Source organism: Candidatus Solincola tengchongensis (genome assembly GCF_015711935.1).
GTDB classification, from domain to species: Bacteria; Actinomycetota; Geothermincolia; order Geothermincolales; family RBG-13-55-18; genus Solincola_A; species Solincola_A tengchongensis.
Genome location: NZ_JACVJJ010000037.1, coordinates 1 through 44,479 on the forward strand (window position 1 = coordinate 1; position 44,479 = coordinate 44,479).

At 62.1% G+C, this 44,479-nt stretch carries 30 protein-coding genes and 1 pseudogene; 14 read left to right on the plus strand and 17 right to left on the minus strand.

All coding sequences use genetic code 11. From position 1 onward, the window contains the following. The first annotated feature begins 465 nt into the window (after positions 1-465). Complete coding sequence (locus H7007_RS02510) at positions 466-1,656, plus strand: (Fe-S)-binding protein (protein WP_287152917.1); 1,191 nt, start codon at positions 466-468, stop codon at positions 1,654-1,656. Between the two features lie 159 nt (positions 1,657-1,815). Continuing rightward, complete coding sequence (locus H7007_RS02515) at positions 1,816-2,958, plus strand: acyl-CoA dehydrogenase family protein (protein ID WP_287152918.1); 1,143 nt, start codon at positions 1,816-1,818, stop codon at positions 2,956-2,958. 298 nt (positions 2,959-3,256) lie between these two features. Here H7007_RS02515 and H7007_RS02520 read toward each other — a convergent pair whose 3' ends face one another. The 3 genes from H7007_RS02520 to H7007_RS02530 all read right to left on the minus strand — a co-directional run bounded on the left by H7007_RS02520 (position 3,257) and on the right by H7007_RS02530 (position 6,847). Beyond that, complete coding sequence (locus tag H7007_RS02520) at positions 3,257-3,535, minus strand: 4Fe-4S dicluster domain-containing protein (RefSeq protein ID WP_287152919.1); 279 nt, start codon at positions 3,533-3,535, stop codon at positions 3,257-3,259. 290 nt (positions 3,536-3,825) lie between these two features. Beyond that, positions 3,826-5,223, minus strand: coding sequence for an NAD(P)/FAD-dependent oxidoreductase (locus H7007_RS02525; protein ID WP_287152920.1), 1,398 nt, complete (start codon positions 5,221-5,223; stop codon positions 3,826-3,828). After that, positions 5,210-6,847, minus strand: a complete 1,638-nt coding sequence (locus tag H7007_RS02530; protein WP_287152921.1) for an FAD-binding oxidoreductase — start codon at positions 6,845-6,847, stop codon at positions 5,210-5,212. The genes H7007_RS02525 and H7007_RS02530 overlap by 14 nt, the downstream gene beginning before the upstream one ends. 677 nt (positions 6,848-7,524) lie before the next feature. Between H7007_RS02530 and H7007_RS02535 the strand changes: the two genes are divergently transcribed. Both H7007_RS02535 and H7007_RS02540 read left to right on the plus strand, forming a co-directional pair. Further along, a complete protein-coding gene (locus H7007_RS02535) occupies positions 7,525-10,650 on the plus strand; it encodes a PD-(D/E)XK nuclease family protein (RefSeq protein ID WP_287152922.1) in 3,126 nt (1,041 codons plus the stop codon). Then, positions 10,647-14,150, plus strand: a complete 3,504-nt coding sequence (locus tag H7007_RS02540) for a UvrD-helicase domain-containing protein (RefSeq protein ID WP_287152923.1) — start codon at positions 10,647-10,649, stop codon at positions 14,148-14,150. Before H7007_RS02535 ends, H7007_RS02540 begins: the two co-directional genes overlap by 4 nt. A 54-nt stretch (positions 14,151-14,204) precedes the next feature. Here H7007_RS02540 and H7007_RS02545 read toward each other — a convergent pair whose 3' ends face one another. Continuing rightward, positions 14,205-16,574, minus strand: a complete 2,370-nt coding sequence (locus H7007_RS02545) for a hypothetical protein (RefSeq protein WP_287152924.1) — start codon at positions 16,572-16,574, stop codon at positions 14,205-14,207. Positions 16,575-16,894: 320 nt separating this feature from the next. Between H7007_RS02545 and H7007_RS02550 the strand changes: the two genes are divergently transcribed. Then, positions 16,895-17,116: a hypothetical protein gene (locus H7007_RS02550; protein WP_287152925.1), complete on the plus strand. Its 222-nt coding sequence runs from the start codon at positions 16,895-16,897 to the stop codon at positions 17,114-17,116. A gap of 89 nt (positions 17,117-17,205) precedes the next feature. On the opposite strand, the gene H7007_RS02555 is transcribed toward H7007_RS02550, so the two are convergent. The 5 genes from H7007_RS02555 to H7007_RS02575 all read right to left on the minus strand — a co-directional run bounded on the left by H7007_RS02555 (position 17,206) and on the right by H7007_RS02575 (position 21,552). Then, positions 17,206-18,375, minus strand: coding sequence for a UxaA family hydrolase (locus tag H7007_RS02555; protein WP_287152926.1), 1,170 nt, complete (start codon positions 18,373-18,375; stop codon positions 17,206-17,208). 5 nt (positions 18,376-18,380) lie between these two features. Continuing rightward, positions 18,381-18,644, minus strand: coding sequence for a UxaA family hydrolase (locus H7007_RS02560; RefSeq protein ID WP_287152927.1), 264 nt, complete (start codon positions 18,642-18,644; stop codon positions 18,381-18,383). A 42-nt stretch (positions 18,645-18,686) separates the two neighbouring features. Then, on the minus strand, positions 18,687-19,775 hold the full coding sequence (locus H7007_RS02565; RefSeq protein ID WP_287152928.1) for an ABC transporter permease: 1,089 nt from the start codon (positions 19,773-19,775) through the stop codon (positions 18,687-18,689). Beyond that, positions 19,772-20,686 carry an ABC transporter ATP-binding protein gene (locus H7007_RS02570; RefSeq protein ID WP_287152929.1) on the minus strand — a complete coding sequence of 305 codons (915 nt, stop codon included), beginning with the start codon at positions 20,684-20,686 and terminating at the stop codon, positions 19,772-19,774. Before H7007_RS02570 ends, H7007_RS02565 begins: the two co-directional genes overlap by 4 nt. Positions 20,687-21,231: 545 nt before the next feature. Next, complete coding sequence (locus H7007_RS02575; RefSeq protein WP_287152930.1) at positions 21,232-21,552, minus strand: Hsp20/alpha crystallin family protein; 321 nt, start codon at positions 21,550-21,552, stop codon at positions 21,232-21,234. Between the two features lie 558 nt (positions 21,553-22,110). Between H7007_RS02575 and H7007_RS02580 the strand changes: the two genes are divergently transcribed. Further along, positions 22,111-22,491 (plus strand): MerR family transcriptional regulator, encoded by a 381-nt coding sequence (locus H7007_RS02580; RefSeq protein WP_287152931.1) that lies wholly within the window; start codon positions 22,111-22,113, stop codon positions 22,489-22,491. 292 nt (positions 22,492-22,783) lie between these two features. Here the strand turns inward: H7007_RS02580 and H7007_RS13650 are convergent, their stop codons facing one another. Continuing rightward, entirely contained in the window at positions 22,784-22,903 is a 120-nt protein-coding gene (locus H7007_RS13650; RefSeq protein WP_350340608.1) for an RCKP-type rubredoxin-like domain-containing protein, read from the minus strand. A gap of 758 nt (positions 22,904-23,661) precedes the next feature. On the opposite strand from H7007_RS13650, the gene H7007_RS02585 reads away from it, so the two are divergent. Further along, on the plus strand, positions 23,662-25,470 hold the full coding sequence (locus H7007_RS02585) for a GH39 family glycosyl hydrolase (RefSeq protein ID WP_287152932.1): 1,809 nt from the start codon (positions 23,662-23,664) through the stop codon (positions 25,468-25,470). A 70-nt stretch (positions 25,471-25,540) separates the two neighbouring features. Here the strand turns inward: H7007_RS02585 and H7007_RS02590 are convergent, their stop codons facing one another. Next, on the minus strand, positions 25,541-25,888 hold the full coding sequence (locus H7007_RS02590; RefSeq protein WP_287152933.1) for a PadR family transcriptional regulator: 348 nt from the start codon (positions 25,886-25,888) through the stop codon (positions 25,541-25,543). An 851-nt stretch (positions 25,889-26,739) separates the two neighbouring features. On the opposite strand from H7007_RS02590, the gene H7007_RS02595 reads away from it, so the two are divergent. Continuing rightward, positions 26,740-27,888, plus strand: a complete 1,149-nt coding sequence (locus H7007_RS02595; protein WP_287152934.1) for an NAD(P)H-dependent flavin oxidoreductase — start codon at positions 26,740-26,742, stop codon at positions 27,886-27,888. 57 nt (positions 27,889-27,945) lie between these two features. Here the strand turns inward: H7007_RS02595 and H7007_RS02600 are convergent, their stop codons facing one another. Next, a complete protein-coding gene (locus tag H7007_RS02600) occupies positions 27,946-28,392 on the minus strand; it encodes a PaaI family thioesterase (RefSeq protein ID WP_287152935.1) in 447 nt (148 codons plus the stop codon). Between the two features lie 461 nt (positions 28,393-28,853). After that, a complete protein-coding gene (locus H7007_RS02605) occupies positions 28,854-29,687 on the minus strand; it encodes an SIR2 family NAD-dependent protein deacylase (protein WP_287152936.1) in 834 nt (277 codons plus the stop codon). A gap of 719 nt (positions 29,688-30,406) precedes the next feature. Here H7007_RS02605 and H7007_RS02610 point away from each other — a divergent pair. Continuing rightward, positions 30,407-31,216: a class I SAM-dependent methyltransferase gene (locus tag H7007_RS02610; protein WP_287152937.1), complete on the plus strand. Its 810-nt coding sequence runs from the start codon at positions 30,407-30,409 to the stop codon at positions 31,214-31,216. A 70-nt stretch (positions 31,217-31,286) separates the two neighbouring features. Here the strand turns inward: H7007_RS02610 and H7007_RS02615 are convergent, their stop codons facing one another. After that, a complete protein-coding gene (locus H7007_RS02615) occupies positions 31,287-32,030 on the minus strand; it encodes a sulfite exporter TauE/SafE family protein (RefSeq protein WP_287152938.1) in 744 nt (247 codons plus the stop codon). A 12-nt stretch (positions 32,031-32,042) separates the two neighbouring features. Then, positions 32,043-33,299: an alkyl sulfatase dimerization domain-containing protein gene (locus tag H7007_RS02620; protein WP_287152939.1), complete on the minus strand. Its 1,257-nt coding sequence runs from the start codon at positions 33,297-33,299 to the stop codon at positions 32,043-32,045. 624 nt (positions 33,300-33,923) lie between these two features. Between H7007_RS02620 and H7007_RS02625 the strand changes: the two genes are divergently transcribed. The 4 genes and pseudogenes from H7007_RS02625 to H7007_RS02640 all read left to right on the plus strand — a co-directional run bounded on the left by H7007_RS02625 (position 33,924) and on the right by H7007_RS02640 (position 39,012). Further along, positions 33,924-35,222 carry a B12-binding domain-containing radical SAM protein gene (locus H7007_RS02625; protein ID WP_287152940.1) on the plus strand — a complete coding sequence of 433 codons (1,299 nt, stop codon included), beginning with the start codon at positions 33,924-33,926 and terminating at the stop codon, positions 35,220-35,222. Between the two features lie 211 nt (positions 35,223-35,433). Then, a pseudogene (locus H7007_RS02630) lies at positions 35,434-36,810 on the plus strand (sodium:solute symporter family protein). Between the two features lie 103 nt (positions 36,811-36,913). After that, on the plus strand, positions 36,914-37,771 hold the full coding sequence (locus H7007_RS02635) for a YihY/virulence factor BrkB family protein (protein ID WP_287152941.1): 858 nt from the start codon (positions 36,914-36,916) through the stop codon (positions 37,769-37,771). Positions 37,772-37,809: 38 nt separating this feature from the next. Next, positions 37,810-39,012: a M28 family metallopeptidase gene (locus tag H7007_RS02640; RefSeq protein ID WP_287152942.1), complete on the plus strand. Its 1,203-nt coding sequence runs from the start codon at positions 37,810-37,812 to the stop codon at positions 39,010-39,012. On the opposite strand, the gene H7007_RS02645 is transcribed toward H7007_RS02640, so the two are convergent. After that, the gene (locus H7007_RS02645) at positions 39,009-40,274 is read right to left on the minus strand and encodes an NAD(P)/FAD-dependent oxidoreductase (protein WP_287152943.1); all 1,266 of its coding nucleotides are present in this window, start codon (positions 40,272-40,274) and stop codon (positions 39,009-39,011) included. The genes H7007_RS02640 and H7007_RS02645 overlap by 4 nt on opposite strands. Positions 40,275-40,686: 412 nt before the next feature. Between H7007_RS02645 and H7007_RS02650 the strand changes: the two genes are divergently transcribed. Then, positions 40,687-43,353 (plus strand): NAD(P)-dependent oxidoreductase, encoded by a 2,667-nt coding sequence (locus H7007_RS02650; RefSeq protein WP_287152944.1) that lies wholly within the window; start codon positions 40,687-40,689, stop codon positions 43,351-43,353. Here the strand turns inward: H7007_RS02650 and H7007_RS02655 are convergent. Continuing rightward, on the minus strand, positions 43,343-44,479 hold a 1,137-nt coding region (locus H7007_RS02655), incomplete at its 5' end, for a methyl-accepting chemotaxis protein (protein ID WP_287152945.1). The genes H7007_RS02650 and H7007_RS02655 overlap by 11 nt on opposite strands.

Consider the following 44,479-nt stretch of genomic DNA (forward strand, 5'->3'; position numbering starts at 1 on the left):
CCTCTCCAGGCACTTCGGGTTGCATCCCCGAACCTTTGCCCCCGAAAGCGCCATGTGCGAACGCAGCTGGATGGCGCCTCCTTTTTACGCGATGATCCGCCGTTCTCCCTGCCTCAGAGGTCTCCGCTGCCTGTCCCAAAAAAGGGAAATGGACCTCCAGCGAGGGCGCGCCGCCTGCCGCGGTGGCCATTCCCGCCTTCCTTACACCCTGCATGTTATCCTTAAGTGCTCGTTGGTCCTGGCCAGAGACGCTTCATGATGTCGCCTCCTCTCATTCCGCCTTAACCGAAAAAGCTCGATCCCACGAGGGGCGTTATCGTTTTCCCAGAACTTGAGGGCAGGGCGTGGGTCATCCACGCCCCGTAACAGCATCTGGAACCTGAAGACATCTCCCCGAACCGCTCCTCCCCCACTCCGGAGGGGGATATACTGGTCATTGGAACCCGAGTAGAAGGGGGGAAGAAGATGGGCGAACGGTGTGACTTCTTCGACTACGATAATTGCGACCTATGCGGGGAATGCCTTTCCAGATGCCGCTACCTCGGCCTCGACCTAAAAAAAGCGCGCGAGGAGATGAAGCGTTTGATCGACGGCCGACCCACGAAGGTGGTGCACCGGCGCTGCATAAGCTGTTACGCCTGCGATGCCTTCTGTCCCCGGGGATGCCGGCCGTACGAGCTCATCATCTCAGCCTGGCACCGGCGCTACCGGGAACGGGGACTCCCGGTGAGGGCCTCCTATCTGATGCCCGCCTCACAACCCAACTTCAGGACCGACCTGGTGGAGACCATGTCCCCTCGCGAAAGGGAGCTGCTCCGCAGGTGGCGGGAAACGCCTCCCGAGGGCGAGCTCGTCCTCTATCCCGGATGCAATGCCCTGGCACTCCCCCACCTTCTGGATGCCCCTTTCCTCAAAGAGGTGATCATCTCGGGCGACTTCGACCTCTGCTGCGGGGAGATGTATTTCCGCATGGGCCTCTTCGACGTGGTGGAGCAGGTGGCGGAAAGGCTCACCCGCCATTTTCGCGGCCGTTCTATAGGGACCATGCTCTTCGTGTGCCCCGCGGGCCTGAACATGTTCCGCAACGTGCTGCCAGGACTTTTCGGTGCGGAGTTCTCCTTTCGCACACGTTACCTTGGAGAATATCTCTGGGAAAAAGTGGAAAGCGGCGAGCTGGCCATCGTGAGGAGGCTCTCCGGGAGGGTAGCCGTGCACGATTCCTGCCACGGCAGAATACTGGGAGAGGAGGTGCAGGGCTCCGCGCGCCGTCTTTACGCCGCCATGGGCCTGGACCTGGTGGAGCTCGCAACGGACCCCGCGGAAGGGCTGTGCTGCGGGATGGCCGCCGGATGCAACCGCTACCGACCGGAGGACATGTACCGAGCGGCGGTCAGGGAAATGCGCGAGGCGGCGCGCACGGGAGCCGACGAGCTGGCCGTTTACTGCGGAGGGTGCCAGCTCACCTTCTCCCTCATGCGCTGGCTCCATCCCACTCGGCAACCAGTCCGCCACCTCCTGGAATATCTCAAGGAAGCCACGGGAGAACCGGCGTACTACCCCGCTTCCCGTCGCGCCCTGCGCATGCTGGGCAACATAACCGTGAAAGCCTTTCCCAAGATGCTCTCCCGGCGCACCTACCGCATCAGCATAAATTGACGGCATTCACTCTAAGCGGTATGAACGGCCTTCTCGGGAGCTCACCTGCGAAGCGAAGCGGCTTACGTTGAAGCCCGCCGGCGGATAAAAGATAATGGGTTTGCCTCGCCCACGTGCGAGGGTCGTCTGACCGGCGCAGCAAGAGAGGGAGGGGGGAAAATGGATTTCGCGCTCACCGAGGAACAGAAGGTCCTGCAGCAGACGGTACACGAATTCGCCGCCAACGAGATACGCCCCGTGGCCCGGCAATACGACGAGAGCGGCGAGTTTCCATGGGATGTGATCCGCAAAGCGGCGCGCCTGGAGCTCACCTACTCCGGGGTTCCCGAGGAATACGGCGGGCCCGGACTGGGCATGCTGGACAACGTGATAATCATCGAGGAGCTGGGCTGGGGATGCGTAGGCATCGCCTCAGCCATAGCCCTCAACCAGATCGCCATCCTCCCCATCCTCCTGGCGGGGACGGAGGAACAGAAGAAGGAATACCTAGGCCGTCTCACCGACCCCGACAACCCGCGACTCTGCGCTTTCGGGCTCACAGAGCCGGAAGCGGGATCCGATGCCGCCTCCCTGAAGACCCGTGCCGTACGGGACGGGGACGAGTATGTCCTCAACGGACAGAAATGTTTCATCACCAACGGCGGGGTGGCCGATTTCTACACCATCTTCGCCACCGTGGATCCCGATAAGAAGTACCAGGGGATAACCGCTTTCCTGGTGGACGCCGACACTCCCGGCTTCAGGGTCGGGAAGATAGAGCATAAGATGGGCATGCGTGCATCCCAGACCGCGGAGCTCATCTTGGAGGACGTGCGCGTTCCCGCCTCCCGCGTCCTTCGCGGGGAGGGGCAAGGTTTCTACGTGGCCATGGAGACTCTGGACACCTCACGCCCCGGGGTGGGCGCCATCGGGGTGGGACTGGCCCGCGCCGCCTTCGAGGAGGCCCTGGCCTATTCCAAGCAGAGGGTACAGTTCGGAAAACCCATCTGCCGCCAGCAGGCCATCGCCTTCATGCTGGCGGACATGGCCACCAAGATTGACTACGCCCGCCTGCTCTGCTATCGGGCGGCCTGGATGCTGGACCAGGGCATGAACGCGGTTAAGGAATCTTCAATGGCCAAGTACGTCGGAACAGATGTGGCCATGGAGGTGTGCACCGATGCTGTGCAGATACACGGCGGCTACGGGTATATGAAGGACTACCTGGTGGAGAAGCTCTTCCGGGACGCCAAAATACTGCAGATAGTGGAGGGTACCAATCAGATCCAGCGCCTGGTGCTTTCCTCGCAACTCCTGGCCTGAGGAGGCAGAAGGGCTTCCCTTGAGGTCCGGCCCTCGAGCGGACGCCTGGATCGCCTCACGCGCTCTGCTGGTAAGCCCTGCTTTCGCTTGCGCGGACCGTTAAGGGATGGCAGGGAGGCGGGGTTTCCCTCTCGCCATTCCCTCCTTTCCCGCCCGGAGGAAGGGATCTTCCCACGGCAGGCAGGAGACACGGTCTTCACAGCACAGTCTCCGCTCACCCGAGGAATGGTTAAGCCACTCCTCTGTCTTCGCATCGATGGTATTTAATGGAATATAATGTATGGTGCCCTCTTGCCTCTCAGGAGAACCGGTAAGTCACCCCGCTTCCCGCAGGCGGGTAGCGGAAATCCACCGCCCCCTTGACGCAGGCCAGGAAACAGCTCCCGCATTCCAGGCACCTCTCCCGGTAGCGGCGGGAAAGGGAGGCCTTTCCTTTCCGGACCGACCAGAGGTCCATGGGGCAGATCACCGCGCAGTCACCGCAACCATCGCACCTTTCCCGGTCCAAGAAGATGAAATGGCTTTCGGACGGTCTGACCTTCACCAGCGCGTTCCTGTCGATATGCAAGGTCTCCATTCCACCCCTCCCGAAATCCAACCGCCTAACCTGTGACTGACCCACCTCGACTCTAAAACCCCGACCTTAAACCTCACATCGTCTTTCTCAGCTCCGTTGTTTCGCCACACTCCGTGCCTCTCCCGGATTGCACCTCCTCCTGTCACACCTCCAGCGGTGTCGCAGCCATCCGTTCCGAATTCTCCATATCCACGCTCTCTTCGGCATCATGGAGCGACGAACTACGGAAGGGGCTGCAGATTCCCGCCGTATTCCGCGCGTCAACCTCCTCTTCGGCATCGTCGTTCCCGTCAGAAATCTCCTTCCCCGGGCAGCAGGCCCTTCAACATCCACCGGAGGCCTTTGGCCATCCCGATATAAAAGCGTAGATTTTCCTCTCCCATGCGCAGGAAGATCGGGAGATATACCCGGGCCACGGCCATGAGGGCCGGTAGGTTCTCACCAAGGACCGGGAACACCCTCTGCATGGCCTCCGCCTTGGGCTCCTGGCCGGACATGAGCAGGTGTACGGCCAGGTCCACGGCCAGCTCCTCCAGCTCGCCACAGAGCACGGGGTCTCCCAGCAATTCGAAGAGCTGTCGCAGCTGGGCCCCGGCGACGAAATCCTGTCCCACCGGGCTCTCCACTAATCGCTCCCGGTACGTCTTGAGGAATGCGCCGGAGAAGTCGTTCTCGCGCAGAGCCTCCTCCGCCACCTCCGCGGCGAGGCGGCCGGAGTACATGGCCTGCCACACTCCCTCCGCATAAAGCGGCTCGGTTAACCCCGCTGCGTCTCCCACCAGCATGAGCCCCGCGCAGGATATCTCCTCCGGGATGCTCTCCATCCAGGTAAGGCAGTGGGCCTGCCATTCACGTGGTTCCGCCTCCAGCGCCCTGAGCAGGCGCTGCACGGGGGGCGCGAGGAGGGTGTCCAGAAGCTCACGAGCGGGCTTGGCGCGCTTGCGCAGCGCCCTGGAGATAAGGCTGTTGGTCACCCCGGGACCTCCCAGATGCACGCCGTCCGCGTAGGCTATCAGGAAATTGCCCCCCAGGCCCGGGCCGAAAAAGGCCTGAAATCCGGCCTCGTGTATCACGCAGTCCATCCTCTCGCGGGGGGCGGAGAAATCCACGATGCACACGCTGGTTACCTGGTCAGGCCTCCACCTCTCCCGCAACCCGGCCATGCGGGCCACCGGGGAGAGGACGCCGTCCGCCCCGATGGTCAGCGGAGCCCGGTATTCTTCGCCTCCCTCCAAGAGCACACCCGCTACTTTCCCGTTTTCCCGCACCAGCCCGGTGACCAGTGACCCGGTCCGCATCTCGGCACCCGCCCGCACCGCAAGGTCCGCCAGGTAAGGGTCGAATTCGCGGCGCAGCATGCCCACGGTGAAGAAGTCGCGAGCCTCAGGGTAGGACATGCGCCGGGAGGGTCCGGAGGCGATGGTGAACCTCTCCTCCATCTCCGGGGGCGGCGAGAGGAAGTGGGCCACGCACTGCCTGCAGTAACGCATGGAAGGAAGTTCCATTTCCCTTATGAACGGGAAATCCCTCCAGGCCTTGCTGGAAAGCGCGAAACCGGAGGCGTTCTTCTCTCCCGGGACCATGGCCCTTTCCAGGAGCAGCGTCTTGAGCCCGGCTTCCGCCGCCGTCAAGGCGGCCGTGCAACCTCCAGGGCCCGCCCCTACCACGATGAGGTCATACTTCTTCATCCGAGTTCTCCTTCGCCCTCCAGTTGAGCTCCGACACGAGTCTTTCCAGCTCCGCCCTCGCCCCCTCCTCGAGGCCCCGGAGGTCCAGGTCCGCTTCCCCCACATAGAGATGGCTGTCCGCTGCGCCCCTTGGATCGAGCAGGCGGCATATCTCCCTCTGCCAGCGGTTGAAATCCCCCTGGAGGGGACCGACGATCCTGCGCTGCTGTGGAAATATATTCCACGGCTGATCGCAACATGCCTTCAGGGCCTGGAGAAAAAAGTCCATCACCAGCCCCTTCACCGCCTCCTGGTGCCTCACGTCCCTGGGGTCGTAATACCAGAGTTCCTCGCTGTGCGCGATGGCCCCACCCTCCCAGGCCATGTCCACGCAGGCGTCGCCGCCGTCGTCGACGCAACCTCCCCTGGATATCCATTTTCTCTTGATGGACTCCCCCGCCCGGTCCCAGGCCACCGCGGTGTCCCAGGCGTCGTTGGGGCCCAGCCCGGACTGCATCTGTCCTCCGGGCCGGAAGGCCATACCCGGGACCGCCCCGCTCAAGATGCACCAGGTGAAAGAGGGTCCCACAGGGGTGTCGCTGAGGTCAAGGGCTATGCCCAAATGCCGAAGGGTGACCGTTTCCACGACCGCCCGCTTGAACTCCAGCTCCGTAGCCGAATGCGCGGCCACCACCAGCATTATGCCATGCCGCAGGACCTGGAGGGTTCTTCGGATGCCGCGGCTCCACTCCAGCAGGCGGTTGAGGTGGGGGAAGAGTATCATGGGCACCACCCCCACGGCGGCCTTCTGCATGTTGTAGTCCACGCCCTCCCGGGCCAGGGCGTAAAAGGCCTCCCCGAAGGAGAGGTAATCCGGGAAGAGCAGGTAGTAAAGCCTTATGCCCTCGGGCATCTCCATCTCCAGGTCGTAGAAGAGGCCTTCCGGCGCCGGTTGGGGCGGTCCCGGCCAGGGAAAGAGCTTCAGGGCGCAGGCGGTGAAGATGCCGTTGCCGGAAAGCGCTCCCGCCTTGCCCCTCATCACCCCCCGCAGCGAGGGTCCCGGGCCGTCGGCGCAGAACCACCCACAGCCGGAGCCGAGGGACCCCAGCCTGACCACCTCACCGTCCGGGAGCACCCATTCAACGCCCATGAGATTGCGCGGGCTGTAAGTGCCGTCGGTGCCCGGTCCAAAGGCCGCGCAGGCGCTGGCCAGGGGTGAGACCCCCGCCCCGGCGGCGATCATGTGCACGTTGAGCCCCCTTTTCATGGCCTCTGCCCTGACCTGGCCTCCACAGGCATAAGGTTCGACCACCACGAGCATGTTCTTCTCGTCGATGTCCAGGATACGGTCCATGCGCCGCAGGTCCACCTGGACCACACCTTCCCCGGACGGTCCGGCCCAGGCGCCCCAGCCGGTGGAAAAGGCCTTGAACCTCAGGCGGTGACGGTTGCATATCCTCACCACCTCCTGCACCTCGGCCGTGCATCCCGGAAGGACAACGGCCTCCGGCCGGGGAACCCACAGGGAGAGCTCGTCGTTGAAGGTGGGTTGGAAAGCGTATCCGTCCAGCACCGCCGGATCGCGGGAGACGTACTCCTCCCCAAGCGCGTCCACCAGTTCCCGATATGCTTCCTCGCCTATCATTTCATTTCACGAAATCTCGCCCCCGTCTTCACACCGCAACCCCATCCCCCATCACGCCTTCACGGCGATGTCCCCGCGCTCGCCTGCCGGCGACCTCCGCTTTATCGCCGACCCTTCGGCGTTTCATCGAAGCGGTGGAGGCCCTCCATAAATTCCCTCATAACGTAGACTTACCTTCTGCAAACAATATACCCTTTGCGACCTCGATATCCACACTGGACATGGATCGTCCCCAGCCTTCTCCGATGTGCCTGTCTTTTCCAGCGCAACGGAACCACATGGCATCATGATCATTCGCTCTTATTTCCTTCATCTGACTTGCCTGTTGTTGTCAGCAAGACTGGGCCACCTTTTAAGTCATCTTCATACCCCCTCACCGCTCGCCTTAACCCGCGTTTAATGAAGAGGTTCCCTCATCCTGTCTTTGCGGGCTTTGCGGGGCTTACGCGAAAAGCCTGTGAACATATCCGCGCATCCGCTGCGGCAGGTGTCATGGTCCCCCGCGATCAGGCTTAACTCCCGGCGAGAATGCGTACCACCGCGCCGCTTATATACCGGGCTCGGCCAGCCACGCGATCCTTGACTGGGGGTCGAAGACATCCCTTGTCGTCGGCGCCGTCTATCCTTATGTCCCGGAAAGTCCAGGGGTATCGAGTCCTGCGGAGGAGTGAGGTTCATTGCCAGGAGAGTGCGTGAATCGCCCCAACCGCCTGGTGCTGAGCATAACCGACTTCTGCAACCGTTTCCCGGTGGAGGAGAAATGGCTCATGGTCCCCAATTACCGCACGGGTTACCAGTGGCTGGAAAACGCCTCCCTCGGCGGCGCTCCGATCTTCAATCTCCGCCTCCGCACCTTCCCCTCTCTGGCCTTGGAGTTGGCCTTCGAGGACATGGAGAGACTCGGGCTGCGATACGTCCAAGGCCTAAGGCTCGAGTTGCTCGTGGGAGAGCTTTTAACCGCCTCCGCAGCGCCTGACGGATACGTACCCGCGGAGGGAGTCCGGCCCGACCTTGTGAAGGCGGTGACCTCAACCCTTCTTGACCTGAGGCTCGCAGGCCTCGAGGCCGAAGACCTCGAATCGGACATCTTTCCACACTCTCCCAGGGCCCGGTGGCTCGGCTCCCTCTTGCGCGACCTACGGGATTCGCTCGACCAACGCCGACTGGTGGATTATGCCGGCTCCCTGAGGCTGGCCCTGAAGGCCCTCCGCGCCGGACGGGCATCTCTGCGAGAGGGACTGCGTGTAGCCGTACCCCAAAGCATGCTCTCCGGATTGAGGGGACTGGAGCGGAAGCTCTGGGAACTCCTTCCGGAGGACAGGAAGGAGGTCCTCAAGGACGACACCGGCAGCGAACATGGTTGGGGGGGCGACGCCTACCTCCTGCGCTGGATAAACCGGCCCGCGGAAGCGCCCTCCCCGGCGGGGGACGGGACGGTTGAGATATTCAGGGCCACCGGGGAGACCAACGAGGTTCGCGAGGTTCTCAGGCGTTGCCTGGGAAAGGGGATACCCCTGGACCGCGTGGAGGTCCTCTATACCGACTACGAGGCCTACGTCCCCCGCCTTTACGAGCTGTGCCTCCTCCTTTTTCCGGAAAACCGCGACGATCCTCCCGTCACCTTCGCCGAGGGAATACCCCTGCGTCTCACCGCGCCGGGAAGGGCCTTTCTGGGATGGATCCATTGGATAAGGGAGGATTTCTCGCAGCAAGTGCTGGCGGATATGGTGGATGACGGCTTGCTCGCCACCGGCCGTACCTTTGGGGGCGGCACGGAACCCTCACGGCTGGCCTCCCTTCTGCGCCTCCTCCCTGTCGGGTGCGGAAGGGACAACTATGAAGTCGCCTTTAAGGCGGTAATCCGCCACGGGGTCCGGGCTGGTGGGCACAAGCTCCGTGGGGAAAACGATGAAATCCCCTTAAAGCCGGGGGCGGTTTTCCGGAAAGAGGAACTCGAGGAACTGCGCGCATTCTGCTCGGAACTTCTGAACGACTTGCCACGGGACCTCTCCGACACGTTGAGGTTGTTGGAGGGGGCACGCAGGTACCTCAGTGAGCGGGTGCATGTCCGTGGTAAAGCTGACCAGTATGCCCTACACCTGCTCCTCCGCCGGCTGGAAGAACTACAGGCCTGGCTTGACGAAAGCCGTGCGGTCTCCTTCCCGCTGTTGGACTGGCTTGAAGAAACCGTCATGACCTCGAGAATCCTCGGAGAGGGACCGAGGCCTGGGCGTCTGCACGTCGCACCCCTTTCCGGCGGCGGCCATTCCGGCCGGCCGTGGACCTTCATAGTGGGCCTGGACGACGGCCGTTTCCCGGGCGCCGGGCTCCAGGACCCCCTCCTTGCGGATGAGGAGAGAAGGCGCCTCTCCCCGGACCTGGCCACCTCTTTCGACCGGCTGTCCGCATCGGTGGCTGGGCTCTCCGAGCTTTTCGCAGGCCTGAGAGGGAGGGTCACCCTCTCCTATTCCCACTACCACCTGCGGGAGGATAGGGAGATGTTCCCTTCCCAGGCGCTCCTCTCCGCTTTCCGCCTGATCTCCGGTCGGCCCGCTCCGACCCTGGAGGAATTCCTACGAAACCTCCCGGCTCCCGCTTCCTTCGCCGCCGCGGAACCGGGTGAGGCCCTAAGTCCCGATGAGTGGTGGATGAGCACCCTTGGGAGGGGTGGTCTGTCCTCAGACCCCCAAGCCTTCCTGGCGCCTCTATACCCCCATCTTGCCCGTGGGCTCACGGCAACCCGAGCTCGCTCCGGGGATTCCTTCACCCCTTACGACGGCTACGTCCCCGAGGCGGGTCGGGATCTCGACCCCGCATCGGGTGAGGGGCCGGTGCTCTCCGCGAATCGTCTGGAAACATATGGAAAGAACCCTCTGGAATACTTTCTGCGCTATGTGCTGGGGATAGAGCCTTTTCGGGAACACCTCCACGACCCCCGTTCTTGGCTCGACCCGCTGCAGAAGGGGAGCCTCCTGCATTTCCTCTTCCACCGTTTCCACCGGTACCTCCGCGAGAGGGAGGAGCTCCCCTCCACCGGCGAACACTGGGGGGTGCTCCAGGGCATGCTGGAAGAGGAGTTCGAGTTCTGGCGCGAGGTCGTTCCCCCTCCCTCGCCTTCCGTCCTCCAGGAGGAGATGGCGGAACTGGCCAGGACGGCCTACATCTTCCTCCACGAGGAGGAGCTATCCTGCCGGGATAGGAGGCCCTTCTACTTCGAGGTCTCGGTGGGCATGGAAGGGGAAGGGCCTGGAAATCCCGTCGATCTCCAGGAACCGCTTGAAATAGAGCTTACCGGCAGCGGAAAGGTGCGGGTGAGGGGGAGGATTGACCGCATCGACCTCCTTACGAGCCATGGCTCCCAAGCCTTTCTGGTATGCGACTACAAGACGGGCTCCAGCCGGAGATACGAGAGCGGGAACCCCTTCCGGGGTGGACGGAACGTTCAGAACTATCTCTATGTGGTGATGGCGGAGAGCTGCCTGCGCAAGGAACATCCAGGCGCCGAGGTGGCGGGGTTCGAGTTCTTCTTTCCCGGCGTACGGGAACATGGCGAGAGGATCTTCTGGGATTCCCGGACCCTGAGGGAGGGAGAGCGCATCCTGCGCGACATCTGCTTGGGGATCGCTTCGGGATGTTTTCTCCCCAGCGACGATACTTCCGACCTCTCTTTCAGCGATTACCGGGAGGCTTTCGGCGATCCCGGCGAAGTGGCGGAGTCCTCTTCCAGAAAGCTGGCCTGCGCCGCTAACGCAGCCCTCGAACCCCTGCGCCGCCTCAGAGGGTACGCGGAGGAAAGCCTATGAACGCGAACTTTCCGGAAGGTCCGATCGGCTCCACGGCGCTCCCCGACTCCCGAGAGCGTGACTTCATCGTCTCCTTATTGGATCGCAACATCATGGTGGAGGCGGCGGCGGGGACCGGGAAGACCACGGCCATGATAGGGCGGATGCTCGCCCTCCTCCGCAGTGGCGCCTGCAGCCATATAAGGCATATGGCGGCCATCACCTTCACCCGCAAGGCGGCCTCCGAGATACGCAACCGCTTCAGGTCGTCTCTCGAGGAAGCTCACCGCGAGGCGCGGGGAAAGGAGAGGGAGAACCTGGAAAGAGCCCTGGAAAACGTGGAACAGTGTTTCATCGGGACCATCCATTCCTTCTGTGCCCGCATCCTCCGCGAAAGGCCTCTGGAGGCGGGTGTCGGTCTCTCCTTCCGGGAGGTCGACGACCTTGAGGACTCTCTCCTCCGCGAGGAGGCCTGGGGGCTCTTCTGCGCCCGCCTTTTTCTCGACGACCCGGGTAACCTGCTGGGACGACTCCGGGAAATGGGCTTGCGGCTCTCGGATCTGGAGAGACAGTTCCAGCGATTTGCCGATTTTCCCGATGTCGAGGAATGGCCTACACCCACCTTCCCGGCGGCGGACCGCCTCTTCGAGACGGCACGCCGGGAATTGGAAGATTACGTCCGCCATATCACGGAGCTTGCTCCTCGCCTGCCCTCCGAACCGGGCAACGACAGGCTGATTCCCGAACTCCGCCGCGCATCCCGCGCGGTCTCTCATCTCAGCCTGGATAAGACCGCCGAGCTCATGGAGGCGCTTGAGTTCTTCGACCGAGGGGTCAGCATTGTCCAGTCGGTCTGGACAAAGGGGAGGGGGTTGAGCAGGGAAACCGCCAAGGAGGAAAAAGCCCGCTGGGAGAGGTTCCGCCGCGAGGTAGCGCAGCCTGCCCTGGCGCGGTGGCGCGAGATGCGCTACGCGCTGTGCCTGGAGGTCTTCAGATCGGCGATGGAGGCCTATGATCGCCTGCGCCGGGAACGCGGGGTGCTCAACTTCCAGGACCTGCTCCTCTCCGCTGCCCGCTTGCTGCGGGAGGATGCGGAGGCCAGGAGGGACCTCCAGGCTCGTTATACCCATATCCTGGTGGACGAGTTTCAGGACACCGACCCGGTCCAGGCGGAGGCGATCTTCCTGCTCACTTCCTCCGATCCCGCCGAGAGAGACTGGCGGCAATGCATTCCCCGCCCGGGATCCCTTTTCCTTGTGGGAGACCCCAAGCAATCCATCTACCGTTTCCGCCGCGCCGACATCACCATTTACAACGAGGTGAAGGGCATCTTGCAGAAGCACGGTGGAGTGGTCCTTAACCTGACTAGTAATTTCCGTTCCCCGCCCGAAGTGGTGGAATGGGTCAACCGGGTTTTCTCGCCGAATAGGGATGGCGGCGACCCGGATTCCACCCGCCTGAGGTTTCCGGCGCAGGCCAACGAGTTCTCGCCGGCTTACGTGAGTCTGGTATCCTCGCACACAATATGTCGGGGAGACGGCTTCTGCGGTGTTTACCGCCTCACGGTGCCCGCGGAACGCTCGAGAAACGACCAAGCTCTGACTTACATGGCGGACCGCATCGCCAGTTTCATAAGGGATGCCTGTTCCGGGGGGCTTATCCTCCACCGCGGTCCCGGAAGCGATATCCCGGGCAAGAGCGAAGTGGCCGAACCGTCCGACTTCCTCATCCTCACCTACCGCAAGGACGACCTGGCCGTCTTCGCCGAAAGGCTGCACGACTATGGCATCCCCTGCCGGACCAGCGGTGGGCAGTCTCTTAACCTGGTCCCCGAGCTGCGGCTCCTTCACCGGTGCCTCAAAGCCGTTCTGCGCCCTTACGACCCCCTTGCCCTGGTCGCTCTGCTGCGGAGCGAGCTGTTCGGCCTCAGCGACGCCGAACTCTATGCCTTCAAGAAGGCCGGCGGAGTCTTCGACTACCGGGAGAGCCCTCCCTCGGGCCTTCCGCCGGAAACGGGCGAAGCCGTCGCCGATGCCTTCAGGCGCCTGCAGGAATACCGGCAGTGGTTCCAAGACATGCCCCTCTTCTCCGCCCTGGAACGGATGGTCCACGACCTGGGGCTCATGCTGGCCGCAGCCCTAAGGCCCGGCGGTGATATGCAGGCGGGCAGCCTGGCCAAGGCCCTGGAGATAATTCGCGATGCCGGCAGGGAAATCCTGACCGGCTCCCAGCTTCTCGAGCACCTGGAGCGCCTGGCGGAGAACCGTGAGAGCTACGACGGCGTATCCGCCCTCTCCGAGGACCCGCCCGCGGTCCGGGTGATGAACCTCCACAGGGCCAAAGGGCTGGAAGCCCCGGTGGTATTCCTGGCTGGTGTGAGCGGCACCGGGAACCACGACCCGGAGATACACGTAGTGCGCGTCCCTCCGGCCAACCGCGGATACCTCGCGGTCCACAAGGAGACCTCCACTTACGGCCGGATGCTGTTGGCCCATCCTGCGGGGTGGGAAGACATCTCACAACGGGAACGCGCCTTCCTTGAAGCGGAGTACCTGCGCCTTATGTACGTCGCCGCCACACGCGCCTCCGCAGCCTGCGTGGTCACGGTGAAGGAACAAAACGACCGCAACCATCCATGGCGCTTCTTCTCGCCTCACCTGAAGGACGCTCCCGAGCTTCCCGAGATTGCTCCCTCGACCGGAGGGGGCAAATCCTATCCGGAGCCGGATTACCGCTCTTTCGAGGAGTGGGCGAGCGAGGCAACCTCCAGGAAAATAGCGGTCCTGCGTCCCTCCTATAAGGTGGTGGCGGCGAAGAGGCTGGCGCTGGCCCCCAGTGACGGTGAGGAAGCGCCGAACCGCTCAACTGCTGGCTACACACTGGAAGAAATACCCATCTCCTACATAGAGGGGTATGGGGAGCGAGGGAATGATGGCCGGGGCCCAACCACGGCCACGTCACTGTCTGCCGAACTTGGGTACGCTGACTCTGTTCCTGGGGCGACAGCCTCGGAGCGGGGTAGGGAATCGGAGGACGTAGTTGATCCCGATTTTGGAGAGGTAGTGCACCTTCTCCTCCAGGCGGCCATGGAGAACCCGGAAGCGCGACTGGAAGCCCTTGCCATTCCTTTCCTCGAGGAAAGAGGGCTGGACCCCGCGCTTGCGGAAGACTCCGCCAGCCTGGTGCGTCAGGCCATGCGGTCAACGCTGTGGGAGAGGGCAAACGCAGCCTCCCGGTGTCTGACGGAAGTACCGTTCCATTTCCTGGAAAATAGCGGGGAAGTCCCCACCCTTGTACGCGGCGCGGTGGACCTGGCCTTTCTCGAAGAGGACGGTTGGGTCCTCGTGGAGTACAAGACCTACCGGGGAGGGAAGGGTGATCCGGCGGGCCATGCGGCGAGATACCTTCCCCAGCTGCGCCTCTACGCCGAGGTGTGGGAGAGGATGCTCGGGGAGCCGGTGAAGGAAACCCTGATCTACCTATTGGGAGCGGACCGCCTTTACCGCATGAGAAGAATTTAAGAAGATGGTCGCGCGGCCCTTTCATTACCGTTGAGGACCGCCATGCCGCCCCACTCAGCGTCCTGTGTAGGCCTCGGAGAAATACCAGCGCGGGCTTCCCCCGGTCACTCCTGGGGAGACGTGGCCGCCGCGTATAGGCTCCCTACCCTCTCCACCCCTTCCCATGTCGAAATACATAGCCCTCTCCGCCACCACCGGCCGGCTCGAGGAGAGGATCACCGCCACCTGGGAGGGCGAGCCCAGCGAGGAGAGCTCGGCGTTGACGTTCAGGCTCAACCTGCTCCGCCCTCCCAGGCGGAGACGGGTATTCCGGGTACCCTCCCCGGGTCCCAGGATAAAGGTGAAGTCCAGGAAGGCCTCATCATCACCGGGGTTCATGACCAGCAGGTATTCCTGGATACCCGGATAAGCGGATCCCTCCGCGAACTGCCAAACACTGGCAGGTGCGGGGGAACCAGGGGAAACGTGTCCGTCGTCCCAGGCCCCGTTGAACAGGAAATACATGGCCCTTTCGCAAGCTATGGGTCTGTCCGCCGTCACCACGGCGGAGACGTCGGTGGGGGCGAGGGTGCCCAGGCACTGGTTCACCATGAGCGTTGAACGGCTCCGGGCCGGGATCACGACGTGCCAGGGGCCTTTTCTTCCCTCCGGGGTGAAGAGGTAGACGTCGGCCTCGGCCTTCTCCCCATCCGGGTTGGCCATACACAACCATTCCTCGAACCGGTCGCTCACGTGGCCTTCCGCGAAATACCAGGTATCGGAGAGCGAGGTCAATCCGGCCTTGGTATGACCACCGTCGGCGGCGAACGATCCCTTTACCGCCGTGTATCGGAAGTACATGGAGCGCTCGGCCACCACAGGAGCGTCGGCCTCCAGGGCCGCCGATACCTCTCCCTGGAGGTAACTGTTGAGGAGAAATGTACGGCGCGTCATGGCGGGGAGTACGAACGCCCGGCTGAGGGCCTGGCCTTCGTTTCCCAGGAGGTTCAACGTCACCCTGACGTCCCATGAGTTGAAGTTCCCCACGCAGATATATTCATGGAAGGGCAAGCGATCCGAGGCGTAGCCCTCCGCGAAATACCAGGATTTGGCGGGCTCCGTGACCCCGAAGGAGTCCGAGCCCCCGTCCATCCATCCGGAATAGCGGAAATACATGGGCCGCTCGGCTAGCAGCGAGGCGCCGTCCACCGATTCCACGCGCACGGCGAGGTTCTTGTTCCTGAGGTAGCGGTCGGCGTTGCAGTCCAGGGTTATGCGAGAAAGAGCGGGCATCTCCCGGTATACGGTGAGGAACTCGCCCTTCTCGTCGAGGAAGGTTATCCTGGCCCAGGTATCAGCCTGCCCGGGATTGGCCACACAGAAGAAGGGGAAGAAGTTGTAGGTCGTGTCCTCGGCCAGGAACACGTCCCGGCTGTCGTGCGGAAAGCAGGGTTCACCCAGGTCGGTGTTGTCGCCATCGCCGTTCTCGTCTCCCGGCACCCGGCCGAATATCCAGGAAGCACTGGCTTTCGGGTCCCCGGCCCAGGCCGTCTGGCCCCATACCTGCGAATTGGTGCTCCCCGGCATGCGGTTCTTGCGAAATGTATACCCCGACGGACCCAGGTAATAGTGGGCACCGGAGAGAAGACGGTACCCGCTTCCCGGAGTATATTCGGCGCTAAGGTCCGGCACGGTGAGCTCCCCCACCGCCATCCCGTGTTCCCGGAAGACGGTCCGCAGGTAGGAAGGCGTGAAATTGTAGTTCGCGGACGCTGTATAGGAGACTATGCCGGTTCGAGGGTGGAGGAAGGTGTAGGAGTACTCGTTTATCCTCCTGAGCACCTCCGCATCGGAAAGGAGGGGGGCTCCGCTCCGCATGTCCGCGGCCTCCAGGCCACCGGAGAAACAGGTATGACGGAGTATCACCATGGCCCTGGGGGCTAGGTCGATGCTCTGTTGCCAGTGCTCGCGGAAATCCCCGAACTCCACCGATTCGTAGAGGCCCTCCTCGGTCTCCGGCCGGCCCGACCAGATGGGATCCTCCGGGAGGCAGAAAGCCCAGCGCGATGCGTCACCATGCCCGTAATAGACCAGCAGATGGCAGGTGTAATCCTTCAGTTGCCGGTAAAGCCGGTAATGAGGGTAAGAAGAGACGCTTCCGTCCGGGTTGTAGGCGTCCAAAGACGTCACCTGGAACCCGAACTCCTTCAGCGTCTTCGCCGTCTCCACGAGGTCGCCTTCCGCCGCTTCCCTCAAGGGATCTCCGGGCGCGAAGGACATGACCAGTAGAGCCCGGAGGGGCTCCTCCGCCCTGGCAGGCGGCGAAGGAAGAGGGGCCAGCGAGAAAGCCAGCAGGAGAAGAACCGTAAAGGTCGCGGCCAGCGATCCACCTCTTCCGCCGCCGGTCATCCTCCACAAACCTCCACATCCTACCGCTTCAGGCAAGAAAGGTCACCTTCTTCCCCCGAGCCTTGTATATCATTCTTCGGAATCGCCGCATCCTCCTCGATTCCGCCTTCCCATCCCGAACCTTCTTGTAGTCCGGCCGCGCCGGTCCGCTTTGTCCTGCTCTCGCCGTTCCGCCCGTGGATCTCCCGTCACGGCCCCCGGGTTTCCCGATTGCCTTGAGTCCATGCCCGTAGAGCGCGATGTGACCGGGATGTTACCGGTTTATGACTATCTTGTTACTTTTCCGCCCGGGGTGTAAAAAAGAAGCCCCCATACAACGATACTCATAATGTATCGAAAGGTTGAAGGAGCGTATGATGCAAAGAAGAGAGGCAAAAGGGTTCTTCTTCAACACCGTCTTCAAGCGCCCGATCATCCTGCGCACCCTCCTGCGGGGATCCGCCCGCCAACCCGGTGGGGACAATCTCGGGGAGGGGGAAATGAGAGATGCTAACCCCTCCCCGGGCACCCCTTTCCGGCGGGTTGACCGTGACGCCCGGGAAGGAGGCGAGGTATTGAAGAAGATAAGCGCATTTTAAATCCGCGATCGCCTCTCCGATGCGCGGACGGCGACCGTGGACGGTTACTTCCTGCCATTGGCTGGCCGGGCTTCCCCGGGAGATCTTTCCTAGAGAGACGGGGTCGTGGTGTACAGGCAGAGGATTCCCTCCTGGCGATTGACCTCCGCCTTGGTGGGCTCGCCCTCCAGCACCCGCAAGAGCAGCATCCGCAATTCCAGAGCTACCTCCTGCAGGGACTTTCCCTCCAGGACCGCCCCGGCGTTCACGTCCATATCCTCCTCCATGGCCTTGTAGAGCCGGCTGTTGCTGGCCACCTTGATGACCGGAACGGCCGGAAAGCCGATGGGATTCCCCCGGCCGGTGGTGAAAACTATAACCTGGCATCCGGCCGCCGCCAGGCCGGTCATGGACTCCACGTCATAACCCGGGCCGTCCATGATCACCAGCCCCTTTCGGGTGGGAGGGCGGGCATAATCCACTACCTCCCGGATGGAGGAGCCCCCTCCCTTCAATATGCATCCCAGGGATTTCTCCCGGATGGAGCTCATGCCCCCGTCCATGTTCCCCGGGGCTATGGCCAGGGGAGCGAAAGGCCCCAGTATCTCCCTGGTCCTCCTCTCCGCGGCCTCTATGCGCGCTCTCACCTCTCGACCCGTCTCGGGATCCGCTGCGCGCCGCTCCAATATGTGCGCGGTCCCGATCATCTCCGTGGTCTCGGTGAGCATCACCGTGGCGCCGCGTTCCACCAACCAGTCCGCCAAAAGACCTACGGAAGGATTGGCGGTTATGCCGGAAAAGGCGTCAGACCCCCCGCATTCCAGGCCCAAGGCCAACTCGCTCAAGGGGACTTCTTCCCTCTGCGCGGACTGGGCTTCGCGGAGCATCTCCAGCGCCATCTCCGCCCCTTTCTCCGCGGCTCTCCGGGAGCCTCCCGCCTCCTGGATGTCCAGGTACCGCACTTTCTTGCCCGACGTGGACACGTTCTCCGCCAGGTAGGAGGCGCGGAGGGCTTCACACCCCAAACCGACCAGTAGCAGCCCATAGATGTTGGGGTGCCGGCCCAGGTTGGTCAGCGTGCGGTAGTGGATCCCGAGATCCTCCCCCCCTCTCCCGCAACCGTGCCCGTGCGGCATAGCCGCCACGCCCGGCACCCTGGCGGCGATGGCCGAGACCACGCCGTTGGCGCAGGCCACGGAGGGCATCACGGCCACGTGATTCCTCACTCCTACCCTCCCGTCGGGACGACGATACCCGAGGAAGGTCTTCTTCTCGCTCATGCCCCTCACTCCTCCAGGACAAGGTTATGGGTGTGGACCCATGAACCGCGGGCGATGTCCTCTCCGGCCTTCCCGATTACCTCACCGTACTTGATTACCTCCGTTCCTCTGGGTAGGTCCACAAGGGCCACTTTGTGGCTGCAGGGGATCTCTTCCCTGGCTCGCAGGGTCCCGCCTCCCGCGAGGCGCACCGCCCCTCCTTTGGGAATGTCTTCCAGCACAACAGCGACGTTGTCCCTCGGGTGTATCACCAGCGCGTTGACCTCCATCGCCATACCCCCGCATGCCGAACTCCAAAGGCCGCTGAGACCTCACTCCCAACGGAAAAACCTCACCGAGGCCACAAAAGCGGCCAATCCCACGCCCACCAGCACGGCTATATCCACCCACAGGTCGAAAAGCGAGGCCGCGTCGATCATGACGCCACGCAGGCCATCACCCAGATAATAGAGCGGCAAGCAGCGAGCCACGACCCTCACCGGCGCGGGAACCCATTCCAGGGAGAAAAAGATGCCGGAGAGGAACATCATGGGCATACCGATCGCCTGGGCCGCCAGACCCGCGCTGCGCGAATTGCGCGTCAGCGATGCCAGGAGGAAGCCCAAGGCCAGGAAGGTGAGCGACCCCAGGAGCACGAAGAAAGCGATGTAAAGGTAGTTGCCCTTAAGCCTCATGCCGAAAGCCAGCACTCCGAAAGCGATCAACACCGCCGCTTGGAGGATGGAAAAAACCAGCACCGAGGCTATGCCGCCCGCCAGGAAGGTGGATAGCGGGATGGGAGAGACCTTTATCCGCCTCAGGATTCCCTTCTCCCTGTAGGTGGCGATCTCCAGGGAATACCCCGTTAGCCCGGAGAACATGACCACCATGGCCAGGATTCCCGGGACCATGAAGTCTATGTATTTGAAATCCTTGACCTCGCCCGCCTCCTCCTCGCGGACGGATATCACCTCCGGGGTCCCGGTCATCGCCTGGCCCATCTTCTCCAATATGCCCCTCAATGTGGACGAAGTGACCTGCGCGGTGGTGACCTCGGAACGATTGACGAGCATGATCACCTCCCCACTTCTACCCGAGGCCACAGCCTCGCCGAAACCCGCGGGGATGATGAGGATTCCGTTCCGCTTCCCGTCCCGGAGTGCCTCCCTTTCTTCCCCCTCCCCTCCCACCTCCACCTTCAAAGCGTCGATCGCCTGAAAGGCCTCCGTCACGGCCCGGCTCAACGCGGAACCGTCCAGGTCCACCAGGCCCACGCTGAGCCTTATCTCCCCGGAGCCCTTGAACACGAAACCGAGGATGGTCATGAGAAGCAAAGGGAAGAGCAAGAGCCAGAACATGGCCTCCCGCTGGCGCAGGGTCATCTTCAGGTCGTAGAGAAAGACCTTTTGGAAAGGCCTCATGACCTTATGGTCCTCCCGGTAAGCTTTAAAAAGACGTCCTCCAGGGTGGCCCGTTTCATGTTCACTTCCCTGGCCTCCACTCCTTCTCTCCGGCAGAGGGCCATGATCTCCATCAGCGTCTCGTGAGGCGCGGTGGTTATGACCCGGTAGGTGCCGTCCTCCACGCCGGCCTTCACCACCCCGGGAAGGCTTTCCAGTTTCTCCTCGGCCAGAGCCGGCGAGAGGCGGAAACTTATGGTGCTCTCCGGGACTTGTTCCGTCACCAGCCTCCCGGGAACGCCCTCGGCGATGATCCTGCCGTGATCCATGATGGCCACCCGGTCACAGAGGGCCTCCGCTTCCTCGATGTAATGGGTGGTGATCAGCACCGTCTTGCCTCCCTGTTTCAGGTGACCGATCATCTCCCATATATGCCTCCGGGCCTGTGGGTCAAGCCCCGTGGTGGGTTCGTCCAGAAAGACCAGGCGTGGGTCGTTCACCAGGGCCAGGGCTATGGAGAGGCGCTTGTGCTGCCCTCCGGACAGGGTGTTCACCCTCGCTCTGCCCTTTACCTGAAGCTCCGCCAGTTCAAGGAGCCGGCCAACGGGGAGCGCGCGGGGATAGAAAGAGGCGAAGAGGTCAATGGTCTCCCAAACCGTGAGCTCCTCGAAGAAGACGGTGGTCTGAAGCTGGACCCCTATGGACTCCCTGATCTTCTTCTCGTCTTTGCGCGCGTCCAACCCCAACACGGTTATCTCTCCCGCGTCCGGGGAGCGCAGGGTCTCTATGATCTCCAGGGTGGTGGTCTTGCCCGCCCCGTTGGGACCCAGTATCCCGAAGACCTCGCCCTCCTGAACCTCCAGATCAATACCGTCCACGGCGCGCACGTCCCCGTAATATTTCATCAATCCTCGCACACTGATGGCCGACATGCCCGCCCTCCAGGAGCCGAAGAGGTTTCGGTTTTCCCGCTCGTCCTCTTTCCTCCAAACGCGCAACCCACACAGATCACACCCATTATAGACCTTGGGAAGCGTTCGGCATCGCCTCAAGGATGGGCGTGCGGGATGTCCTCCATGCCTCGGATTGCCCCCTCCGGCTCAATGGCCGGCAATTCACGCTCCACTCGGATCCGTTCATCAAAGGACCAGCGGTGGGCGAGAGCTCGGCTCGGGCTCTTTCCGGTCCCGGAAGGCGGCAGCCCCATCACGGCTTTCTACTCTCTTACGGTCTGCCTTATTCGCTGGAGACTCGGGATTGGGGAAACCGTCCGATTCCAGTCCGGTCGTGTACCTCCGGTGCCAATCACAGAAATGATGTCCGGTAATCGCTCACCCTCCCCTCCGGGACAGTCGCCTCTCTCCGCCGCTCCGAGGCCGGGAGTTCGTGCCACCCCACCCTGCCGTGCTTCTTCCGGATGCGGTGAAGAAAGAAATGCGGGCCTCTAAGGCCCGCTCTTTTACTTCGCCTCACAGGCTCAGGAGGACTGGATGGGTATCCTCTTCCTGCCGGAAACCTCCTTGCCGGCGCCCTTTATCCTCACCTCGAGCACCCCCCTCCTCAGACGGGCGGTTACGTCGCTCTCCTTCACCTCCTTAGGCAGGGGGATGTGCCGGGTGAAGGAGCCGGCGTATCTCTCCCGGCGGAAGTAGTTCTTGTCCTCCTCCTTTTCCTCGCGCACGTGCCTTCCGGAGATGGTCAGGTAGCCGTCGCCCAGGTCTATGTCTATATCCTCTGGGCTCATGTCCGGGAGCTCCATCTTGATGACCATGTCACCCTTCTCTGAATAAACGTCCATGCTCGGCCACCAGGAAAAGCCCCCGAACCACGGGAAAGGCTCAAGATCGTCCCAAAGCCACCCCCGCCAGAACCATCCCCGGAAAGGCAGAAGGGAGAAAGGACTCCATCGCGCAAGCGACATCTCTCCCACCTCCTTTCCTTACCCTTTCCGGAGTGAACCACAAAAAGTCATATTCATCTGGAATGTTTTGAAATGGCCCCTTCCTTTTATCTATCCTCGCTTGGCTTACACTCCGGCAAGAGCCCTGCGATCACTCACGCCGTTTTCGCCACTATCCATTTCTTCCCGCAAAACCTTCCCGTTACGGATAAAACTGTGAACCAAGGCCTCCGCCTCCTCGGCCTTGGAGAAATCATAAAGACAAACCTGACACATGTCGAATTCTATGGACCCCGCGCTGCCGCAACGCGGACATCTATAAAGTCCGACCAAAAACGACCACCTCCTTTCTCCAGACCCCATAAATCTCATAATATATGATAGATTTTTTTATAAATTATGTCAATTAATATATAGAATATTGACATATTATCTAGCATGTTATATAAGAAAAGCATGGAAAAGGGAGCGGAAAAAGGCGAGGCGTTCAGAGACGATGAACCACTCTACACTATAGGGGTCGTATCCCGCCTTCTCAACTGCGATCCGAGCACCCTTAGGCGTTACGAAAGCGCGGGCCTGGTCAGCCCCGGGAGAACGGAGGGAAACACGAGGCTTTATTCCAACCGAAACGTCGAGACCCTGCGCATGGTTCACAGGCTCATCGACAAGGAGAAGCTGAACGTGCAGGGGGTGCGGAAGGTCCTGGAGTTGGAAAGGGAGATCGAAAAACTCAAAGCCCGCGTCCGGGAACTGGAGGAAAAACTCATGTCCGTCGCGCCGGAGGGAGAAGTTTCGGAGAGAAACGATGATCGGGACACCGCCCCAGCCCAATGACCCCGCAAACCATACCGACCCTCGCGCCCGGTGGATTATCTTCAGGGAAACCCGAAGCCTGGCGGTTCGGCTTTCAAGCCGCCTGAGCCCTGGAAGTCCTCCCCCTATCGTTGAATGCGAGCCGCGCAATCCGGACGGCTTATCTTATGAACCCCTGCTCTCCTCCGAGCCGCCGAACTCCGCCCCTGCTCCCGTATGAGACGGGCCAAGGGGATGGGGCTCGCGCATCTTCGAGGTCCTTAAGTTCGAGGCTTCCCAGCGTGCGTCCCTGCTTGCGGCTTCCTCCCTACCGTCACTTAGACTTCCCTTCCTTCTTCTCGAACGCATTCTGAGCGTCGCAGTTCGGGCACTTCTTAGGCTTGCAGCGCGAATCCCTCACATAGCCGCATTTCTTGCACACCCACTCCGCCATGGCCCACCTCCGACAATCCGTCTTCGAGCCCTTCGGATACCGAGAATCCGCTCCATCCCGTATTATCCCACCCCACCTAGGAGGATAAACGCTCACAAAACATCATCGCTACGGAGGCGACGCCCCGTAAGGCAGCTTCAAGCCTTCATAAAATCCCTGAACAACCGGCAGGCAAGCCGGTAGCTTTCCAAGTGGGGCAGGGATTCTCGGCGGCCCTACCAACTCCCTCGCTCCATGCGACCCACAAAGAAACATGGAAGGTGTACGAGGATTTGTCCTTTGGGCCTCGTATGAACATGCCTCAAGAAGGCTGCGCCTCCGCGGACCTTCTACGTCTTGATAAGGCTAAACCCGTTGATCGGCTTCTCCCATTGAATTGTTTGACTTAACGTGTTCATTAATATTTAATTTTGATGAGGGCGATATTCATGGGGGAAGACTCAAACTCCACAGAAACAAAACCCCGGCGCATTAAAAAGCCAGGTTTAGTTTTGCTTTAGGGAAAGGGGGATGGCAATAATTTCCATAGGCCTGATCGGTGTTTGGTGAATAAACGCCTCTCCCCCTTCTCTTCGACTTGATGGGGGATGACTTTCTGGACACCGGCTCAGAGCCTTCAGGTTCAAATCGGAAGAAGGCGGGGCGAATCCCGGCTGGGGCCTAGGAAACGGCTGTCGGAGAGTTTTCGGCATGAGAAGATTGTCGCCTACTGTTGGGCTCGCCTCACGCCGCACAAGGTGTTGAGGAGGTGCGTTCCCGTGGACAGACATCCGCCAGACGGCCGTAGCGATAACAGGCCATGGGCAACAAGGAAACGGGGGCTACTTTTCGCCCTCCTGGCACTCTTTTTGGCCTGCATCGTCTTCCTCGCCCCTCCGGCTTATCCCTCCACGTTCTACTCCGGAGAAAGAGAACTCGAGAGCCTGAAGGCGAGGGTGGGGCCACGTTTCGGAGCGGTGTCCAGCCACATCAAGCTGTACCCTCAGCCGCTCATCGAAGGGGAGGTGGCAGCGCTTAAGGATGCCGGGTTATCCTGGCTGCGCTGCGACTTCGCCTGGTACGATCTGGAACCTTCCCCCGGACAATGGAACTTTTCCGGGACGGACCAGGTGGTCCAGGAAGCTATAGAAAACGGCTTATCCCTGCTCGGCCTTTTAGGCACTTCGCCTCCCTGGGCCAACGGAGGAAAAGATTGGAACTATCCCCCAACAGACCTCACGGCCTGGAGAAATTACGTACGCACCGTGTCCTCGCGATATCGGGGAAAGGTTCCCGCCTGGGAGATATGGAACGAGGAGAATATACCTGCTTTCTGGCAACCCCAGCCCGATCCGCAAGACTACCTCGCTATCCTGGCCGCCGCATCGGAGGAAATCCGCGCCGTGGACCCCGAGGCGTGTATAGTCATGGGAGGGATGGCGGGGCTGGGATCGGACTTTATGGGAGAATGCCTGGCCCTGGGAGCCGGCGAATATGTGGATGCGGTGGCCTACCATCCCTACGCCGAGACCATCGGGGTGGAGGGCCAGCCGGAGGACGATCTCCTGAGACCCAAGGAACCCCTATGCCGCATCCTGGTGGATTTCGTCCACTGGTTGGTAGCTCAGAATACTCAGAGAGACCTCCAGGTCTGGATCACCGAGGTGGGATGGACCACCTGTGAGGTGACTCCGCCCGGCGTGGACGAAGACACCCAAGCCGCATACCTGCTCCGGACGATGATCAACTATGCGAGCACTGACGTGGAACGCGTGCTCTGGTACAACCTGCGGGACACCCACATCAACGATATGGACCGTTACGGCCTTCTCTACTCGGACTTCGGGTGCAAACCCTCGTATGACGCCTTTACCACCTTCCAGGATGTTTTCGGCAATACCGTCCCCTTCCCCAACCCTCCCGTCCTCCTTTCCTGCTCCGATATGGAAAGCCTGGAGGCCCACTCCTTTACCCGCGACGACGGCACGCTGCTAATGGCGCTCTGGAAATCGGACGACGGTGCCGATCTCCTTGACCTGCGGGTCAACGACCCTTCCTACCGGAACCCCACGCTCATCCAACCCCTGAACGGAGATGAGCTGCCGTTGCCGGGGGTGACCCGGGACACGAACGGTGAAATCGTGATATCGGATCTCCAGGTGGGAAAGTTCCCGGTCATTGTGAATTTCAGGAAGGTGGCGGTGTCTTCCGTTTCCCCCGCTCAGGCTTACCAGCACACCCTGCTCCTCAATCTCGATCTCACCGGCTCGGGGTTCCAAACCGGCGCTACCGTGCGCCTGGAGGCCGGGTCGAGAGCTATCGAGGGGCTCAATGTACAGGCGGCTTCGGAACAACACCTGACCTGTGCAGTGACCCTCTGGGGTGTCGAGCCGGGTGACTACGACCTGATGGTCATGAATCCCGACGGCTCCAAGGCCCGACTTGCCGCCGGGTTCAAGGTCCTTCCCCTTTGCGGTACGGGTAGCGCAACGGCATCACTGACCCTGGTTTGCCTCCTGGGCCTGCTCTCCGTCCCCGGTATCAGGGCCGCGAGGAGGAAGGGACAGGGGATGAGAAGCGAAGAGTAACGCCCATCGCCCCTTCCGGCGATAGGGCGGGCATCGGGTCACAGAAGGCAGCGACGACTGCGTTGCGCGCTTAACGGTTGCTCTCCATTTTTTGATAACGCGATTTAAGAGTCTCCAGTATCTCGAGGGCATCGTCCAATCCGGATATCCAGAGGTCCAGCAGCTCCCTGCCCTGCGGAGTGAGCCGGTAGACCTTGCGCGCCGGACCGGCCCCGGTATCGTCCAGTGAGCTCTCCGCCAGTCCCGAACTCTCGAGCATGCGCAGTAGCCGGTAGAGAAGGGAGGGGTCCATGCCCTTGCCGATTCCCAGCTCTCTCAGCCTCGCCATCAGCTGATAGCCGTGCGCCGGCTCCTCCGCCAGGAGAAGCAGGACCGCCGGCCTTAGTAAGAGGCGAGCGGAATTCGGCCCTAACCCCACGAATCCGCCCCCCACCGGACCCATGCCGGGGCGAAAATGCCCACCCATCATCGCGCGAAAGCGAGGAATGTTCCCGTGACATTCCCAACCGCCGGGACTAAAAGGACTTCCCTCATGCGATTCTCCCCGAAAATACATCGCCTTCACCTCCTCTCTGCACTATTGACATTAATATACTATTGATAAAATGTCAATAGTGAAAAAATGCTTTTAATCCTATCCTCTGATTCCCAGTCATGTCGGGCTCTTTGGTCCGCTGCCGAATATTCTCCATGGCCGGTTGCCGGGATATGAATTTCAAGATCGTTCATCCCTTCTCGGCGCGGAAAAAGCGCTCCCGGCGTGTCCGAACTCTCAATAAGCGCCTTGCTTCCCCAATGCCTAGCGCGAACATTGATGAGGTTCTTGTCAAAGCACCGCCCTTCGGGCTCGGCGCCCTCGCATGAGACCTGATTTCCACTGTGGCGCGGAATGCGGGCGGGGGCCGGGGGCGACGGTGTATCCGGAAGCAAGGCTTTCATTCATGAGCATCCTTCCGGTATCTTTTCGAGAGCGCTTTCAACGGAGCCATTCGCTTTCAAACGGGCGCTGTCGGGCGGGAGGAGGCCGAGGGCCGCTTTTCCCTCTCTCAGACTTAATGGCCGGCGGGAGGAGGGGATGTTTTTCCCCGGTTCCCATGTGCAGGTCACCAGTATTACCGGTCAAGTTAGAGAAAGCCCCGGAAGCCAAATCTGGCAACGGCCGGGGCGGTTCTCTTACACGTGGAACCGCCGAACATTAGGTGTATAGTATTCATCGAGAGGGTAAGCCGTCCGCGATCGGCCGGCCGGATGGAAGAAAGGGGAAAAACCATGGGAAAGCGCGTTCTACGCACCAAACTCTGCGACATGCTGGGCATCGAGTATCCCATCTTGAGTGCAGGGATGGGGCCTAACCTTTTGGGGGAGGAAACGGGCGCCCCCGTAGACTTGGTGGTGGCCGTATCCGAGGCAGGAGGCCTGGGCGTACTGGGAGCAAGCGGGTACTCCATAGGCGAACTACGCCAGGCCATTCGGGAGATAAAGGCGCGCACCGACAAGCCCTTCGGGGTGGACATACTCCTCCCCAAGAACATCGTGGACCTTCCCGAAGCGGAAGGGGAAGGCGAGGTGCCCTTGAGCCAGCTCCTGCGCAGTCTGCCCCAGGCCCACCAGGAATGGATAAAGAAGGTCAAGCAGGACCTGGGCCTCCCGGACGTGGACGTGATGGTGAAGATGGATTCCACCACCATGCGGCCGCGCGAAGCCATAAAGGTATGCCTGGAGGAACGGGTTCCCCTTTTCTGCGCCGGGCTGGGGAACCCGGGCTTCATGGTCGAGGAGGCCCACGCCGTGGGCACCAAGGTCCTGGCCATAACCGGCAACACCAAGAACGCCAGGAGAATGGCCGAGGCGGGTATAGACCTGCTGGTGGCCCAGGGCCACGAGGCGGGAGGCCATACCGGGCGTATAGGGACCATGGCCCTGGTGCCGGCCTGCATAGACGCCGCCTATCCGGTCCCGGTGCTGGCCGCCGGGGGCATAGGCGACGGCAGGGGCCTAGCAGCTGCCCTGGCCATGGGATGCGTGGGCGTATGGGTGGGCACCCGTTTCCTGGCCACCGTGGAGGGCGGGGCGCCGGAGGTCATCAAGCGCCACATCGTGGAGGCCACCGACGAGGACACCAAGGTCTCCACCATGTTCACCGGCAAGACCCTGCGCTCCATTACCAGTAAATTCCATACTTTGTGGGAGGAGTCCGGCCTAGAACCTCTCCCCTTCCCGCTGCAGGTTCTGGTCTCCTCCTCCCTGCTCGCCGCCTTCCTCAAGGCCAACCGCGAGGAATACATCGGTGGGTTCGCCGGCCAGGTGGCGGGGCTGATCAAGGAGATAAAACCGGCGGGGCAGGTCCTCGAGGAGATGGTTGAGGAGGCCGCGGACATCCTCACCCGCCGTCTCCCGGAAAACGTGACCGTGGAATGACGGGCCGGTCGACGCCGGAATATGACCAGGTCCTCCTGGCGCCTTAAGGAGTCTCGATCATTCCGGTCGATGTCCTCGGGCAAGGGACACGAGAGTGGCTAGGCCTTTCGCCAGCTTCTTCCCTTCCTCACTCCAGACCTCGACTTCAGAGAAGATGGACTTGCCTTCTTCCCCCACCACCTTGCCCGCCGCGGTCAACTTTCCGCCAGCGCAATCGGACATGAAGTTCACCTTCATCTCCACGGTCACCACGCGGCGGGAGCCTCCCGCGACCAGGGTCATGGCCGCCACCCCTGCTGCGGCATCTGCCAGGGAGAAGAGGACACCGGGGTGGACTTTTCCTCTCTCGTCGAGATGCCGGGGGCCTATTTCCAGTTCGAGCAGGGATTCGCCCGGGCGCAGCTCCCTCACCCGCATGCCCAGGAGGAGATAGTAGGGGGAATGCCTGCTCCTATCCCTGACTATTTCTTCGACTTGCTGCTGCCACTCCTGCTGTGATAGCACTCTTTGGCCTCCGCATATTTTTCCGGATCATCAGTATAATTGCCCATCCGCGCGCCAGGCAAGGCGAGATCAAGCCATAAATGAAAGGCTGAGGCACAAGGACCACGAATCGTGCGGCTCCGGCCATTTGGAATTCGCATATCGCTCAACACCAACGAGATGTCCCCACTAATCCCGGGAAACGTAAACCAGTCCGAACAGGCACGTCACTGCCGCCTTTTATGGATGGACGGCTTTTCGACTGAACCGCTTCTTCTCGTGAGGTCGACGCGAGAAAAGACCGGTAATTCTTACGGCCCGATGAGGGAGCGGTCCATAAGCGCCCCAAAACATGGTGAGTCTACGTGTCTGAACCAAAATTAGGGAAGATTATCGCGGCACATCAGCAAATGGCGCACCCATGGGAGAAAAAATGTCTAGACTGCATCACGGCCTCACAAGACGGAACTTGGCTTCGAGGCCTAGGTTTCCCCGCCGCCCGCCCGTAGATCCCTCACGCGCTCCACGACGCGTGGAAGTATCTCGCCCGTCTTGCCGATGATGCCCACGTCCACCAGTTCCTGGAAATAACATCCCGTGGCGTTTATCTCTATGAGTTTAGCCCCGGCGCTCTTGGCGTACTCCGGGAGGTAAGCCGCGGGATATACTGCTCCCGAAGTACCCAGGATCAGGAACACGTCCGAACGTCTCGCTTCCTGCACCGCCTGGGGCATATCCTGTACCGGTTCACCGAAACCGACCACGTCCAACCTGCAAACGCCCCCGCACCAGCACCGCGAGGCCAGGGCGATGAGGCCCTGCAGGTCGCCACGCCGCAGCAGTTCCACCAGCCTCCGCCCCAGCTCGAAGAGGTCATCACGACCCAGGTTTATCTTCCCCCCGCATCCCAGACAGGCCAGTCGGAATATGTTGCCGTGCACCTCTATGACTCTTGTGTTTCCGGCCTCACGGTGCAGGTTGTCGATGTTCTGGGTTATCACCGAGCGGAGAATCCCCATGCGCTCCAGCTCTCCCAGAGCCAGATGCCCAGGGTTGGGGCGGGCTCTTTCCAGGACATCGAGCATCTCGGAGACGAAATCAGTCGCCGAAGCTGGGATCTTGGACCCTCGCAGGAGGGCGGAAAAGATATCCCCTCCGCCGAGCTCATAGGGGTCGAAGCGATCCCAAAGACCACCCGGATCCCGGAAGGTCGGTATGCCGCTCTCCGCTGAGACACCCGCTCCCGAGAAGGCCACCAGGTTTTTCGCCCCGGCTATCAGCCGGGCGGCTTCCTCTATCAGCTCCTCGTCAGCCAAGACAGCCACTCCCTTCCGCAAGGCATCGCCGAGAACGAAGGCCACGATTCAGCATCATCTTAACCTTAATGGTAGAACGAGGCTCGCTCCTATCTCAATCTTTTCTCCTCGTTTTAACCCATTCGCCGGGATGTTCAAGTCCTCTCTCGTGAACCCGAACCCTGAAGTGCCCGCGAAACGATACGGCACCTCCGCCAGACAGGGATTTTCGGATCATCTCCCGCTTTTGAGGAACCCGACATGGCTCTTTCGAAAGAAGTGGGATGGAAAACCAGTGCAAGGCTAAATGGAATTTACAAATTCCAGCCGGAGGAAACCTATCCACGCAGCCGAAACCAACGAGCTCGAGGTCGACGAAGGAGAGCGACTTGTGACCGTCCTATGCCAGTCTCTCACTCAAACGGGGCGCAAACATGGAACCGCGCTTAAGCGTCGCAAACCAAGCATCCCGGGAAACGGAACGGAGTCTCGCTCCCCTGATGCAAATTCTCTCCATCGGCCCATGAGCTCTCGCCTCGAGAGAGATCGAGTCTTTCGGAGAGCCTGAGGATCCGCAGCGATTCCTGAATACTGCGCAATCACCCCGCCCGGCATGTTAACCTTTTTATCGTCAATGCCATAGGCGGCGAGGGCCGGTGCGACCGACCTCATTTACGGGTGCCGGCGGTGGGTGATAGGCGGCAAAACGGCGGCCTGCAACGAGCGAGAGGAGGAAGGCTTTGAGGGGCAAGAAGGCCTTGTACCGCTGGGACGCAGAAGATTATCGGAGCTTCTCCTCCCAGCAGAAGAAATGGGGTCTTGAGCTGATGGACAAACTGCACCTCAGGGGAGACGAACACGTCCTGGACCTGGGGTGCGGGGACGGCCTGCTCTCGGCCATGCTTGCCAAACGGGTCCCCCGGGGCTCGGTCTTGGGAGTGGACATATCTCCGGAGATGATCGACCATGCCCGACGCTCCTACCCCTCCAGCCATTATCCTAACCTCGCCTGGGAGGTGGCGGACGCGTGCCAACTCGACTTTTGTGAGTGTTTCGACGTCGTCTTCTCCAATGCCGTTCTCCACTGGATCAGGGACCAGTCGGCGGCTCTGGAAGGGATAGCTCGGGCGTTGAAGCCAGGCGGATTCTTACTGGCACAGATGGCCGGGCGGGGCAACGCCGCCGAAGTGGCATGTATGTTGGTTTCCCTCATGGCTTCAGAAAAATGGTCCGCTTATTTCCGTGACATGGATTTTCCCTACCTCTTCCACGGCCCTGAGGACTACATACCCCTCCTGGAGAAGGCGGGCCTTGAACCGCTGCGCGTGGAGCTCCTCACCAAGGACATGGTCCACGAGGGGCGAGAGGGAATGGCCGGCTGGATACGGACCACCTGGCTGCCCTTCACGCAACGGGTTCCCGAACGCTTAAGGGAAGACTTCATAGCCGAGCTGGTAGACGGGTATCTCCACGATTTTCCGCCCGATGAGGCTGGATTGGTACACGTGAACGCCGTCCGTTTGGAAGTGGAAGCCCGCAAACCTCTATGACCCCGAAGTACGAGCGCCTATTCCTGTGGAGGCTTTGGCGGTCCGTCACCCGGGGTCTGCCTTCTATGATTCACAGGGCCTGGGCCAATATGATCGCCCCGACCAACATCATAGCCGCGGTGAAGAGGATCCTAACGGTCCCGGATTCCAGGCGGCGGCTCATGAACCTCGCTCCCAGTTGCGAGCCGGCCAGCGCGGCAAGGGCTGTGACGGCGATTATGGGGCCCTCGACGGACATCCTGAAAGAGTGCACAGTGAAAGCCACCAGGCACCCCGCAGCCACGACGAGGGGGGCGGTCCCCGCCGCTTTCCGGGCGTCAAGCCCCATGAGAACAAGGACGGCCATGGTGAAGGGACCCCCATCACGGGCTATGAAGCCGATGGCGAAACCTATGCCCAACCCCAAAGGGAGCGCGATCAGGACCTCTTTTCTGCGGGTAATCCCTTTCCCGGCCAAACTGCGACCACGCAGCACCAGCAATCCCACAAGGATGTTCACCACGGCGAAGACGACCATGAGATACCGCGAGGATGTGGGGCGCGCCACAAGGGCTCCCAGAGGGCTTCCGAGGAGCACGGACAGGGCGAAAGGCCAGCCTGTGCTCAGCCGCACCAGGCCTTTCCTTTGATAGACCAGGACCGCTGAAAGACAGGTCACGGAGGCGGCAAGGAGGCCCAGGGGGATAGCCCCGGTCTTGAAGTCCAGCCCCAGCCAGAAGAGCAGCGGTACCAGGATCTGGGAACCTCCGGCACCCATCATGGAAAAGACGAAAGAAACAGTGAAAACGGCCAGGGCTATGGTGAACGCCTGCACGGCCGACCTCCCTCAGCCGGAGTCGCCGGGTCTCGAGCTCTCCAGTCTTTTCCGTAATTCCCTCGCTCCGGCCAGGTATATGTTCCTAGCGATCAGGCTCTTTTCCTCTCCGGCCAACCTCTCCAGGATGGCCGCCTTCTTTTTCACGGCCTCCTCCACCCCTTCTTTACCACCAGCCAACACGAAGTCCAGGAGATGGAGGGAAAGCTGCAGATTACCTTTCTCCTCCAATACTCCGGCTCTCTGCAGCACCTTATCCTCGCCTCCCGCCATGGTCAGCACCTCCCGGGCCACCTCCGCCTCGGTAGACGGGAAGAGATGGGAGGGGTTCCCGTCGTACCAGCCATGGTACTGCCGGAGGAGGGCTTGGACCACGAAATAGGGGTGCCCGTAAATGGGTGCCAGGTAGGGGCTTTCCGAGAACTCTTCCGGCCACCGGAACGAATGAAGTATCTCCTCCTGCCACATTCCCCTGTTGAGCATCTCGACCACCTGCTGGTCGAGATACCTCAAGGCCCTGGATACCTCCAGACACGCTTCCCGGACCGTTCCCGCCCCCACCAGCGGGCTGCCGTGGCCAGGGAGCATGACCTCCGGTGACCGGGCCGCCACTTCCTCCAGCGCCAAGGCCCACTCCAGGGCATACCTCTGGACCTTGAATGGATTGCCCACATTGGGGCAAGACCAGACCCAGAAGTCGGAGACGCAGGCCACCTTCCTCTCCGGGATCCACAACCAGAGGTGATCGTCGGTCTCCCCCCGCGCGTGTCGCAGCTCGAGGGTGAGATCGCCGAGGCGGATGGACGCTTCTTCCCTTACCGTCTCGTCGGGATATACGTATTCCCATGGGAAGGCGGGGATACCCTCCGGTATATCGAACTGGATGCGGTTGATGTGTTCGTGATAAGGAAGCATGCGGCGGTAGCGGTCGAAGCGGCGGGGGAGGGCTTCGTGGGCCAGTATCTTCGGCCTCGGGTGTCCCCTTCTCTCCGCGTCCTCCAGTATGAAGGGGGTTCCAAAGGCGTGGTCGGCGTGGCCGTGCCCGTAAATGATGTAGAGCACCGGTTTTTCGGTGAGCGAGCGCAACTCCTCCACGATGCGCGGCCCGTGGAAGGGGAGGCCTACGTCGAAGAGCGCCACCCCCTCCCCGGATTCGATAATGCAAACATTGGCCCACATGCGGAGCATATGGATGCCCTTCCCTAAGTGTTGCTTCTCGCATTCTCCGGCGAAAAGCGACATGCTCCCCAACGATGTGTCATCGCTCATCTCAACCCCCTCAAACCGCCTCCGCGACCCTCACGCGGCTTCATCGACCGTGCGGCAAACGGCTTCGGAAAACAAGAGCGAGGCCTTTCCCAATTATATGGGAGATCACCCGTACCGGATAACTCAGGTGATCAGGATGCTTATTGAGCTCGAAAGGCGGTCCCTGACCTGAAGCCCCGACCGGCGTGATCCTTGGGCTTAAGGACGAAGGACTCGTCTATTCGTCCGGCGCTTTAAAGGGTTTTCAGCCGCCTGTCCCGCTGATCCACTGCAGGGTAAACTTAATCGAGGAGGTACGCCGACGAGGAGAGCGCGAGGGCGTCGGGTAGAGCGGAGGCGGAGGCACCGTGATCGGTGTCCGGGACAGCTGGCGGAATGGGCGCGACTCGGCTTCGCCTCCAGAAGGCCTCGGAATCCCGGCGGGGACTCCCCGGAGAATGGCCCGCGGGGCGGCCTTGCTGGCGCCCCTCCAACCCCGCGTCTCTTCCGCCGAACACCGGAGGGAGGCTGAAAACGGCCGCCGCCATGCCTCACGGCAGCCCCGCAAAGGGAGGGTTTTGCCGCGGGGCCCGGCTTTGTAATGCCTCAGGCACCTCTACCGGGAGACAGGAGGGGTGATGCCTCTTGCGAGTTTTGCTCATCAGCGAGAACCGCTGCCGGGAAAACCTGGTCCCCTTTCCCTTGGGCATCGCCTGCGTGGCCTCGGCTTCCCGCAATGCGGGGCACGAGGTCTCCGCCCTGGACCTGATGTTCTCCTCCGATCCCGTTAAGGAGACCGTGGAGCGGGTGAGGGAATTCCGACCTCACTGCATAGGGCTTTCCATCCGCAACATAGACAACCAGGATATGTTCAACAGCGAGTTCTACCTCCCGCCGCTGAGGGAGCTGGTGCGCGCCTTGCGGGCGGAGACCGACGCCCCCATTGTGCTGGGAGGGGCCGGTTTCTCCATCTTTCCGCTGCAGTGCCTTGAATATCTGGATCTGGAGGTGGGAGTGGTGGGGGAGGGGGAGAGGACCTTCCTCGAGCTTCTCCGCCGCCTGGAAAACAATGCCAATTTTGACTCCCTGCCTGGGCTGGCCATCCGCCGCGAAGGCCGCTCCTGGGTCAATCCGCCCGCCCATTACGCCTGGCCGGGGTCCTTTCCGCCTCCCGACCGCGAGCTTTTCGACGTCCGTCGGTACAACTCGCTGCCGGGCGGGACACCGGCCTACACAGCCAACCTACAGGCCCGTCGCGGGTGTCATATGCGCTGCATCTACTGCACCAACCCGGTCATCGAGGGCAAGGCTGTCCGGGCGCGTCCTCCGTCCGAGGTGGCCGAGGAGCTGGCGGGACTGGAGGCCGACCACGGCATCCGCTATGTCATCTTCACCGATTCGCTGTTCAACTACCCCCAGGGCTACACGTTGGACTTGTGCCGGGAGATCGCCTCACGCGAGCTGTCCCTAAGATGGTGGTGCACCTTCAACCCCCTGTTCTGCGAACCGAGCGTCCTGGAAGCCCTGAGGGAAGCGGGGTGCGTGGGCTTGAGCATAGGAAACGAGAGCGGTTCGGAGGAAATCCTCTCCGCCCTCAGGAAGGACTTCACCCGTCGGCACGTTGTGCGTTCCGTTTCCCTGGCCAAGGAACTGGGGCTCCGCACCAACTGTTTCCTTCTCCTGGGCGGTCCGGGGGAAAACGAGCGGACACTCCGGGAGAGCCTGGACCTCATGCTGGAACTCGCTCCCGATCAGGTCACGGTAACGGTCGGCATCCGCGTGTACCCGGGCTGTGAGCTGGAAACCCTCGCGCTGAAACGGAGGGCCATCGAACCGGGGCAGAACCTCCTTTATCCGACGTTTTACCTGGAGCCTGAGGTATCTTCCTGGATCTACCCCTTCATGCGCGAGTTCTGCGCAGGGCATCCCGGGTGGGTGCTTTGAACTCCGGCTGCGGATACCGCACCCCCCGTCTTCTATAATTTTCGCGAGGGAGCGATGTTCGCAGCAGGGAAAGGAGGCCTCCGGTGGCCCTGGTCAGAGCCATCATCGTCGCCCTCTACGCAGCCGTGATGGTCTTCATCGCCGTCCGAAGCTCCCGGCGAACGAGGTCCACTTCGAGTTCTTCCTTGGAAATCGCAGCATAGGGCCATGGATCTCGGCCGTCGCCTACGGGACCACCTATTTTTCCGCCGTCCTCTTCGTGGGCTATGCCGGAAAGCTCGGCTGGACCTACGGGTTCGGTACCATGTGGATAGTGGCCGGCAACGTCCTCGCGGGCACCCTTCTGGCCTGGTTGCTCCTGGCGCGCCGCACCCGCACGGAGACGGCGCGCATGAACGCGCTGACCATGCCAGAGTTCCTGGAGGCGCGCTACGGGAGCACGGGCATGAAGAGGTTCTCCGCCCTGGTGACCTTCGCCTTCCTGCTCCCCTATTCCGCGTCCGTGTACATGGGCCTTTCCTACCTCTTTGAAAACGTTTTCCACATCGACTATACCCAAGCCCTGGTGGTCATCGCCGTCCTCACAGCGGTCTAACTGGTGACGGGGGGCTACCCGGCGGTGACCCTGGTCGATTTCATACAGGGCACCATCATGATCGCCGGGTCCCTTCTCCTCGTCGCCTTCGTACTGAACAGGGCCGCCGGCTTCAACGCCGCCGGCCTTTCGGGGGCGCTTGAGAGGGTCGGAACCGTTCATGCCGCACAGCCTCCATCCTCGCCTCCCGCCTGGCTCGGCCTGCTCTCGCTTGTGGTGCTCACCTCCGTGGGGCCCCTGGGCCTCCCTCAGATGGTGCAGAAGTTCTACTCCATAAAGAGCGAGCGCATGATACCCAAAGCCGCCGTCGTGTGCACCGTCTTCTCCCTGGTCTGCACCTTCGGGGCCTATTTCTCCGGGGCCCTGACCAGGGTCTTCTACTCCGCTGAACAGGTCAAGCAGATAGGCGCGGACAACCTCATGCCCACGCTGATAAACGATCTCCTCCCCTCCGCACTCACCCTGATCATCCTGCTCCTGATACTCTCCGCCTCCATGTCCACGCTCTCCTCGCTGGTACTGGTTTCCAGCTCGGCCGTGGCCATAGACCTGGCGGGAGGAGCCGACGCGCTGGGGGAGAGAAGATCCACCCTTCTCTTGCGCTTTCTCTGTGCCCTCTTCGTGGGCATATCCCTCCTCATCGCCCTCAAGCCCTGGACCTTCATCGTCAACATGATGTCCATCTCCTGGGGCACGGTGACCGGGGCCTTCATCGCCCCCTACCTGTACGGGCTGCTCTGGAAAGGGGCCACGAAGGCCGGTGCGTGGGCGTCCATGCTCTCCGGGCTCACGTGCTCCCTGGGGCTTTCCATAGGGCTCTCCGCCTGGTGGGCGGCCAGGACCGGACAGGCTTTCTCACTGGGAACTCCCTGGGTCCCTTTCGCCGGAGCGGTGTCCATGCTCGTCCCCCTTCTTGTCATGCCTGCGGTTTCGCTAATCTCCCGCGCGGCTGGGTCTGCACGGCCTTCACGACGACCTCGACCACGGCGGTGAACGGAAACGGGTTTTCTGTGCCATAATGAATTGACCGCTGTTCCTTCTCTTGAGGGAGCGAGGATCGGCATCTCCAGGGCCTGCAGAAAGGAGGGTGAGGGCTGTGGCCTCCCTTCGGCGGGTGCTCAAGACGGTCCGGGGTGCCTGGGCGGAATTCTCCGGCTGGGAGGGCCCCCAAGCCGCGGCCGCGTTCTCCTTCTTCTCCTTTCTATCCCTCTTCGCCCTGCTGGCCTTGGCCGGAGGCGTCCTGGGCATGCTCCTGGGAGGAAGGCCGGAACTCTACCGGCGCATGGTCGAGTATCTGGCCGAGCAGGTTCCGGGTTTATCGGAAACGATCAGGGAGGCCTTGAACTCCTCTCGCGATCTGGGAGGTGTGCTCGGGCTTGCCGGCTTCGCCGGTTTGTTGCTCACGGGCACCAAGGCCACCGATTCACTCCAGTTGTGGCTGGCCAGGATGTGGGACGCCGGGAAACCGTCGTTCCTTAAGCGCAAACTGAAGGGGTTGGCGATGCTGCTGGTCATCGCCGGGGCGGCGGCGCTCGGGTTCGGGATATATGCCCTCCTGGTCTTCGCCGCCGGAAAAGTGGGCTTCCTGGAGGTGCCACTCTCGTTGGCGGCCGTCGCGGCCACCGCGAGCATCCACTTCGGCGGTCTGGTCTTCATCTACGACTATTCCCCGGGGGAAAGGCCGGGATTCCGGCGGGTATGGAAGGGGGCCCTATTGGCTTCCCTCCTCATAAACCCCCTTCAACTCCTCCTCACATGGTATTACTCGAGACTGGGAAGGCTTTCATTGATATACGGCTCATTCGCCGCCGCGGTAATGGCCGTTATCATGATTTTCTACACCTCTTACGCGGTCTTCTTCGGAGCTGCCCTCAACCGTTACCTGTGCCGGAGGGCGGTTTTCGGGCCCGAGGGAACGGCAATGGTGGAGGAGGCGGGGAACGGTGATCCCTAGTATCCCCCACCGGATAGAAAGGCATCGGGAGGTAAGGAATGGGCGAGGCGGAGCGCTACGCGGAGTACATGCACAAGCTGGTGGACCGGGTCATGCGGGAGATCGGCCCCCGCGAATCGTGCAGCGAGGAGGAGAGGAGGCTAGGTCGGCTCTTCGCCGAGGAAGTGGGTGAGGCCTGCAGCGAGGTGCGCGTGGAGGAGTTCACCTGCAGCCCCAAGGCTTTCCTCGGCTTTTTCCCCTTCCTGGTGGCCGGTTATCTGGCCGCCCTGGTGCTCTATTATGTCCTCCCGCCCATCTCCCTCATCATCACGTCGGTCTGTGTGGGAATCCTCTTCTTCGAGGTAGTGCGCTACCGCGAGTTTATCGATTTCCTGTTCCCGCGTAGAAAGGGGGAGAACGTCATCGGCGTCATCCCTCCCGAGGGGGAGCGTCGCAAGAGGCTCATAATCTCCGCGCACCTCGACTCCGCCTACGAGTTCAAGGTCTGGTACTGGCTGAAGGGCCTCGCCGTTCCGGCCATGGTCCTGGCCTTCACAGGACCGCTGGTCCTCCTGGCGGCCTCGCTGGCCCGCACCGTGGCCGGCTCCACGGGTATGCCGGACAGCACCGCCTTCCGGGTGTTGGGCTATATCTGCATCGCCTTCGTTCCCGTCGTGCTGCCTTTCGCCGTCTTCCACACCCGTGACGTTGTGCCGGGAGCCATGGACGACATGGCCGGCGTGAGCGTCCTCTGCGGATTGGCCCGCTACCTCAGGGAGGCTCGGGAGAGGGGAGGTTTCCGGCCCCGCCAGACGGAAGTGCTCCTGGTGGCCATGTCCGCCGAGGAGGCAGGCCTGCGGGGAGCCAAACGTTACGCGGCGCGCCACAGAAGGGAATTCATGTCCATCCCAACCTACGCCGTGTTCCTGGACGGTATATACGACGAGAAGTACTTGACCGCCTTCAAGCGCGAACTGTGGTGCGGCGCCACCATGGACCCCTACCTGGTCGACCTGGCACGGGAAGCGGCGCGGGATAACGGTTATCCCATGAAGGTGACCGTCATGCTCGTCGGGGCCACCGACGGGAGTGCCTTCGCGCGTGCGGGTATTCCCAGTATTTCCATATGCTGCCAGGACACTTCCCGCCTGGTTCCTCATTACCACACCCGTCTGGACACCATCGAGAACGTGAGGCCGGAATCCCTGGCCACGACCCTTCAACTGGTAATAGACATGCTGAGGAAGATCGACGGAGGTTAAGGGCATCGGTCGCACGGCGTCGGGGCGGAAGTGGAAAGCCATTCCGGCAGCACGCCAACCGCATCCCTGAGGACCGTCCTCCAGAAACGGAGTGTATAAAGCTCCTCGCCCGGGATGAGACCCGAGAATACCTTGGCGTAATAATCGATGACGTTCATCCCCCCCGCCGAGGGTTCGCGGGTGGACATGAAGAAGAGGAAGCAGGGCTGGCGCCACAGGCTCTGCGGCCAGTAGGTGGTGCCGATGAGGTATAGGGGGAAGAAGGGGGCCCTGAGCAGTTGGGAGGCGTAACCCCGGAAGGAGAAATCCCCCTCTTCGAGGGCTCTTGCGATACACCCTGCGGCCGCGGCAGCGGAATCGGCACAGATTCCCAGCCCTTCGCCGGTGAAGGGGTCCACCCCCAGCTGCTCCCCCACGAAGATGACCCGTTCCACGGAGAAACGCTGCAGGATGGAGAAGTTCCTTTCCGGGTAAGCCCTGAAGCGCGGTTCAGCGCGAAAGGCACCCGCCATTTCCGGATGATCCTTGAGAACGGCTCGGAAGCACTCCCTGAGCCGGCGCGCCGAGCCGCTGGAGAACCCGCCGCCGGATATCCCTGCGTTCACCACCCTCTGGCCCTCATCGTTCAGGGAGGGGAAGAACCACACGTATCCCCGGATGCCGAAGCGGGGCGGGGTGAAGTCCAGGACGAGCGAGTCGTGAAGGTCCTCGGCCTCCTCCGGGAAGGGGGCATCGGTCTGTAGGAGGAGGGTCTTCGCTCCCCTGTGCGGCGCAGCAAACCATTCTCTGCTCCTGCCGTTGACCCCGTCGGCGGCCACAAGGACCTGGGCCCGGAAAAGGGAGCCATCCGCTGTCATCACCCTCACGCCTCTCCTCTCGCGGCATGCGCCCACGGCGGGCGTGAACCGCACTTCCGCGCCTCTCTCCGCAGCGGCGCATAGCAGGAAAGCGTCGAGCGCGCTCCTCCGGACCACAAAGCAGTCCCGGTTGCCGAACTCCGGGCGGTGGCGCATATCCCGGTAACATGCGGTGAATCCCCTCAGCGGAACGCGGGGGAGCACTTCGGGTTCCAACCCCAGCTCGCGCAAGCGCCGGGTGACCCGCCCACTCACTCCTCCCCCGCATATCTTCTCGCGGGGAAACCGCTTCGCCTCGAGTATGAGGATGTCGCCCGCCAGATCCGGACGCCTCTGGAGAAGGAAAAGGGCGCTGAGTGAGCCAGCAGGCCCTCCTCCCAGGATGATAACGCGGTAATGCGTCACGGCATGAACTCCTCAAGATCCCTTGACCGCTCACGGCGCCGCACTCCGCGGCTTCCTCCGCACCCGACATCCAGAATCGCGCTGCATCATCGCCTCGCCGAGGCGTCGGCTGCCTTTTAACCATATCGGCCTTTGTCCTGCACAATTAAACACCGGGCCTGTCCTTCCAGGAAAAACCATAGACCCTATATCAATACCGGTCACGACATGTCTGGACCGAACCGCAAAGCGGTCTCTCTCCGTTCACGCCCTCTTCGCTCGTGAGACGACGCAGGCGGACCACTTCTCCTGCTCGGTATCCCCGGCATGGGAATACAATAGGGTTGACGTCACGGGACCGGCAAACAACTTCGTGGACCCGGATGGGCACCGGTCAAACGAAGGCGATGCGGCCGACGAGGAGGGAGAAAAAATGGGTAGGGAATTCCTGGTCGCCCTGGACGCCGGTGGGGGTTCGGGCAGGTGCCTTTTCCTGGAAGTCAACTCGGGAGAGGTCTTTACCGCCCGAAGAGAATGGTCGCACCCACCGGCTCCCGACACGATGGGGCTCGGCTACGACCTTGACCTCGAGGATATCTGGAATAAACTGGGTGAGTGCTGTCGAGAGGCTCTGAAACGCTCCGGCGCTGCATGGGGCGAAATAGCGGCCATCGCCGCCACCAGCATGCGCAACACCACCGTCCTCCTCGACGGGGAGGGCAAAACCCTGCTCGCGACCCCCAACCAGGATGCCCGGGCTCTCGCCGAGTCCATGTCCCTGGCCGGGGAAAGAGGGAAGGAGATCCACTCCCTCAGCGGCCATTGGCCAAGCCCCCTGTTCACCGCCTCCCGGCTGCTCTGGCTCCGCAACCGGTATCCTGAGGCGCTGGATAAAGCGGCCGCGACCCTGAGCCTCTCGGACTGGCTGGCCTGGAAGATGGGGGGCGAGCCGGCGGCGGAGCTCTCCCAGGCCGGGGAGACCCTGCTTCTGGACCTGACCGCCTCCCGCTGGGCTTCCGACTTAATCGGCTCCCTCGAGCTTCCGGAGAGGATCTTCCCTACCGTGGTGAAATCCGGAACCCGCCTGGGAAGCCTGTCGCCCGAGGCGGCCTCACATCTCGGCCTGCCGGCGGGAATACCCGTGGTGGCGGGCGGAGCGGACACGCAGTGCGGCCTCCTCGGCGCGGGAGCGGTATCGCCGGGCGACCTGGCGGTGATCGCCGGTACCACCATGCCTCTCCAGGCCGTGACCCCGGAGGCGGTCCTGGACCCCGAAGGCAGGCTGTGGAGTGGGGCGCATGTGATTCCAGGCCTTTTCGTCCTGGAGAGCAACGGCCTCACCGCCGGCTACGTCCTCGAGTGGTACGCCGGACTCATGTACTGTGAACATAGCTACCCGCTTCCCGCCTTGCTCGCCGAGGCCCGCCTTTCCCGCCCCGGCGGCTCGGGCGTGTTCTCCACCCTGGGAACGGCCCTCTTCGACGCCCGCACCATCTCCATACCGGTGGGCAACCTGTCTCTGTCCCACATGGTCACCCCCTCACGACGGGAAGGCAGGCGGCACGTAAGCCGTGCCGTGCTGGAGGGAATCGCCTATTCCGCCCGCGCCAACCTGGAACAGATAGAGGAGGTCCTGGGCGAGAAGGCCCAAAACATCTTTGTGGCCGGCGGCCTATCCAGGAGTTCCCTGTGGGCAGGAATCCTGAGCGACGTGCTCGGCCGCCCCCTCACCGTTGCCGCCACCCCGGAAGTATCCGCCCTCGGGGCGGCCATCTGCGCCGGGGTGGGAGCGGGGCTCCTCGAAGACCACGTCCAGGGGGCGCGCCGCCTGGGCCTTCCCGTGCGCAAGCACGTCCCGGGACCGGACCGCGAGGAGTACCAGGCTCTCTACGCGGGTTGGAGGGAGGCCTGCTCCCTGCGCTCCGCCTGCGATGCCCATCTCTCCGGGCTGATGACCGTCTCCCTCCTCAAGGGCGCGGAGGCCGAGGGCGAGAGGAAGAGCGCTCTCTTCAGGCCACGCGCTCTGCTCACCGCGGTCCTGGACGGTGAAGCGCTCGACGCGCTCTCCAGGGACCTTGAAGTGGACTACCGTCCTTGGCGCCGGGAGATGCGGGTGTACGCAGGTGGCGAGGACCTGGCCGGAGCCCTCACTGGATGCCATATCCTGGTAACGGAGATGGACGTGGTGGACTTCCAGGCCATGGACCTGGCCACGGATCTCAGGGCGATCGTGGTCTGCCGCGGCAATCCGGTGAACGTGGACCTGGAATCGGCGACCGCCTTCGGGATACCCGTAGTCCGGATCCCGGGGAGGAACGCCGATGCCGTGGCCGATCTTACTGTGGCCTTCATGATCATGCTGGCCCGGAAACTTCAGGAGGCCTCCCGGTTCCTGCGCGAGGGGAACATCGAGGCCGGCGACCTCTCCCGAATGGCGGAGGCCTATACGAGGTTCGAGGGGAAGGAGCTGTGGCGGAAGACGGTGGGCATCATCGGCCTCGGAGAAGTGGGGCGCCGAGTGGCCATTCGCCTGCGCCCCTTCGGTGCCAGGACACTCTTCTTCGACCCCGCCGTAGGCGAGGAAGAGGGCGCGCTGTACCACGCGAAGAAGGTCTCTCTAGAGGAATTGCTCGCGGAAAGCGACTTCGTCACCCTGCACGCGCCGAAAAGCGAAGGTACCCGAGGGATGATGAATCGCGAGGCCTTCGCCGCCATGAAGGAGGGCGCGTTCTTCATCAATACCTCGCGGGCCTCGCTTGTGGACCACGATGCTCTGCTAGAGGTCCTGCAGTCGGGCCATCTGGCGGGGGCGGCCCTGGACGTCTTTCCCCAGGAGCCGCCGGCATCGGACCACCCCCTTCTCCTCCTGGACAAGGTCATCGCTACGCCCCACATCGGCGGCGACACCGAGGAGGTCTCCGTCCACCAAGGAGCGCTGGTCGTGGACCAGCTGGGTAAGCTGCTGCGGGGCGAAAAGCCCGATCACATCCTCAACCCTGAGGTCATGGAGAGCTTTTCCTGGGAGGGACCGAGGCGCGAACCTTCCGCCCTGGATAGAGAACGCCTGGCAAAGAAGGAAAAACCTTCCATCACCTCGTGACCGATGGACGAGATCCGGGGGCAAACGAGTGGGCGTCGATGACCGCCTTGAGTCCGTCGGCAATGCGATCCAGCTCGTTCATCAGGGCGGTTATCTCCTGCATGGCAGCGGCCTGTTCCTGAAGTGACGAGGATATCTCCTGCATGTTGCCGGCCACGGCCTCGGAAACGGCGGCCACGGCGCGTATCGCTCCGCTCATCTCGTCGCTCAGTGGCCCTGTGGACCTGGCGGCTTCGATGACCGACTCTATATGTCGTGAGATCTCCTGTGAGACGGAGTCGATGCGGGAAAGGAGCCCGTGAGCCCTGTCGCTGACCTCCATGCCTTCTCCCACCTTCCCGCTGGCCTCCTCCATGGCCCCCGCTGCCCTGCCGACGAGGTTCTTTATCTCGTTCACCAGCCCTTCGATGCGACCCGCGGCGGTGGAGCTGTCTTCGGCGAGCCTCCGTACCTCGGCGGCCACCACGGAAAAGCCGCGTCCCTGCTCACCCGCCCTTGCCGCCTCTATGGCCGCGTTGAGGGCCAGCAGTTTTGTCTCGTCGGCTATGGAGGAGATTACCTCTATTATCAGGCCGATCTCGCCGGAGTGCTCGTCCAGCTCGCCCACCAGTTCCGCAAGCCGACCCGTGGATTCCCGTATCTCCTTCATCTTCTCCGCCGCTTCCCGCACCGCCTGCGCGCCGCTACCGACGGCGGCCTTCACGTCTTGCGAGAAATCCAGGGCTCTTCTCGCCGCTTCCTCCACCTCCCGGATGTCCCGGAAGAGTTCGGTGGCCGAGGAATCCAGGCGTGATATTCCCTGGTGTTGCTCCTCCGCCTCCCTGGCCAGGTCGAAGACGGAACGCGATATTTCCTGCAGGTTGGTGTTGCTGTTCTCGGTTATCTGGAGCAGCGTGTCGCTGGCCTCGGCCAGTTTGCCCGAGCTCTCACCGGCCTGTTCGATGAAGGCGGAAAGCGCACCGCTCATCTCGTTCAGGGTGGAGGCCACCTCTCGCATAACACCGGCGCCCTCCACGTCCTCCAGGCGCGAGAAATCCCCGGCCTGCAGCCGGTAGCAGAACTCGTCTATGCGTATGAGGGGTTTTATATAGGTCTCCGCGGCGAAGAGGACGCAGAAGAAGACGGC

Excerpts from the sequence above, each read along its gene's own strand:
- H7007_RS02510 (WP_287152917.1), top strand. The coding sequence starts at position 466 with ATGGGCGAACGGTGTGACTTCTTCGACTACGATAATTGCGACCTATGC.
- H7007_RS02515 (WP_287152918.1), top strand. The coding sequence starts at position 1,816 with ATGGATTTCGCGCTCACCGAGGAACAGAAGGTCCTGCAGCAGACGGTA.
- H7007_RS02520 (WP_287152919.1), bottom strand. The coding sequence starts at position 3,535 with ATGGAGACCTTGCATATCGACAGGAACGCGCTGGTGAAGGTCAGACCG.
- H7007_RS02525 (WP_287152920.1), bottom strand. The coding sequence starts at position 5,223 with ATGAAGAAGTATGACCTCATCGTGGTAGGGGCGGGCCCTGGAGGTTGC.
- H7007_RS02530 (WP_287152921.1), bottom strand. The coding sequence starts at position 6,847 with ATGATAGGCGAGGAAGCATATCGGGAACTGGTGGACGCGCTTGGGGAG.
- H7007_RS02540 (WP_287152923.1), top strand. The coding sequence starts at position 10,647 with ATGAACGCGAACTTTCCGGAAGGTCCGATCGGCTCCACGGCGCTCCCC.
- H7007_RS02550 (WP_287152925.1), top strand. The coding sequence starts at position 16,895 with ATGCAAAGAAGAGAGGCAAAAGGGTTCTTCTTCAACACCGTCTTCAAG.
- H7007_RS02555 (WP_287152926.1), bottom strand. The coding sequence starts at position 18,375 with ATGAGCGAGAAGAAGACCTTCCTCGGGTATCGTCGTCCCGACGGGAGG.
- H7007_RS02560 (WP_287152927.1), bottom strand. The coding sequence starts at position 18,644 with ATGGAGGTCAACGCGCTGGTGATACACCCGAGGGACAACGTCGCTGTT.
- H7007_RS02565 (WP_287152928.1), bottom strand. The coding sequence starts at position 19,775 with ATGAGGCCTTTCCAAAAGGTCTTTCTCTACGACCTGAAGATGACCCTG.
- H7007_RS02570 (WP_287152929.1), bottom strand. The coding sequence starts at position 20,686 with ATGTCGGCCATCAGTGTGCGAGGATTGATGAAATATTACGGGGACGTG.
- H7007_RS02575 (WP_287152930.1), bottom strand. The coding sequence starts at position 21,552 with ATGGACGTTTATTCAGAGAAGGGTGACATGGTCATCAAGATGGAGCTC.
- H7007_RS02580 (WP_287152931.1), top strand. The coding sequence starts at position 22,111 with ATGGAAAAGGGAGCGGAAAAAGGCGAGGCGTTCAGAGACGATGAACCA.
- H7007_RS13650 (WP_350340608.1), bottom strand. The coding sequence starts at position 22,903 with ATGGCGGAGTGGGTGTGCAAGAAATGCGGCTATGTGAGGGATTCGCGC.
- H7007_RS02595 (WP_287152934.1), top strand. The coding sequence starts at position 26,740 with ATGGGAAAGCGCGTTCTACGCACCAAACTCTGCGACATGCTGGGCATC.
- H7007_RS02620 (WP_287152939.1), bottom strand. The coding sequence starts at position 33,299 with ATGAGCGATGACACATCGTTGGGGAGCATGTCGCTTTTCGCCGGAGAA.
- H7007_RS02640 (WP_287152942.1), top strand. The coding sequence starts at position 37,810 with ATGGGCGAGGCGGAGCGCTACGCGGAGTACATGCACAAGCTGGTGGAC.
- H7007_RS02650 (WP_287152944.1), top strand. The coding sequence starts at position 40,687 with ATGGGTAGGGAATTCCTGGTCGCCCTGGACGCCGGTGGGGGTTCGGGC.